The sequence below is a fragment of the Dyella terrae genome, from assembly GCF_022394535.1.
In the GTDB taxonomy this organism is placed as follows: Bacteria; Pseudomonadota; Gammaproteobacteria; order Xanthomonadales; family Rhodanobacteraceae; genus Dyella.
Map to the genome: position 1 here is coordinate 2,358,532 of NZ_CP089414.1, position 57,671 is coordinate 2,416,202.

Below are 57,671 nucleotides of genomic sequence, written 5' to 3' on the forward strand. Positions count from 1 at the left end.
CAACGAACTTCACCTGGAACCGACCCTTCTTCGCCCAGGCGTCCAGCAGGCGCCAGGTGCCGCCGTAGCAATCGTGCGCGGCGAGCACCAACGAGCCAGCCGGTACCAGTTCCAGCGCAAGCGCCACCGCCGCCATGCCGCTGGCCGTCACTACGGCGCCCGCGCCCTGCTCCAGTTCGGCCAGTGCGTCACCCAGCAGGTCGCGCGTGGGGTTGCCGCTGCGCGAATAGTCATAGGCGCGCTTCTTGCCGAAGCCTTCGAACGCATAGTTGGTGGACAGGTGCAGCGGAGGCACTACGGCGCCGTGCTGAGTGTCCGATTCAATGCCGGCGCGCACGGCCCGGGTGTTCAGGCCCGGCGGGATACAGGGGACGGTGGTATCGCTCATGGTGGATCTCCGTGCGTATCGCGTCTTTGGATTCGGGGTCAACAACCGGCCAGCGCGTCGCGCAGCAGCGGCGCGAGGCGGTCGGTTTCCTTGAGGAAGGCATCGTGGCCGTAGGGCGACTCGACCACTTCGAGCGTGGCCGGGCCATGCAGGCGACGCTGCAGCTCGCACAGATCCGCCAGCGGCACCAGGCGATCGGAGGGAAAGCCGATCAACGTGGCGGGCGCGGCGACCTGTTCGGGCGTTACGTCGTGAAGGTCGATGGATTCGGACAGCGCGAGGAAGCGCTCGACATCGAAGCGCTCGACGAAGCGACGACCGGCGTGTTCGAGGTAATCCTCGACAGGGAAGTGGAAGCGTCCATCGCGAAATTCCGGCGCGGCGGTAAACCGCTTGGCGAACTCCTCGCTGCCGCGATAGGTGGTCATGGCGAGCTGGCGGGCCAGCGCAAGCGCCTGGTCGGCCTGGCCGCTTTCCAGCCCCAGCCGCACGATGCCGCGCTGCACCGAGCGCTGCGCCGTGGCCAGCGGATGCGGCCGGTGCGCGCCAGCCAGCAGCACCAGGCGACCGAGGGCATAGGGATGGCGAGCAGCGAAGGCCAGCGCGACCATCGCGCCATAGGACGAGCCGATAAAGGCATGCACACGGTTGATGCCCAGCGCATCCACCAGCGCGGCAAGCACATCGGCCTGATCCTCGCTGGACACGGCCTGGACCTCGGCGAGGTCGGCCGGGGTGATCCAGTCAATGGAGAGTACCCGGTAGCGGTCCAGATCCAACGGCAGGCCAGGGCCTACCTGGGCTTGCCACCAGCCGGGAGCGGCTTCGCCATCCAGTGCCACCACGTCGCGGGTAGCCGAGATACCACCCTGCACGATCACCGTGGGGGCGTCCGGCGCGCCACACCAGAGGTAGCTCACTTCCAGCTCGCAGGGCGCGCTGCCGTACTTAGGGGTGATGACCAGGCGACGGGTGCAGCGCTGGGTGGTCAGGTCCGGCCGCATACCGCCAAACACCGCGGCGGGAGCGGGTGTGACGGACGGGGTGATTTGCGGCTGGCTGGACATCTGGCTCTTCTCCGGTCGGCATCGACCTGCGGACCGGAGAGGCGGGCAACACACGGCCGGCACGAGGCGCGGCGGTGCAGATTTGCCCTCATCTCGCGGCGTGCGCCCTAAGGCGTTACCGCAGGAATTGGCACCGTCGCGGAAAATTCCGCAGGTTGCCCCGGCTTCAAAGGGCCTGTCCCTCCGCCGGTCTCGATGAGTAGGGAGGAATCTAACGGCCTCGAATGACCGTGTCAATAGACGTCTAAACGTCTATGCATCTAGCCATCGACGTTTTATCCAGAAAACCGAAGGTTTCGCCTGAAACCACGGCCTTTCCGCGCCCGACCCAGGCTGCGCCGGGCGCGGCAGAAGCATTTACTGCTTCACAGCCACGAAAGACATCGTACGGTTACGCAGCTTGTCGTCGAAAATCATGCTCATGTGCTTGCCATCGGCTGAGACGGTGGAGGTAAGCACGCCCACCACTTTGCCGCCCCGCTTGTCGGTTTCCACCATCGATAGTTTGCCGGCCTGCTTCACCGTAACGCTGTTGATACCGGGATCACCCTTGTACGGCGCCTCGGTGCCATCCAGTTTGGCCGCATATGACTGGCCGGTGGGTGTGGTCATGTCCAATACACCGCCCTCCTCCTTGTAGGTGAGTTCGGTGCCGTTATCGGACATATTGGCGATAGTGGCCGTGACCCAGGAGCCGGATATCGCATGGGAGCCGGCGGGCCCGGCGGCGACCTGCTTGAGCTCGCCATTACCGGTCACTGGCGCGCCATTGGTGTTGCTGCTGTCGCTGAACTCAAAATGCGCCGCCTTGCCATCGGGCGCCACGGTCGTGGTGGTGGTAGCGACGACCTTACCGCCCTTCTTGTCGGTCTCCTTGACGGTGTGTGCGTCCACCACCTCGATCGCGATCGAGTCGAGATACGGATGCCCAGTAATCGGATGATCCTGACCATCGGCCTTGATGCTTACCGGCGGCACGCAAGTCTTGCACGCGTACATGCCGTCCTTGAGCACGAGCACGTCGGGCTTCTTGGGCATCTGCACCTTGCTCATGTCGATCTTCCAGGTGCCGTCGAACGGCCCGTCGGCCATCGCACCCAGCGGACACAGCAAAAGCAGGCATAGGCCTGCGGACAGTGGCTTGTTCATGGCATGACTCCCAGAGGTTGGTATGGCCGGGCGATACCCATGTCCCCTGGAGACATCGTTGTCCTGTGGGCGCTGCTCCCTCGGACCCAGCTTCTTCACGCTACGCCGCCACCATGGCCGCAGCCATTGGCCGGAAGTGTTAGCAACCCATGGATTTGCGAGGCAGATATCGGGCTGCAACACTGCGCATCCAACTCCACCGCCTTTCGGATACCGATGTCCCTCGCCGCCCATCTCGTCGTTGCCCTCATCGCCCTGCTCCACGTGTGGTTCCTGGTGCTGGAGATGTTCCTGTGGACGCGTCCCTCGGGCCGGCGCGCCTTCGGCCTGACCAAGGAGTTCGCTGAGCAGTCGAAGGTGCTGGCGGCCAACCAGGGCCTCTACAACGGCTTCCTCGCCGCCGGCCTGTTGTGGGGACTGTGGTTGGGCGATGCCGGTCGAGCCATCACGCTGTTCTTCCTGGGCTGCGTGCTTGTGGCCGGCCTGTTCGGCGGAATGACAGCCTCGCGCAAGATTCTGTGGGTCCAGGGTCTGCCAGCGCTGATCGGCCTGATACTGGTCATGCTGACCTGAGCACTTTTCATGACGGATGGCTCCTACGCCAGCCACGGCCCTGTGCCATGCTTTTTACCCCACCCGCGACATCTGGCCACTCATGACCGCATTACCCAAGGAAGCCGTCGGCACCTGCTTTGATCCGCAACGGATGCTCCATGCGCGCGAGCGCACCTGGGCTGCGTTGCACGGCATCCGCGAGCGCATGCGCCCCGGCATCACCGAGGAAGAGGCGAAAGCCGAAGCCATGGAGGTGTTCCAGGCGCTAGGCATGGAGCGGCTGTGGCATCCGGTGCTCATCCGCATCGGCAGCAACACCACCAAGATCTACCGAGAACGCTCCGAGCCGGTGCAACTGGGCGAGAACGACATCTACTTCATCGATCTTGGCCTTGTCTTCGAGGGCCACGAAGGCGATGCGGGCGACACCTTCGTGATGGGCCACGCCCCGGAAAAACAGGCATGCGCGGATGCCGCGCGTGAACTGTTCGAGCTGACCGCTACCGCATGGCGAGAGCAGGGCCTCAGTGGCGAAGCCCTCTATGCATTTGCCGAGGAGCGCGCCCAGGCGATGGGCTGGCGGCTCAATCACGAGATCAAGGGGCATCGCGTCAGTGACTTCCCCCATTCGGTGCACAAGGCTGGCGACCTGGGCGAGTACGGCGAACGGCCATCCAGCGGGCTGTGGGTACTGGAGATCCAGATTGCCCATCCAACCGAGCCGTATGGCGCGTTCTATGAGGATTTGTTGACTCGTGATTAGGGGCAACAAGCCGTTACAGCGTATGGGCTAGCATGTGCGGATTCCTCCCGAGTGCATCGCATGTCCCCTGAGTCATCCCACCGAGCAGCAGAAACCGCTCGGCCTTCGCCTGCAGATGCTTCCACGGATCGGCTCAAGTTCAACGGCGACAATACGTTCCAGCGCGAGCTGCGGCGGCGTGTCGAGGCGCTGTTCAAGCACTCCGGGCAAAAGCAGCGTGACGATGCGCGTCTCTACCGCAAGACGGCGATCATCCTTGCCACCTTCGCCGTGTCCTACGTGCTGCTGGTTTTCTTCGCAGCCACGTGGTGGCAGGGTTTGCTGCTCAGCATCGTGCTGGGCGTGGCAACCGCGCAGATCGGCTTCAATATTCAGCACGATGCGGGTCACCAGGCTTATTCAGAGCGCCGCTGGATCAACAAGTGCATGGCCATGACGCTGGATCTGGTCGGCGGCAGCTCGTACGTGTGGCACTGGAAGCATGCGCACTTCCATCACACTTACGTGAATATCGACGGCTACGACAGTGACATCAACCTGGGTGCGCTGGCGCGATTTTCGCCGCAACAGAAGCACTATTGGCACCACCGGTGGCAACACCTGTACCTATGGCTGCTCTATGGCCTCACGGCGGTGAGCTGGCATCTGCATGATGACTTCCGCGACGTCATCACCGGCACCATCGGCAAGCGACGCTTTCCGCGGCCGCGCGGCAAGGATCTGGCGGGTTTTATCCTGGGCAAGCTGGTCTTTTTCACCCTCGCGCTCGGCTTGCCGCTGCTGTTTCATTCGCTGGGTGCGGTGCTGCTTTTTTACGCCGTCACCGCCGTCGTGGCCGGGCTGCAACTAGCCATGGTGTTTCAGTTGGCACACGCCGTGGAAGCAGCCGCGTTCCCTTCGCCGAGCGAACCGGGCCGTATGAACACGCCCTGGGCGATCCATCAGCTGGAAACCACGGCGAATTTCTCGCGCAACAGCCGCGTGATCACCTGGCTGGTCGGCGGCCTGAATTTCCAGGTGGAGCACCATTTGTTTCCTCGCATCAGCCACGTCCACTACCCGGCCATCTCGCGGGTGGTGGAGGCGACCTGTCTCGAATACGGCGTGCCCTACCATGCGAATAGCTCGTTTGGTGCCGGCCTGGCCTCACACTACCGCTGGCTGCGCCAGATGGGGCGGCCGCAGGCTGAGCCGGCGGCGCTGGTGCTGGAGCCGCTGCCGGAGAGTTGAGTCACAGGCTCCCCTCGGCGGGCGGTGGCGGGCATGGCGCGGCCGAAAGGCCGTTCCACGCTATCATTGTGGGCTAGCCTTCCTGCCGATCCGCCTGCATGTCCGCCCATCTCACCGAAACCCGCCGCCGCCGCACCTTCGCCATCGTCAGCCACCCTGACGCCGGCAAGACCACGCTGACCGAAAAGCTGCTGCTGTTCGGCGGCGCCATCCAGATGGCCGGCTCGGTGAAGGGCCGCAAGGCGGCGCGCCATGCGACCTCCGACTGGATGGCACTGGAAAAAGAGCGCGGCATTTCGGTGACCTCGTCGGTGATGCAGTTCCCCTATGAGGGCCGCATCGTCAACCTGCTGGACACCCCAGGCCACGCGGACTTCTCGGAAGACACCTACCGCGTGCTCACCGCGGTGGACTCGGCACTGATGGTGATCGACTGCGCCAAGGGCGTGGAAGAACGCACCATCAAGCTGATGGAGGTGTGCCGCCTGCGCGACACCCCCATCATGACTTTCATCAACAAGCTCGACCGCGAAGGTCGCTCGCCCATCGAACTGTTGGACGAGGTGGAGTCGGTGCTGGGCATCGCCTGTGCCCCGCTCACCTGGCCCATCGGCATGGGCAAGCGCTTGAAGGGCGTGTACCACCTCGTGCTCGACGAGGTGCACGTGTTCGAGCAGGGCAAGAATTTCACGCGCCAGGACTCGACCATCTTCAAGGGTCTGGATTCGCCAGGCCTGGAAGCGGCAATCGGGGCTGAAGCACTGTCCGAATTGCGCGACGAACTGGAGCTGGTGCAAGGCGCCTCGCATCCGTTCGACATCGAGCAGTATCTGGCCGGCAAACTGACGCCGGTGTTCTTCGGTTCGGCGGTGAACAACTTCGGCGTGCAGTTGCTGCTCGATTTCTTCGTCGAGCACGCGCCTTCGCCCAAGTCGCGCGCCACGCTCACGCGTGAAGTGAAGCCGGAAGAAGAAGCCCTCACCGGTTTCGTCTTCAAGATCCAGGCAAACATGGACCCAGCGCACCGCGACCGCATCGCCTTCATGCGCGTGTGTTCGGGCACCTACACCGCTGGCATGAAGATGGTGCAGACGCGCACCGGCAAAGACGTGCGCATCGCCAATGCACTCACCTTCATGGCCAGCGACCGCGAAATCGTGGAAAGCGCGTACCCCGGCGACGTGATCGGCCTGCACAACCACGGCACTATCGGCATCGGTGATACGTTCACCGAAGGCGAGATCGTGAGCTTCACCGGCATCCCCAACTTCGCGCCGGAACTGTTCCGCCGCGCACGTCTGCGCGATCCGCTGAAGATGAAGGCGCTGCAGAAGGGCTTGGCGCAGTTGTCGGAAGAAGGCGCTACGCAGTTCTTCCGTCCGCTGATGAGCAACGACCTGATCCTGGGCGCAGTGGGCGTGCTGCAGTTCGATGTGGTGGCCTATCGCCTCAAGGACGAATACGGCGTGGATGCCAGCTTCGAGCAGGTCACCGTGGCGACGGCGCGCTGGGTGTACTGCGACGACGCGAAGAAGATGGAAGAGTTCCGCGAGAAGAACGCCAACAATCTCGCGATCGATGCGGCGGGCCAGCTGGTCTATCTCGCCCCTTCGCGCGTGAACCTGCAGTTGGCGCAGGAGCGCTCGCCCGCCGTGCGCTTCTCGGCCACGCGCGAGCACGCCACGTCGGTCGACCTGTAACAACCTGAAGCCGTCACTCCCACGCAAGCTGTGGGATGACGGCCGGCACGTATTCGCCGCGGTGTCCGCGCTGTTAGCCTTGTCGGCACGTCCAGGGATATCCAGCCGCATGCCAGCCAAGCCCATTGCCTTCAGCACACCCGCGACCGCTACGCCCTGGCAACGCTGGGTCGTGTTCTCCCCTTTTGGTCGCATCGTGTTCTTCGCGGCGCTTTACCTGGTGCTGATCAAACTGCTCTCCATGGGCGTCGATGCCATGGGCATCGTCGGTCCCGGGGTGCCGAGACTGACACGTGCCTTCGGCATCCTTGCCGTGCAACTGATTCCCTCCGTGCTCGCTTACACGGTGCTGGTGAAAGCCATCGAGCGCCGCCCGATGGACGAGCTAGCCGCGCATGACGCCCCCACGCTGGGCCTCGCCGGGCTGGTGCTCGGGGCCCTGCTCATGAGCGCTGTCGTGTTCGTGCTGTGGCTGGCCGGGAGCTATCACATCACCGGCACCGACCCATCCGTGAACTGGCTTCCCGCGGTGCTGACCACTGGCCTGGGCGCGGGCATCGGTGAAGAGATCGTCACGCGCGGCGTGTTGTTCCGCGCCGTGGAGGAAGGCCTGGGCACCTGGTGGGCTCTCGGCGTCTCGGCACTGTTCTTCGGGGCCGCCCACATTTTCAACCCCGGCGCCACGCTGTGGAGTTCGCTCGCCATCGCCATCGAAGCCGGTGTGCTGTTGGCCCTGCTCTATCACGTGACGCGTTCCCTGTGGCCGTGCATCGGCCTGCATGCGGCCTGGAACGTCATGCAGGGCACGGTCTATGGCATCCCTGTATCGGGCACGGAAGCGCACGGCTGGCTCGTCTCCACCCGTAGCGGCCCGGACTGGCTGAGTGGCGGCGTGTTTGGCGCGGAAGCCTCGGTAGTGGCGCTGACCCTGTGCTCTGCCTGCTCGGTCCTGCTGCTCATCGTGGCGCTGCGCCGCGGCAGCATCGTCCGCCCCGCGTGGCGCCGCAGACATATCGTCGCGACCTGACATCAGCTATCGCCTTCACAAAACTGCGGATACCCTGAAGGCTATCCGCCCCGGCCGGGCAGCACTGCCCGGCCCTGACACCTGTGAAGACGTATGGCCGCCCCGAAAACCCGTTATTCCTGGCTGGCCCACCAGCCGATGCAATGGAAGATCCTCATCGCGATCGGCACCCTCGTGCTGCTGTTCGTGGTCTGCGGCACCTTCACACTACAGTCGCTAGGCCGGCAGGACGTTAGCGCGCACTGGGCGAGGCACACCTACGACGTGCGCGCCAAGATCGACGACGTGGTCGAACACCTGCAGGCCAGCCAAGTCGCCGTGCGCGGCTACCTGCTGAACCCGGCGGGAGGCGAGCTTGCCGACTACCAAAAGGCAAACACCGGCCTGGCCAAGGACATCGCTGACCTGCGCAGCCTTACCAGCGACAACCCGGTACAACAGACGCGCATCGATCACCTGGAGTCCATGGCGGACCAGTGGCAGAAGGAAGCGCTGCACAACGGCATCGAGCCGATCCAGGCAACCCACGCCGCCGACACCGCCGACGCTGCTCTCGAGCGCACTCGCGTCCAGAACCAATATCTAAGCCGCCGCACCGTCTCCGTCGAAGACATACTCGCGGTGCTCAATACCATGGACGACATGGAACGCACCCTGCTGGACCAGAGGGAGCAGACGCAACATCGAGATGTGACCGAAGTGCGGGCGAGCATCTGGATCACCCTGGTGCTTTCCATCCTGCTTGGCGGTTCGGTGGTCTACATGACGCTCCGCCTTATCACTCGGCCGATTCGCCGCATGACCGACCTGATGACCCGTTTGGCGAACCACGACCACACCGTGGAAATCAGGCAACTGGAGCGACGCGACGAGATCGGCGAGATCGCGCGCGGCCTGCACGTGTTCAAGCAAATGGCGATCGAAACCGCCGCCCAGACCTGGGTAAAGACGCAGGTATCGCAGATCGCCAGCGACCTGCAAAAGGTGGAGACCGAACGGGAGTTTGCCGAGCAGCTCACCGGCACGCTGGGGCCGATGCTCGAATGTGGCGTCGGCGTGTTCTACCGTTTCGACGAGGAACATCAGCGACTGCAGTTGATGGGTAGCTACGGCTATCAGCAACGCAAACATCTGAGCACCGACTATGCACTGGGCGAGGGCCTCGTAGGTCAGTGCGCCGTGGAACAAAAGCCGATCACCCTGCAAGACGTGCCCGACAACTACGTGCGCATCCACTCAGGCACCGGCGAAGCGTCACCGCGCTCCATCGCGGTCATGCCGTTGATTCTGCGTGGCAAGCTGCTTGGCGTGCTGGAACTGGCGAGCTTCCATCACTTCACCGATCCGCAGCAGCGTCTGCTGGACGAATTGTTGCCGATCGCTTCGTTGTCGCTGGAGAACCTCGGCCGCGCCATCCGCACGCAAGATCTGCTCCAACGCACCAGCGAACAGGCTGACGAACTGCGTGCGTCCGAAGACATCCTGCGCCGCCAGCAGCAGGATCTTCAGGCCACCAACGAAGAGCTCAACGCCAAGACCCACGAGCTGCAGGAGCAGTCGCAGCGTCTGCTCGCCTCGGAAGAAGAACTGCGCGTGCAAACCGAGGAGCTGCAGGCGTCGAACGAAGAGCTGCGCCAGAAAACCGATACGCTCAACCAGCAGAAGCACGTGCTGGAAACACTGCAGCGCGAAACACAGGAAAAGGCGGAAGAACTGGCCCGAGCCAGCCAGTACAAATCCGAATTCCTCGCCAACATGTCGCACGAATTGCGCACACCACTCAACAGCCTGCTGATTCTCTCGCGCAGCCTGGCCGACAACCGCGAGGGCAACCTCGACGACGAACAGGTAGAGTCCGCGCGCATCATCCACGACTCGGGCAACAACCTGCTGCGTCTGATCAACGACATCCTCGACCTCTCCAAGGTAGAGGCCGGCAAGATGGACGTGGTACTGGATGACTTCCCGCTCGCCGACCTCGAACGCGTGCTCATGCGCACGTTCCATCACGTCGCGCAGGAAAAGCAGCTCGGCTTCATCGTGCAGATCGACCCGAGCCTGCCCACAACTCTGCGTACCGATGGCAATAAGCTGGAGCAGATCGCCAACAACCTCGTCGGCAATGCGTTCAAGTTCACGCATCGCGGCTCGGTCACCGTCCGCATCGAGCGCCCCTCCGCCGCCATCGCCATGCCGGCGTCATTGCGTGGCAAAGAGGTGGTCGCCATCGCCGTGACTGACACGGGCATCGGCATCCCGCATGAGAAGGCGCAGAAGATCTTCCAGGCGTTCGAACAGGTCGATGCCAGCACGAGTCGTCAGTACGGCGGCACCGGCCTGGGTTTGACGATCTCCAAGCGCATCGCAGAACTACTCGACGGCGACATCGTGCTGCACAGCAATGCAGGCCACGGCAGCACCTTTACCATCCTGCTGCCCTTGGCGGGACCGTCGGGACAAGTCGTCGCCGCGCCCGCCAATATGGCCGCACCGGCGCCCGCAGCGATGCGCCCGACGCTCACGTCCGCCTTGCTGCCGGAAACCATTGAAGACGACCGGGACAGCATCAACCCGAGCGATACCATCATCCTGATCATCGAGGATGACCCCGTGTTCGCACGCATCCTCGCCGACATGGTTCGCCGTAAGGGCTATCGCGTGCTGGCAGCGGCGGACGGTGAATCCGGCCTGCAGTTGGCGGCGCGCTACCGCCCCACCGGCATCCTGCTCGACGTGATGCTGCCGGGCATGGACGGCTGGACCGTGATCGAGCGACTGAAGGAAGACGCTGCCACGCGGCATGTACCCGTGCACTTCATCTCGGCAGTGGACGAGGCCAACCGTGGTCGCGAACTCGGTGCGGTGGGCTTTCTTACCAAGCCGGTCAGCCGCGAAGCCATTGGTGACGCCTTCGAGCGACTGCTGCATTTCGCCGAAGGCCACATGCGCCACCTGCTGATCGTCGATGACGATGCCGACTCGCGCGCCGCCATGCGTACGCTGCTGCGTAACGACGACGTCACCATCGACGAGGCCGGCAGCGCCGAAGAAGCGCAGGAACGCATGGCCGACACGACCTACGACTGTGTCGTGCTCGATCTGGGCCTCCCCGGCATGTCGGGTACCGAGTTCCTTGAACAGCTTTCCACCACCGGCAGAATCCCGCCGGTAGTGGTCTATTCCGGCCGCGAGCTCAGCCGCGAGGAAAGCCTCAAGTTGCGACAGTACACCGACAGCATCGTCATCAAAGGTGCGCGCTCGCCGGAACGCCTGCTCGACGAAGTGAGTCTGTTCCTGCACAGCATCCAGGGCGCGCGGGCACAGCGCGCCGCCGTCGGCGTCACGGCCACCGGGGCATCACCTGCGGCACTCGCCACACCGGATGCGAGTGCCCTGCAGGACCGCAAGGTATTGCTGGTCGATGACGACATGCGCAACCTGTTCGCCCTGTCCAAAGTGCTGCGTGGCTGGGGCATGCACGTGACCATGGCGCAGGATGGCCAGAAAGCGCTCAAGGCTCTGGCCGATCACAACGACGTCGAACTGGTGTTGATGGACGTGATGATGCCGGTGATGGATGGCTACGACACCATCCGCGAGATTCGCGCCCAGCCGCAACTGGCGAAGCTGCCCATCATCGCGTTGACCGCCAAGGCCATGCGCGGCGATCGCGAGAAGTGCCTGGAAGCCGGCGCAAACGACTATCTGTCCAAGCCCATCGACATCGACAAGCTGTCCTCGATGATGCATGTGTGGCTGCACCGATGAACACGTCGACCGACCAGCCGCAGGCGCAGACGCAGGAAACCTCGCTCGAGGACATCGAGATCGAGCTATTCGTGCGCGCGCTGAAGCTCCGGCACGGTTATGACTTCACCCAGTACGCCCCTGCCTCGCTCAAGCGCCGCGTGCTTCAACTCACGCACGCACAGGGGGCAGATACCGTTAGCGCCCTCACCACTCGCCTGTTGCACGAACAGAATTTCCTGCCCATCGTGCTGGAGGGTCTGTCGGTGCCGGTGTCGGAAATGTTCCGCGACCCCGACGTCTTCCTCGCGCTGCGTGAGCAAGTTTTCCCTGTGCTCGCCTCCTATCCGCAGATCAACATCTGGCAGGCCGGCTGCGCGCATGGGCAAGAGGTGTATTCGCTGGCCATCTTGCTCGAAGAGGCCGGACTTTACGATCGCACGCAGATCTACGCCACCGACTTCAACGAGAGTGCGCTGCGCCACGCGCAGGAAGGCATCTACCCTTCCCGCGAGGCGAAACTGTGGTCGCGCAATTACCTCGCGGCTGGCGGCAGCCATACGCTGGCCGACTATTACAGCGCACGCTATGAACTCATCAAGCTCGACCAGCGCCTGCGTCGCAACGTGATCTTCGCCAACCACAACCTGGTCACCGACGAAGTGTTCTGCGAGGCGCACCTGGTGCTGTGCCGGAACGTACTCATCTACTTCTCGGACCCGCTGCAGGACCGTACGCTGTCGCTGTTCCGCGACAGCCTGGTGCGCGGCGGCTTCCTCTGCCTTGGCACGCGCGAAAGTCTGGATTTCGCACCCTCTGCCGGCGACTTCAAGCCTGTGGATGCCGCACGCCGCATCTATCGGCTGGGTCCGCGCAACGCGGTCAAGGAATGACATGGCGACGCCGCAGGCCATCGTGATCGGTTGCTCGGCGGGCGGACTGACCGCATTGGAAGAGTTGTTCGCCGGTATCGACGCCGCGCTGAGTCAACCGATCGCCGTCTGCTGCCATACCGGCTCCTCCACTGTCGACCTGCTCTGCGAATTGCTGGCCAGGCATGCCACGCTGCCCGTCGAAGAAGCACGCGAGCGCACACCCATGCGCGGTGGCGTCATCTACGTGGCTCCCAGCGGCTACCACCTGCTGGTTGAAACCAGTCGTCGCTTTGCGCTGTCGGTGGACCAGCGCGTGAGCTTCGCGCGTCCGTCAATCGATGTGCTATTCGAGTCCGCCGCGGGAGCCTGGCGCGACGGGTTGATCGGCGTGTTGCTCACCGGCGCCAACAGCGACGGCGCCGATGGTCTTCTGCGAATCCGCGAACGCGGCGGATTGGCCATTGTGCAAGACCCCGCCGATGCCGAATGCCCGGCCATGCCCTCCGCCGCGCTTGAGCGCGCGGGGGCCGATCATTGCCTCCCCCTGGCGGACATCGCGCCGCTGATCAATCGTCTGTGCCTGCAATGAACATCCCTCTCCCGAAACTCCTCGTCGTCGACGACACACCCGCCAACCTGGTGGCCATGCGGCACCTGCTGGCTGACAGCGGCGCGCAACTCTTCGAGGCGAACAGCGGCAACGAAGCGCTCGCCCTGTGCCTTGACCATGATTTCGCGCTGATCCTGCTGGACGTGAACATGCCGGAGATGGATGGCTTCGAAGTCGCCTTCCTGATCGGTGAATCCGAACAGCTGAAGGAAACGCCGATCATCTTCGTCACCGCTGCCTATGCCGATGACATCAACCGCATTCGCGGCTATCACTTCGGCGCAGTGGACTACATCGCCAAGCCGATCAACGACATGATCCTGCAGTCCAAGGTTCGCGTGTTCCTTGATCTGTATAAGGCGCGTGCCGAGCTGAAGTCGGCACTCGCCACGCTGGAAGAGCGCAATACGCAGCTCAAGGTGGAAATGGCCGAGCGCCTGCGCATCGAGGACCGCATCCGCTACCAGGCAACGCACGACATGCTCACGGGCCTGCCGAATCGCGTGCTGTTCCACGACCGCCTGCTGACGGCCATGCAACGCGCGCCGCGCCATGGCCACGGCTTTGCGCTCGCGCTGCTTGATATCGACGGCTTCAAAGCCGTCAACGATACCCATGGGCATCCCGCGGGCGATGCGCTGTTGCAAGCTATTGCCGAACGCCTCGGCGACGGGCTACGAGCCAATGACACAGTGGCGCGGCTCGGCGGCGACGAGTTTGCATTGATTCTGGAGGACGTCGTCGACGACACCTCACTCCTGCGTCGCTGCGAAGAAGTGTGCACCGTCATCGCCCGCCCGTATCTTCTCGACGGCAGCAAGGGGCCGTTCGAGGCAAACGTCAGTGCGAGCATCGGTATCGCTCTATGGCGCGGGCAGGAACAGAGCGACGAGACGCTGATCCAGGCCGCCGACCGAGCGCTCTATCGCGCCAAAGGTGAAGGCAAGAATCGCTGCGTCATGGCGAGCTGACGTCACTGGCTCACTTGCGTGGCGATACCCACATGTCGATACGGGCGCGGAACACATCCTCACCCGCCTGGTTGCTCACGCGCACGGTGACGGGCCACGCATAACCGCTTGCTGCCTCGACCGCGGGCAGCTCCGGTGTGGCCAGCGCGACGAGCGTGCCCTTGGCCTTGGCGAGGTACTCGACCGTCATGCCCTTGGGTATCCAACGCATGGTCGGCGGAATGGTCACGTCGGTCATCATGCCAGCGGTAAGTTCCGCCGCATTGCAGAGCGCAATCGCGTGCACGGTGCCGATATGGTTGTGCACGCGGCGCCGATCGCGAATCGCCACTTCGCAGCGCCCTGGCTCCAGTTGGAGAAAGCGCGGGGCGATGGTGGCGAAATAAGGTGCCTTGAAACAGATCAGCCGTCCGTACAGCCAGCGGCCGCCGGGCAGGGAAACCAGTCGACGGTACAGCGACAAGGCCTGGCTCATGGCGAATCTCCCGCTGGGGCAGTGCCTGGGCACCACCCTTTCGTACGTCGATAGGGAGCCACCATGCCGGCCGCGGCCGGCATGGTGGCGAAGCACATCAGGCCGCGTCGGCCAGCTTCTTTTTGTGATCCGCGCGGGTAACGGCGGCACGCAGTTCCGACGGATCGAAATCATCCACCGAGATGAACTCGAACACGCCTTCGCGCACGCGCTTTAACAGTTCGAACTCCGCCGCGTTGATCACGCCGGCCTGCACGGCTTCCGTCAGCTGACCCACGTAGTCATGCGACTTGAACTGGCCGGCCTTCTGCGCCTTACCGAACTTCCGCTCCACCGGCTCGGCCGCGATCACGTCCGGCAGCAGCGCGTTCATGCGACCGATGGTGTTGTTCGCCGTCGGCGTGAGGTAGACCCACTCGGTGAGGCGATCACGCGCTTCGCCCGGCGCGGTAATGATGGCGGCAACGCGGCGACCCAGACGATCCGACGGCGGCACTTCGCGACGACCGAACGGGAACACCAAGGCGCGCAGCAGCCAAGACACTGGCTTCACCGGGAAGTTGCGGATGGCACCATCAAGCGAGGTCTGAATGCGCCACATGCACTCGTGGAACGCCCAGGCCAGCAGCGGACGATCCGCTTCCGGACGACCGGTGTCCTCGTAGCGCTTGAGCATCGCGCTGGCGATGTACAGATAGCTCAGCACGTCGCCCAGACGCGCCGACAGCTTTTCTTTGAACTTCAGCTTGCCGCCCAGCACGCCCATGAAGGTATCGGCGCACAGCGCGAGCGCGGCGGAGTAGCGGTTGAGCTTGCGGTAGTAGCGGCGCACATAAGCATCACCGGCAGTGTCGCCGATGCGCGAACCCGTCACGCCCAGCGTGAACGAGCGCACCGCGTTGGAGATACCGAAGCCGATGTGGCCGAACAGCGCGCGGTCGAAGGTCTTCAGGCGATCACCGTAATCGGGGATCGACAGCGCCTGCATTTCCTTCAGCACGTAAGGATGGCAACGGATGGCGCCCTGACCAAAGATCATCAGGCTGCGCGTCATGATGTTGGCGCCTTCCACCGTGATGGCGATGGGCACACCCTGCCATGCGCGACCCGCGTAGTTCTTCGGACCCAACTGCACGCCCTTGCCACCGTGCACGTCCAACGCGTCACCGGCAATGGTGCGGCCCCATTCGGTAGCGTGGTACTTCGCGATGGCCGACGGCACTGCCGGCTTCTCGCCACGGTCCACCGCCGCGGCCGTAGCGCGTGACAGCGCCGCAGTCGCGTAGGTCAGGCCGCCGATGCGTGCCAGCGCTTCTTCCACGCCTTCGAAGCGGGCGATGGAAAGACCGAACTGCTTGCGCATGCGTGCGTAGGCGCCCGTCGCCGCCACGGCAGCACGCACGCCACCGGTCGCGTTCGAGGGCAGCGAGATCGCGCGGCCGACGGAAAGGCATTCCACCAGCATGCGCCAGCCATGGCCGGCCATGTGCGGACCACCGATCAGCACCGACAGCGGCACAAACACATCCTTGCCGTGCAACGGACCGTTCTGGAACGGGATGTTCAACGGGAAGTGACGGCGGCCGATCTCGAGACCCTGCGTCGAACGCGGCAACAGTGCCAGCGTGATACCCAGGTCTTCCTTGTCACCGAGCAGCTTCTCCGGATCATACAAACGGAAGGCCAAACCCACGACCGTGGCAATCGGCGCCAGCGTGATATAGCGCTTGTCGAAGGTGAGCTTCATGCCCAGCGTTTCCACGCCGTCGACCACTTGCTTGCACACCACACCGTAGTCGGTGATGGACGTGGCGTCCGAACCCGCATACGGGCCGGTAAGCGCGAAACACGGAATCTCTTCGCCCACGGCAAGACGCGGCAGGTAGTGGTTCTTCTGCTCGTCACTGCCGTAATGCAGCAGCAGTTCCGCCGGGCCCAGCGAGTTCGGCACGGCCACCGTCGAAGCCACCGTCGCCGACATGGTCGCCAGCTTCTGCAGCACGGCCGAATGCGCCAGCGCGGAGAAGCCAAGGCCACCGTACTGCTTCGGGATGATCATGCCGAAGAATTTGTGCTTCTTGATGAAGGCCCAGACGTCCGGCGGCAGGTCGGCCAGCTCGTGCGTGATCTGCCAGTCGTCGATCATGCCGCACAACTCTTCCACGGGGCCATCGAGGAACGCTTGCTCCTCGACGCTCAGTTCCGGCTTGGGCTGCTTGAGCAGTTCGTGCCAATCCGGCTTGCCCGAGAACAGTTCGCCCTCGAAACCCACCGTGCCTGCCTCCAGTGCAGTCTGCTCGGTTTCGGACAGCTTCGGCGTCACCTTGGCGAACATCTTCAGCAGCGGCGCGCTGATTTTCTTGCGGCGAAAACCGTCCATCAGCAGCGGTACGGCGATAGCCAGTTCAATCACCAGCAGGATGAACATGGTCCACGGCGCACCTGCGATCAGGCCGACCACGACGGTGGTAATCACCGTGGCAATCGCCCAAGTCCGCAGATTGGTGCGGTGGTAGGCACAGGCGCCGGTGGCGATGATGGCCGCCAGCAGAGTCAGTATCACGGACATCACAACACCTCGTTACGAATGACGTCTTGGTCAAACATGGATTTCACGGGTTCACGCAGTGACCGCATCGCTGCGATCCGTTGATGAAAGCTTGCCCACGAAGCGTGCAATCTCGCGGGTGAATACGTCGTTGGCATCGCCTGCCACCATGTGCGTGGCGCGCGGAAGCTCCACGTGCTCGGCATGCGGCACCAGTTGCAGGAATTCGTCGACCGTCTCGCGCGACACCACGTCGCTGCGTCCGCCCGAGAGCAACAGCACCGGCACTCGCACTTTCGATGCGGCGGCCATCAGGCGCGGCTGGTAGCGCTCGCTCTCGCGCACCAAGCCGTTGAGCAGGGCCGGATCCCAGTGCCAGCGCAGGCGGCCGTCGGCTCCCTCGCGCAGCAGTGGTCGCAATTGGTCTTCTGTCTTGCGCTCGGCGCGATGGGGCAGGTATTTCGCAATTTCCTCGCCAGCCTGCGCGTAGCTGGCAAAGCCATCCGGATGGGCCTGCATGAAGGCCAGGATGCGTTCCACGCCCTTGGTTTCCCAGCGCGGCGTGATATCCACCAGCACCAGCGCGCGGAAGGCGCTCGGATCGATCTCGCCGGCAATGACCAAGCCCAGCAAGCCGCCCATCGAGGCACCCACCAGGATCGGCTTGCACAGCTCAGCATGAGCCAGCAGGCGCAGATCGCCGATGAACTGTTCCATGTGGTAATCGCCACCGGCGACGTGGCCGCTCTCGCCATGGCCGCGCGCATCGAAGGTGACGCAACGGAAGCCTTCAGCCGCCAACGCCTCTGCGGTGCCGCGCCACGCACCACGCGTCTGCCCGAAACCATGGGCGAACAGCAGCGTAGGATGACCCGAGGGCTGGCGGGTTTCGACGGCCAACGTCAGGCCATCGACGGCGCTGACCTGGGCGACGGAGTTCTCGGTAATGGGCATGGATACCATACGGTCGAGTATGGATCGCCTCAAAGCGCTGCGTCAATACGCGCTGCGACAAGGGGAGTTTCCGCCGATTCAACGACTTGCCACCGAGCCAATTGCAAAGCCGCTAGCAGGGGCTACCATACTCACATGAATGCAAGCGCCAAACCCGAACGCACCCGCCTATCCGCCGAGGACTGGGAAGACGCCGCTCTCAGGCTGATTGCCGACCAGGGCGTCGGCGCGCTAGCCGTCGAGGCGCTGGCCCGCCAGCTCGGGGTGACCAAGGGCAGTTTCTACTGGCATTTCCGCACGCGCGAAGCCTTGCTACAGGCCGCGCTGGAACGCTGGGAACAGTACGGCGAGAAAGAGGTGATCAGCCAGATCGAGGCCATCCCCGATCCGCGTGCGCGCCTGCCGGAGCTGTTCCGTCGCGTGGCGCATGAGCTGGCGCCGCATCGTGTCTACGCCGCGCTGCTGAAGGCACTGGACCACCCGCAGGTCGTGCCGGTGATGGCCCGCGTGTCGCAGCGGCGCATGGAATTTCTCACCAATATCTACCGCGAGGCCGGCTTGGTGCCGGACGAGGCGCTCAATCGCGCCCGCCTGACCTACGCCGCCTACGTGGGTTTCCTGCAACTTAATTTCACACTCGGCCTGCCGCGCATCAGCCACGATGAGTTCGACGCTTACGTGGAACACATGATCCGTACGCTCACGCCGTCCTGAGCCGCCGTCACGGGGAAGTCCAGGGGAACGCCGCCTTCGGGCGGCGTTTTTTTTCTTCGCAGGCCAATGACAGTCCACCTGCCAAAGTGGTCTGCAGTTACATCTGTAACCACCGGTGGCAGTGGCAAATTTGGGTGCGCCCAGTTGCCTTTTTGCTGCGCCAGTACTTGCCATGCCAGTAGACGTAAGTTAGCGTTTCTCTTCTTTTTTAGCTTAAGACCAGAGTGAGGAAACGATGTCGAGCAAGTTGGCCGCGCTGCAGCGCTGGGTGGATGAGGTCGCGGCACTGACCCGCCCTGCCCATATCCATTGGTGCGACGGTTCCGACGCCGAGTACCAGCAGCTGGTGCAGCAGATGCTGCAGACCGGCGACCTGATCGAGCTGAACCAGCAGACCCATCCTGGCTGCTATCTGCACCGGTCCAGCCCCTCGGACGTCGCCCGCGTCGAGCACCTCACCTTCGTCTGCACGAACGAACAGGAAGACGCCGGCCCGAACAATCACTGGATGGCTCCAGCCGAAGCGCACACCAAGATGGACGCGCTGTTCGATGGCTGCATGGAAGGTCGCACCATGTACGTCATTCCGTACTGCATGGGCCCGATCGATTCCCCGCTTGCCCGCTGTGGCGTGGAAATCACCGACAGCCCGTACGTAGTGGCGAACATGCGCACCATGACGCGCATGGGTGCTGCCGCGCAGGCGCGCATCGAGCGCGAAGGCACCTTCGTGAAGGGGCTGCACTCTACTGGCGAGCTCGACCCCGAGCGTCGCTTCATCATGCATTTCCCCGAAGAGCTGACCATCAAGTCGTACGGCTCGGGCTACGGCGGTAACGCGCTGCTGGGCAAGAAGTGCCATGCGCTGCGCATTGCCAGCTACCAGGCGAAGTCGGAAGGCTGGCTGGCCGAGCACATGCTGATCGTCGGCATCGAAAACCCGCAGGGCGAAACCCACTACATCGCCGCCGCGTTCCCCTCGGCCTGTGGCAAGACCAACCTCGCCATGCTTATCCCGCCGGAAGGCTATCGCCAGGACGGCTGGAAGGTGTGGACCGTGGGCGACGACATCTGTTGGATGCGCCCAGGTGCCGACGGGCGCCTGTACGCGATCAACCCGGAAGCGGGCTATTTCGGCGTGGCGCCGGGCACCAGCGATGCCACCAACCCGAACGCGCTCTCCACCATCGCGCGCGACACCATCTTCACCAACGTTGCGGTCACTGCCGACAACCAGCCGTGGTGGGAAGGTCTGCCGGGTACGCCGGTCACCGATTGGCAGGGGCGTCCGTACGACCCAGCCAACGGCCCGGCCGCGCACCCCAATTCACGCTTCACCGTAAGCGCGAAGCAGTGCCCGACCTGGTCGCCGCGTGCGGAAGATGCGCAAGGCGTGCCGGTCAGCGCCATCGTGTTCGGCGGCCGTCGTCCGTCGCTGATCCCGCTGGTGTTCGAAGCAAAGGACTGGAAGCACGGCGTACTCGTCGGCGCAGCGATGGGTTCGGAAACCACTGCCGCCGCCACCGGCGCCGTTGGTGTACTGCGTCGCGACTCCATGGCCATGAAGCCGTTCGCCGGTTACCACTACGGCGACTACTTCCGTCACTGGCTGTCGTTCGACAAGCCTGGCGCGAATCTGCCGAAGATTTTCCACGTCAACTGGTTCCGCAAGGGTGACGACGGCCGCTTCCTGTGGCCGGGTTTCGGCGACAACCTACGCGTGCTGCAATGGATGATCGACCGCGTGGAAGGTCGTGTCGAAGGCAATCACACGCCGATCGGCACGCTGCCCAAGACCGATGAGCTCAAGCTCGACGACCTCGGCCTCGACAGCGCCACCGTCGATACCCTGCTGCACGTCGACCAGGCCGGCTGGACCGCCGAATTGGCGGCCATCGGCGAGTACCTCAGCAGCTTCGGCCAGCGTATGCCCAACGAGCTGCACGCTGAGCAGCAGCGCGTTGCCAATGCACTCAACGACGCGGCAGTGACGCCGCGCGCGGCCGTCGCCTCCTGACGTTCGCCCTGCCCCGCCGGCGCAACGCCGGCGGGGTTCTAAGAGCATGTTCACGATCTGAGCTTTTCCCGCGATTGCATCTAAACCTTGCCGCGCGTCGGCGCATCCAAGCTGGCAAGATGATCGCAACCTGCCCCGCCACCGGAACCACGATGCCGCCGCCAGCGCCCGCCGCGGATTCCCATGACATGGACGACGTTCGGGCAGCCGCCGCTGGCGACCGCCAGGCATTTCATCGCCTGTACCGGGCCCATGTGGATCGCATATATGGCGCCGTGTATCGCCTCGCCGGTTACGACCATGCCCGCGCAGAGGACCTAACGCAGGAAGCTTTCGTGCGTGCCTGGCAGAAGCTGTCGGGTTTTCGCGGTGACAGCGCGTTTGGTACATGGCTGTACCGGCTGGCGGTCAACGTCGCCTTGATGGATATCCGATCGCGCGGCGCCGACCCCGTCACCATGATGGACGAGGACTACATACCCGATCGCGGCGACACACCATTCTGTGCCGCCGAACGCGAAGAACTGGAACGTGCGATCGGTAACCTGCCTCCGCGTGCGCGCGCCGTGCTGGTGCTGCATGACGTGGAAGGATGGCGACACGAGGAAATCGGTGCCGAACTCGGCATGGCAGTGGGTTCGTCCAAAGCGCAATTGCATCGCGCACGCGGCCTGCTGCGGAAAGTATTAGGAGAACGCTCATGAACGAATTCGAATGGCTCCGCCAGACACGCGCCCTGCGCGAACCGGTAACGCCACGCCGCGACCTTTGGGCGGGCATTGATGCCGCACTGGAAGCCGCCGATGCGACGGCCGCCATGCCTGCGCCAGCACGTGCCTACCGCCGGCCGCAAAACTGGCTGATCGCGGCGAGCTTCGTCGGGCTCTCTCTGTTTGCCAGCAGCCTCGCCGTGCACCTGCGCGACCGCACGCTCGCCAACGCCACCGCGGCGGCCACACCGGATGCCGGGCGCTGGCGCCCGAATGATCCGCGCCTGGCTGGCGCGGCGGTAGAGCTCGACGCCGCCAACATGGAGCTTCGCCAGGCCATGGAGCAGGCGCCCCATTCACCGGCACTCCAACGCTTGCTATACCGAACACAGAAACAACAGTCGCAGCTGCGACAGATGGAACACCAGGCTGGTTGAGTCCAATGGAGCCTTCATTATGAAAACCGCATGCTTGATCCCACTCCTGCTCAGCCTGTCGATTGGCCAAGCCCTGGCCGATACGCCGATCAACCTCAATCACGATGCCGCGCCCAACGCACGCGTAAGCATCAGCAACGTCAAGGGTGAGGTGACGGTAAGCGCTTGGGACCGCAATCAAGTACAGGTCACCGGCCGCCTCGGCGATGGCGCCAAGCCGCTCACCATTGATGGCAGCAACAGCAACATGACCATCAAGGTCGAGTCGGCGGGCAAGTCTGGCTGGCTCAACTTCGGCAGCGATACCTCGATGGGCGCCACCACACTGGACGTACGTGTGCCCAGGGGTGCCTCGCTCGACGTGGACGTGGTCAGTGCATCGATGAACATCGACGGTATCGACGGCGGCGCCATCAAGGTCAACACGGTAAGCGGCAAGGCACGCATCAACGCCCGCTCACCCAGCGTCGACGCCGACGCCGTCAGTGGCAGCATCGAGCTTGCCGGCAATGCGGACAAGGTGAACCTGCAGACGGTGAGCGGCGACATCCTTGCACCCAACGTCGGCACCGAAGCAGAACTGCAGACCGTATCCGGCCGCATCCGCGTCAGTGGCGGCCCATGGCGCAAGCTCAACCTCAGTACGGTCTCCGGCGACGTCCAGCTGTCCGGCGGACTGGCACCGAACGGCGCCTTCGACGTCGACAGCATGAGCGGTGACGTGCAGGTGCAGGTGCCTTCCAACCTGTCTGCCATCATCAAGGCCTCGACGTTCAGCGGCGATCTGCGCAGCGATTTCGGTGATGTGAAGAAGCCCGAGCACGGCCCCGGTAGTGAGCTGCAGGCGACCGTGGGCGCCGGCGGCGCAAAGATGAACATCGAAACCTTCAGTGGCGACCTGCGCATCCGTCGCCAGGATTGATGCTCCCCCTAAGCAGCAAACGAAAACGCCGGGCAATGCCCGGCGTTTTTCTGTCATCTCCATCCGGTGATCGGCGGAGAGATCAGAGATCCTGATGATATTGCACGTAAGGCGTGCGCGACTGGTCGGGTTCCGGGCCTGTCGGCGTATTCACACCACCACTACCCGACGACCACAGGTTCTGCGCACCAATGCTCAGCGAGCCCTGCCACGGCAAACGCCACGTCACGCCGAGATCGATGCTGTTCCAGCGGCGATCCGGGTTGTAGGCGGCGCCCGGGTTACCAGCTTCCGGCGCCATGCTTCGTCCCACGATACTGCCGCTCAGCGGACCGCTATCGACACCGAAACTCACTGCCTTCTGATCGAGCGTGTTGACGCCCAGCAGGTTGCCCGGAAGCAGACGTACACGACCGACGCTGGCGCCCAGATCGATGCCGCTCTTGCCATCCAGCGCCAAGCGACCGCGTGCATTGATCTGCGTGCTGCTGTCAAAACCGGAAAGGCCGTTGACGCCCGGCAGGGCACCCGGCAACAGGCGCGGCAGTGTGACGGCGCCTTGGACATTGTCCGTACCCACGCTCAAGCCCAGCGAGTAACGACCATCGTTGTACGTCGCACCCACTTCGCTGCCGATGATGCGCGGCGCCTGGTTGTTCGCCCAGTTGTGCTCGCTCACGCCCACGTGCGCCTGCACATTGGGAGCAATGCCGTACTTGATATCGGTGGACTGCACCGTGGCCGAATCGACAGCCCTGAACTGCAACGGGGCGTCGGCACGCTGCGTGGACGTCAGTGTGCCACTGTTGGCCTGCAGCGCTAGCCAGCGACCATCGGCACCAAGCCAGAGCGGCACGCCATTGCTGGCGGCAGCCTGCAAGGCCTGGTCCGGCGCGGTCTGGGAGAGCAGACGTCCTGCGGCGCTGTACGAATCATTGGCCGCAGTCTGCCCTGCCGCGACAAACGGCATGAGCAACAGTGGCAATGACAGGAACAAACGACGCATCTACGCGAAAACCCCCGCGATACTTTTGGACGGGTAAAGAGTTCGCCCCCTCCCAGAGACGAGTTAGGGCTAACGATACCACATTTTACTTTTTACTAACACCAAGATTCCGGCTTTGTGAGCCAGTTCTAACAGGGCCCCCATCACATTTTTTTGACATCCAATGGCCAGTTAGGTTCCCTGTTCATCCGGCCAGCGACAAAGCTGAACAGAGGCGATATATAGTCCTCTCCTGTCGACAACGTACGGATTCGTCCTGCGACTGATGACCTCGGTTCTTTCCAGTCAAATGCCCGCCCCTCCAGCGGACAGCGCTGTCGCTGCCCTTCATGCGGCAGTGGAGCGCCTTTTCCGCGCGGCCGATGCGGCCAGCGTGGCGGAAATCTGTGAGGCCATGCTGCGCGACTTAGGTGTCGAGGGTCGCCTGCATTGGCGTCTTCTGGGAGATACGGAAGCACCCAACGAGGAATTCACCCAGCTCGACTTGGCGGAAGATCCACAAGGGCTGCGTTCGCTCGTTCTGGCCTTGCCGACCGGAACGATCTCGGACCCCATGAGAGAGGATCTCTCGTGGGTCGGCCGGCTGGTTGCCTGCCGTCTGCGGCAACTCGCCGAGACGTCGCGCCTTTACGAGGCCATTTCCCGCCTTGCCCTGGCCGAACGGCTGCAGCGTGCGCTCTACGCCATCGCTGATCAGGCCAGCGCAGAGCACAACATGACCGAGATGATGCACTCGCTGCATGCCATTCTCGGCAGCCTGATGTACGCGGAGAACTTCTACATCGCGTTGTACGACGCAGCCACCGACACGGTGCGGTTTCCCTACTACGTCGACACGATGGACAAAGAACCGCCCTCGCCCGACGAAGCGGTGCCGCTGCAGGAAATGCGTTACAGCCTTACCTGGAATCTGCTGCAGACGGGCCAGGCGATCATGGGCTCGGTGGCCGAGCTGACCGAGCAGTTCAAGGGGCGCTTCGTGCTGATGGGCCCCGTCTGTGAGCACTGGCTGGGCGTGCCCCTGCTGCGTGATGGCCGCGTAGTGGGCGGTATCGTGATGCAGAGCTATCGCGAGGACACGCACTACAGCGAGCACGATCGCGAATTGCTCAGCTATGTCGCCAAGCACGTACAAACGGCGCTGGAGCGTCGCGAAGCGCACGAAGAACTCGAGCGCCGCGTATCCAGCCGCACGGCGGCCCTGCGCGAGGCCAACCGTGTCCTGCGCCAGCAGGTACTGCAACGCCAGCGCGGCGAGCGCCTGCAAGCCGCATTGTTCCGCATCGCCGAGCTGGCGAATGCCTCGGAAAGCATCGACAACTTTTATGCCGCCGTGCATCGCGTCATCGGTGGCCTGCTCTACGCGCGCAACTTCTACATTGCGCTGCTGGACGATGAGCAGAAGACCCTGAGCTTTCCCTACTCCGTGGACGAATTCGACACCGTCCGCCTGCCACGCGCACACGGCCGCGGTGTCACGGAGTATGTGCTGCGCCACGCCAAGCCTTTGCTGGCCGATCCGACGGAATTCGATCGGTTGGAGCAGATGAGCGAGATCACCCATCGTGGTTCCCGCTCGCTGTGCTGGCTGGGCGTACCGCTGATCTGGGGCGACCGCGCCATGGGCGTGCTGGCGGTGCAGAGCTATTCGCCGGAACACACCTACGACGTGCGTGACCAGGAGCTGTTGACCTTCGTGGGCTACCACGTCGCAAACGCTCTGCAGCGCAAGCACACCACCGAATCGCTGAAGCAGGCCTATGCAAGCCTGGAGCGCCGCGTCACCGAACGTACGCGCGCGCTGGCGCTGGCCAACCGCGACTTGCGCGAACAGATCGCCGAGCGCGAACGCGTCGAACGCCGCCTGAAATACGAAACGCTGCACGATTCGCTGACCGGCCTGCCCAACCGCACGCTGCTGCTGCAACGCCTGGAGCAGGCGCTGCAGCGCTATCACAGCGACGCGCAGGAGCTGTTCGCGGTGCTGTTCATTGACCTGGACCGGTTCAAAGTCATCAACGATTCTGTTGGCCATCTGGTCGGCGATGACCTGCTCTTCCAGGTAGGCGGGCGCATCCGGGCCTGCCTGAAAACCCGTGATGTGGTGGCGCGCCTGGGCGGCGACGAATTCGCCGTGCTGGCCGAGGGCATCACCGATCCGAAGATGGCGATGCTTATCGCCGAACGCATCATCGACGAGCTGCAGACGCCTTTCCGCCTCGGCGCCAAGGAGATCTTCACGTCGGCTTCGATCGGCATCGCCCTGCCCAGCCCGCATTACCAGCGCCCGGAAGAACTGCTCCGGGACGCTGACGCAGCGATGTACCGGGCCAAGGACGAGGGCCGTCACCGGGCAGCCGTGTTCGACGATCGCCTGCGCCGCGAAGCGCTGTCGCTGTTGGAGATGGAGGGCGATCTCCGCCGCGCGCTGAGCCGCAACGAGTTCGTGCCGTTCTACCAGCCCATTGTGGCGCTGCAGACCGGCCGCACCGTGGGCTATGAAGCGCTGTTGCGTTGGCGCCACCCAGACCGTGGACTGTTAACGCCCGGCGACTTCCTCGCCGTGGCCGAGGAAAGCGGATGCTCAGAAAGCATCGACTGGCAGATCTTCGATCAGGTCTGCGCCCAGGCCGAAGCATTGGCCGGCAGCGACGGCTTCGTCAGCATCAATGTATCGGGCAGGCATTTCCGTTCGCTGGACCTGGACAAGCGCCTGCTCGACCTCATCGAGTCGCACCACTTGCCGCCGCGTTGCCTACGCATCGAAGTGACCGAACGCGCGCTGCTCGAAAACGCCATCCAGGTGAAGCGCATGCTCGACAACTTGCGCAGCCGCGGCGTGAGCATCGCGCTCGATGACTTCGGCACGGGCTATTCGTCCCTGAGCTACCTGCATCAGTACCCGATCGAGACGCTGAAGATCGATCGCTCGTTCATCGTGGAACTGCCGCGTGAAGGCGGCCATGGCGCTGCGGTTGTGCGCGCCATCCAGGCGCTCGCCAATTCGCTACAGATGCAGGTGATCGCCGAAGGCATCGAGGACGAACACCAGCGCGAAGCACTGCTGCGCATTGGCTGCCGCTACGGCCAGGGCTTCCTGTTCGCCACGCCCAAGATGGCCGAGGTGTGGCTGCAACGCGAGCATCACTTCGCGTTGCCCTGAGAGCTACCCAGCTACCACTCGGCTCATCATTCCGGCGCAGCCCTGAAAGATCGGCAAAAAAAAGCCGTCACCTCTCGGGGACGGCTTTTTCTATCGCTTGAAACTTATTGCGCTGTGTTCGGCGCCGTTGCCGCGGGGCTGACGCTGAGCAGATGCTCGGCATCGATGCGGTCGAAGGTGTAACGCTGCGCGCAGAACTCGCAGATCACCTCGATCTCGCCCTCGCGCGCCTCCAGTGCAGCCTCCACTTCGTCGCGGCCCAGCGAGCGCAGCACCGCCTCGACACGATCACGCGTGCAGCTGCAGCCGAATGCCAGCGGGCGAGGCTCAAACAGGCGCACGGATTCCTCGTGGTACAGGCGGTAGAGCAACTGTTCCGGCGATGTGGCCAGCAGCTCTTCCTGACCTAGCGTGGCGGTCAGGTGCTGGATGCGCGTCCAGGCGTCCTCGTCCTCCACGGCGTCGTGGCCGCCTTCGTCAGGCAGCCTCTGCAGCATCAGGCCCACCGCATGCTCGCCGTCGGCGGCAAGGACAATGCGCGCAGGAAGCTGTTCGGACTGGCCGAAATAATTCTCCAGCGCCGACGCGAGCTCCGGATGCTGCAGGTCGACCAGACCTTGGTAACGCTGCCCACGTTCGGCATTGCCGATAGTGATCGCCATATAGGCGTCCGGCAGCACGGCGAGATCCAGGGTCGGCGGCAACGGATCATTCCACCGCGCCAGGCCACGCAACCGACCCTGATCAGTGCATTCGGCGAACAACAGTCGCAGCGGACCGCTGCTCTTGAGCTCCACAGAGAGGGCGCCATCAAGCTTGATATTTCCCGTCAGCAGCGCACTGGCCGCCAGCGTCTGACCGAGCACAGACCGCAATGCAGCGGGATAGGCAGAGCGGCCGGCGACCTCGCGCCAGGCCGGCCCCAGACGAACGAGCACGCCACGCACGCCGGCGCGCTCAAGCATGAAGCGATGCAGCACATCTTCGACAAGCACGGTTTCCACGAGATCGACCTCTCAAGAACAATTTGCTTACATGGGGGCGCCTGCATCCGGGCACAACGACGGCCAGGCCGCCTGACGGGGGAGGGAGTCGGGGCTCTTATACTGCCGCCAATCCTGTCACAGCGCCGCCATGACCCCACGACGCCCCCTTGCCGTCCGCCTGCTCCGCCGCTTGCTTCTGCTCCTCCTGGCTTGGCTCGCGGTGAGCTGGCTGGCCGTATTGGTGCTGCGGTTTGTTCCGCCATGGACCTCCGCCGTGATGATGGAACGCCAGGTCGGCGCGCTCATCCATGGCGAGAACGACTTCCACCTGCGTCACCGCTGGGTGCCCTGGAGCGAAGTTTCGCCCTACGTACCGCTGGCCATGGTGGCTGGTGAGGACCAGAAATTCCCGTTCCACCACGGTTTCGACTTCGGTTCCATCCAGAACGCCGTCGATGCGGCCGATGATGGTCGTCGCTTGCGCGGCGCCAGCACCATCAGCCAGCAGACCGCCAAGAATCTGTTCCTTTGGAACGGCCGCAGCTTCGTCCGCAAGGGGCTGGAGGCGTATTTCACGGTGCTGATCGAACTGACCTGGCCCAAGCAGCGCATCCTGGAGGTGTACATGAACATCGCTGAGCTAGGCGATGGCATCTACGGTGTGGGCGCGGCCAGTGATGCGTTCTTCCACGTAACACCGGCGCAACTCAGCGCGGCGCAAGCGGCACGGCTGGCAGCGGTGTTGCCCAGCCCGCGGCGCCTCCATGCCGACCACCCCTCAGCCTACGTGCAGGGCCGTGCCAACTGGATCCAACAGCAAATGGGGCAACTGGGCGGACCGGGCTATCTACAGAGTCGACAGCCACCACGCGACGCCCGTCGCCGATGACACTCTCGCCCCCAGGGCAGACGTCCATTAGCATTCGCCGATTATCAGCGGAACCCCTCGCATCCATCATGCCTCGTCTTACCGTCGTCGTACCCGCTTATAACGAGGCCGCCGTGCTGGAGGCTTTCCACGCCCGGCTCAGCCACGTCCTCGATGAGCTTCCGTTGGACTGCGACATCCTCTACATCGACGACGGCAGCAGCGACACGACCTGGCAGTTGATCGAAGGCCTGGCGGCACGCGACGCACGCACCGGTGCACTCAAGCTGTCACGCAACTTCGGCAAGGAAGCTGCCCTGACCGCAGGCCTGGATCATGTCGAGGCCGACGCCGCCGTGGTGATCGATGCTGACCTTCAGGATCCACCGGAACTGATTCCGGCCTTGATCGAGCGCTGGCGCGACGGCTTCGACGTGGTCTACGCGACACGCACCGCGCGCGAGGGAGAAACGAGCTTCAAGCGGTTCACCTCCGCCCTGTTCTACCGGAGCATGGAGCACGTGTCGGAGACTCGTGTCCCCCGCGACACCGGCGACTTCCGCCTGCTCTCGCGTCGTGCGCTAGATGCCTTGCGCCAAGTGCGTGAGCGCCAGCGCTTCATGAAAGGCCTGTTCACCTGGATTGGCTACCGCCAGACCGCGGTCTACTACCTGCGCGAGCCGCGCCAGGCCGGCACCACCAAGTGGAATTATTGGCGCCTGCTGCAACTGGCCATCGAAGGCTTCACCTCGTTCTCCACCGCACCATTGCGGCTTGCCACCTGGATTGGCGTGATGGCCTCGCTGCTGGCCTTCCTCTACGGCTCCTGGGTGTTCGGCAAAGCTCTGCTGCTTGGCGACCAGGTACACGGCTACCCGTCGCTGATGGTGGTGATCCTGTTCATGGGCGGCGTACAGATGCTCGCCCTGGGCGTGATCGGCGAATACCTTGGCCGCAACTACGCCGAGAGCAAGCAACGGCCGCTGTACTTCATCGAGGAAAGGCGCACACCCCGCACGCGGCCTTGAATCTGCGCCGCCAGTCGAGCGCTTCACGTCAGGTCAACACCGCTTCTACGCAGCAGCGCTAGACTGCACGCATGCGGCCCATCCGCGGCCTCGTGGGAGGTTGAAGCATGCGACAGGTCAAGCATTTGCTGGAAGGCAAGGGCACCGACATTTTCAGCATCGCACCGGACGCGCCCGTACTCGAAGCGATCAAGCACATGGCGGAGCGCCGCGTGGGCGCACTGCTGGTCATACGCGGCGAACGACTGGTCGGCATCGTTTCCGAGCGCGACTACGCCCGGAAGGTGATCCTGCAGGGGCGGTCCTCCGCGCAAACCGCTGTCTCTGAGATCATGAGCAGCCCCGCGCTCACCGTGGGCCCTGACACCGACGTATTCGATTGCATGCGCCTTTGCACCGACAGCCGTATCCGCCACCTACCGGTGGTCGTCGGCGAGCGAGTGGTCGGCGTGATCTCGATCGGTGACTTGGTGAAGGAAGTGATCGACGCTCAGGCCGAGCAGATCGAACAGCTGCAGCGCTATATCACCAGCTGAAGTCAGGCTTCGGCAGCCTTGGCCTGTTCCACCTGGCGCCCATCCGTCGGTTGCTCCGGCAGCAGATCGGGTGATCGGCCAGCGCGCGCCGCTACCCACGTAGCCAGCGCGGAAACGCCGGCACCGATGCCGGCCATGCCCGTGGCGGCTACGCCCAGGGCTCCCAACAGGCTGACGCCACTGGTCACCAGGACGTCACCAAAACGCCAGATGGCGGTCTCCACGAAGTTCTTGCCCTTGTAGCGAGTCTCGCGAGGCACGCGGGTATAGAGCGCGTCGACCGCCGGTTTAGTCATGCCATAGGCGAAGCCGCGCGACCCGACCATCATGACTGCCAGCATCGGTGTCACCAGGCCGAACAGATTGACGTTGCCGATACCGAGCACAACCACAAACAACAGCAACGCAAGGTTGACCAGCGACGGCACCACCAAGCCCCAGCCCGCGCCCTTGCGTATCAGCAGCCAGCGCGTAAGCGTCAGCTGCAACACAACGCCCAGCAGGTTCGTGGCGAGATCCAGGTCGTTGTAGAACGAAGTGCGTGCAATCCGATCGGGCAAATGGGCTTTCGTGTAGTCCGCCATCAACGCGTAGGCCAATGTCCCGATGCCGTCGCCCAGCACCATAAGGATGGCCATGTAGCGCAGGAACGGGCGAGTCCACAACTCCTTCACGCCAGCCCACAACGAACCACCGATCGGTTCGTCGTTGCGCGTCTCCTCGCGGCAGTCATGTCGCGAGGACAGCACCCGCAGAAAGGCCAGTGCGACGAGCAGCGCCACTGCCGATACCACCAGCAACGCTGCCACACCGATCACCTGTACGAGGGCCTTGGTTACCAGTGGCCCAAAGATCGCCCCAGCCATGCCGCCCAAGGCAATCAATGGAAAGACACGCCGTGCCTGCACGCTCTGGAAGATGTCCGCCATGAAGCTCCAGAACAGCGACACCACGAACAGGTTGAACACGCTGGCCCAGATGAAGAAGCTCACGCCGAGCTCGCGGGCACCGATGCGATCCTGCGCCATGAAAGCAGGCACGAAGGCCAGTAGACACAGGGCGAAGAAGCTGTAACTCCAGCTCAACAAGCGCTTACGCGGAAACCGTGACACGAGAGCGCCGAATATCGGCGTCAGCAACAACATCACGGCGAAGGTGCTTGCGTAGAACAGCGGTAGCGACTGAGAGCCTACGGCACCGCTGAGCTGGTCTCGCACAGGTCGGATGATGTAATAGGCCGTCATCACGAAGAAGAAAGCCACCGCAGAAAGGATCGATGCGTGGCCTTCGTTCGCTGCGGCAGGTCGGGGGGGTGTTCACCGGCGTTTCCAGCGTGGGTCCTGTACAGACTAGCATGCAGGTATGACGGCCAAGCGCAGGGGGCGGGATGAGCTACGACTACATCATCGTTGGCGCCGGTTCGGCAGGCTGCGTGCTCGCCAACCGACTCAGTGCGAGTGGGACCAAGCGCGTATTGTTGCTGGAGGCCGGACCATCCGACTGGCATCCGCTGATCCACATGCCTGCCGGCATTGCGCGCCTTGCCAACAATCGCCGGCTCAACTGGAACTATCGGACCGAACCGGAAGCGCAGCTGCAACACCGCACGCTGTGGTGGCCGCGCGGCAAGACATTGGGTGGTTCCAGCTCGATCAACGCTATGTGCTACATCCGCGGTGTGCCCGGTGACTACGACCGCTGGGCCGACGCCACCGGCGACGCCCGCTGGTCATGGGAGCATGTGCTCCCCTGGTTTCGTTACAGCCAAGACCAGACACGCGGCGCCAACGAGTTGCATGGCAGCGGAGGCCCTTTATCGGTGAGTGATCTACGCTATCGCAACCCGCTATCCGATGTGTTCATCGACAGCGCCGCAAGCGCCGGCTACGCACGCAACGATGACTTCAATGGGCCCGACCAAAGCGGCTTCGGTTTCTACCAGGTCACCCAGCGCAACGGCACACGCTGCTCCACTGCCACCGCGTATCTCCGCCCTGCCCGACAGCGAGCCAACCTGGAGATACGCACCGGCGCACTCGCTAAGCGCGTAGTCATCGCGCATGGGCGCGCCATCGGAGTGCAGCTTCACGGGCACGATGCCATCATCGAGGCTGGCGAGATCATCCTCGCGGGTGGGGCGATCAATACGCCGCAATTGCTGATGTTGTCGGGCGTGGGGCCGGCCGATCACTTGCAGGAGCACGACATCGCCGTGCTTGTCGATCAACCCGGAATCGGCGCCAATCTGCAGGACCATCTGGATATCTGCACGCTGGACGGCTGCACGCAAAAGATCACCTACGACCACCTCAACGAACTGGCAGCCGGCTGGCGCTTCCTCCGTCATCGTGATGGTCCAGGTACCTCCAACGTGGCCGAGGCGGGCGGCTTCGTACGCAGCCGCCTCGCCACGGACGAACGCTGCGATCTGCAGTTTCATTTCGTGCCCGCACTGCTGGACGATCACGGCCACCATCGCCTTCCTGGCTATGGCTACACCGTGCATGCGTGCTATCTGCACCCGCGCAGCCGCGGCGTATTGCGCCTGCGTTCGGCCGATCCAGCCGCCCCCATCGCCATCCGTGCAAACTACCTGAAGTGACCCGGAAGGGCACGACCTGCAGCGCATGATCGAAGGCGCAAGACTGTCCCGCGACATCCTCTCGCAATCGCCGTTCTCCCGCTTCAGGGGAGAGCCGGTGTTTCCTGAGCGAGCCATCACCAGCGATGCGGAATACGCCGACTTCATCCGGCGCAAGGCGGAGACGATCTACCACCCCGTTGGCACCTGCCGCATGGGCAAGGACACGAGCACGCCGCTCGACAGTGAATGTCGTGTACGCGGCGTGGAGAATCTGCGAGTCGTGGATGCATCGGTGATGCCAAGTCTGCCTAGCGGCAATACCAACGCCCCCGTCATCATGATCGCGGAGCGCGCCAGCGCGCTGATCCTGAACGAAACCATGCCCTCGTCGCCGTTGTCTCAACCTTAGCGACCATCAGCCTTATGGGCAGCGGATTTTCCGGCGCCCCTGCGGTACTCTCGCCCGGCCGTCATGGATGGACCTGGCTCGCTCGACTCAAGGCCCGGCTCTCTCCTGAGCTGTTATTCGACACGGCGCCCGCTGGCGCCCCTCACTATCGAACAGCATGACGTTTCGCACGCTTCCACTACTCATTGCCGCCACGCTAGGGCTCGCCAGCCTCTCGCCCAGCGCGCACGCCGCGGCGCCCTCCAGCGACGCCAGCCTTCCGCCAGCAGCACCCCAGGGCGTGCCCGCCGATCGCATGAAGGACACGCTGGCGTCCTACCAGCTATGGCTGCAGCGCGTAGACCAGCGCAATGCCGTCGCTGGCTTGGCGACTGCCATCGTGGCGGACAACAAGGTGGTGTTCGAGGACACCATCGGCTACGCCGACGCCTCCACGCGCGAGCCTGTGACGCCCGAGACGGTGTTTCGCCTGGCCTCGCTATCCAAGGCCTTCGCGACCGCGCTGACGGGCGTGCTGGTGGACGACGGCAAGTTGTCGTGGGACACCAAGCTTGCTGCCGTACTGCCTTTCTTCAAGCTCAAGAACGACGGCGCGGCGCAGCAGGCTACGGTGCGCGACATTCTCGGCCAGCGCCTGGGCCTGCCCAAGAACACGTATGACAATTTGCTCGAAGAAAACCTCTCTTACGAAGAACTCGCGCGCCGGCTCGACGAGGTCACGCTGACCTGTGACGTGGGCCAGTGCTACGGCTACCAGAACATCGCCTTCAGCCTGATCGGCGACGTGGTCTATGCACAGACCGGTGACTTCTTTACGCGCCAGGTCGACAAGAACATTTTCTTCCCGCTCGGCATGAAGACCGCCAGCTACGGCCGCGAAGGACTGGAGGCCAGCAAGAGCTGGGCACGTCCGCATCGTCCCGGCGGTAGCGGCTGGATTCCGTTCGAACCGAAGGAGGCGTATTACCGCGTGGCTCCCGCCGCTGGCGTCAACGCCAGCCTCAAGGACATGGAGCAGTGGCTAATCGCACAGATGGGCGGGCGCCCGGACGTGCTGCCGCCCGAGCTGCTCGCCACACTGCACGCGCCGGAGATATCCACGCCGGTGGAAATGCATTCCGCGCCATGGCGCCGCGCGCGCCTGGAGGACGCCTCGTACGCACTGGGCTGGCGCGTGTTCGATTACGAAGGCGAGACGATGATCTTCCACGCGGGTGCCGTCGAGGGTTACCGCACCATGATCGGCTTCCTGCCGAAGTACCACGTCGGCATGGTGATGATGTGGAATTCCGCCGATCCCCTGCCCGCCGGGTTACTGCCGATGGTATTCGACAGCCTGCTGGGCCTGCCTCACGTGGACTGGGCCGGCGTCGAGAGCGACGCGGCGGCCGCCGCCCCTGCCAAGAGCAAGGTGCGCCACAAGGGCAAGAGTGCGACTGCGGCTCGCAGCACCAAAACCTGATTCAGACGCCACCAGAAAAAAAGCGCCGCATGTTTCCATGCGGCGCTTTCGCGTTGGGTGCCGGTCGCTCGACGACGAGCGACCCGTCGTCAATTGAGCTTGAACACGATACGACGCTTGTCCTGCGAGGCGACCGGGTTGCCGTCCTGCGTCGCGGGCTGGAACTTCCAGCGACTCACGGCCTCCGTCGCAGCGCGATCGAACACGTGACGCGGCTCGGCATCCACCACCTTCACGTCATCGACGGTGCCTTCAGGCGTAATGGTAAAGGTCACCTCCACCCATCCTTCCTGGTTGGCGCGAACTGCCGTGGTGGGATAACGCGGCGCCACGTTGCGCAATAGAACCGCCCCGTGTGTACCACCCACACTCGCCGTTGCGGCATTGCCGGCGTTGGCCGCGGACGATGCCGTCTGCTGCTGCCGGGCCGCCTCTGTCGCCTGCTGCTGGGCAGCGCGCGCCTGCGCCGCACGCTGGTCAGCCTGGGCCTTCTGCTGCGACTCCGTAGCGAGGCGATCGGCCTCCACCTTGTCCGAGGCGGCCTTCTGCGCCGCCAGTTGCTGCTGCTTCTCCTTATCCGAAGCCAGCTGCTGCTCGCGGTCCTGTAGCTTGCGCTGGGCATCGAGCTTGGAGCGCAGGATGGTCAGCGTGTAGTTCGCCGGGTCGGCCTTCGCCAACAGGTCGATCTGACGCTGCGCTTCGTTGAAGTCGCGCAAGTTGATCGCCTGCTCGGCCACGCTCGCACCGACCGGGAAGGTTTCGCGCAATGCGTCGGTTGCGACCTGGTTGCCCGGGTCCTTCTCCAGCACATTTAGGTAGAACTCGAAGGCGTTGTTGCCGGCGGGAGCCAGCAGGCGCTGCTCGTTCACGGCCTTGCGGGCTTCCGCAAGCAACTGGTTCAAACTCATCGCAGCCACGTTGACCGGCGGCGGAGGCACCTGTACTCCAGCCTTCACCGGCGTGGACGGGTGCGCGCCAGTGTCCGTAGCGACCAGATCCTGGTGCGGCTTGATGATCAGAAACCAGGACGCTGCGGCCAGAACGGCAACGACAGCAGTAATAGCAATAGTGGCGGGCCGAACGACCCCACGCGCGTGACGACGCGCATGACTTTTATATCGGGTATCCATGATCTCTCACCGAGTGGCATCAGATACCCGCGCTTTTCCCCCTGTGAATCCAGGAGCGGCCAGCCTCCCCAAGGCTCGCCGCGGCGCGGATGTGGGAAAGGTAACCGTAATGCAGCACTACGGCAAATCGCACGTCGTGTCGGCGACGGGATGCTCATGGCGTCATGTTGACTGACGCCGCCATCTCACGCTGGGGCAAGCTCGCTTTAGGAAATTTTCTTACTCCGGAAACGAAGCGTCCCGGCAAGGGCCGGGACGAGTCGCTCTTTCGAAGGACTCTCCCCACGCTGGGCACCGCGGGGAGAAAAGTCGTTCTTGCTTGCTTGTTATTAAGAGTGAAGCTTTAAGAGTAAAGCTTACTTCTTGGCCTTAGCGACCTTAGCGGTCCTGGGGGGCCTTTGCAGCCTTGGTAGCCTTCACCACCTTAGCGGCGGCGGCCTTCTTCACGGTGCGCTTCTTGGCAACCTTCTTGACGGCCTTCTTAGCAACCTTCTTCGCAACCCGCTTGGTCGCGACCTTCTTCACGGCAGCCTTCTTGGCAGCCGCCGGACGCTTCTTGGCGACAGCCTTGCGGGCGGTCTTCTTGGCGGCAGCCTTCTTGGCGGCCGGCTTGCGGGCGACCGGCTTCTTGGAAGCGGTCTTCTTCACGGCGGTCTTCTTGGTCGCCTTCTTGGCGGCCTTCTTAGCAGTGGCTTTCTTGGCAGTGGCCATAGTTCGTCTCAGCTCCTCATCAGTTGGCAGTGGTTGCCCAGTAAAAGCGTGTAGGAACGCCTCCACCAGCAAATCGCTGTTGGTGGCGTGCCGAAGATTGTTCACCTGACGACGGGTGCGTTCGTCAGATAGGGGCCTCAAGATGTGCAATGGAATCGAGACCGTGATCTTGCGTACTGCGCCGGCCTTCTCTCCATGCTCGACATAAGGCTTGATGAATTTCGATGTTGCCATGGCACCCGTTCTCCGTGTTCCGATGCGAAAGCTATTCCTGAAGATTTCAACTGTCAATTGATTTTAACCATGAAATCAATCCGTTTCACCCACCTCAAGGAGGGCCCAAACCCCCGCCATACAAGGCCTTACAGGGGGTAAAGGGCATTTTCATTTGGACGTCCAAACATCCAGATGTAAATGCAATAATCACTACCTTGAAATCAATAAAACCGCTAAAAATAAGGCATTTTGTCTTTTTACGGCCTCATGCACTGCAACATGCGCGTCTCATAATCCAAGACACATCAAGCACATGCCGGGCGCATCCCGGAGACGCCCTCCAGGATGAACGAAACTCGACTGAAAATATTTTTCGGGGGGTCGCCCGAAAAGGTCGTTCCGAACCTCCCGAAAGGGCGTCGAACGCATCGAAGCGGGTCACCTCGTCACGCCCACCCCAATTTTCCGACACCGTCCGGCTGGACATCTATCGGCATGGACGGCAAGAACTGCAGTGCGAAAAACGACGCGTCGATCACCGTCGAGTAGCACCTCCGCAAGTCGAAAAAACGCAGAGACGTCCGGCCAAAAAAGACGCCGGCCGCTTGCGGCGGCCGGCGTCGGGTGAAGCGTCGAAGACCGGAGCTTAGTGGTCTTCGTTCTCGATCAGCTCGGCGTAGGCGTCAGCATCGAGCATCTCGTTGAGCTCGCCGCGGTCGCTAGCGCGGACCAGGAAGATCCAGCCATCGCCGAAAGCGTCTTCGTTGATGGTTTCGGGCTTGTCGTTGAGGTTCTCGTTGACCGCGACAATCTCGCCGGAGACCGGGCTGTAGATGTCCGAAGCGGCCTTGACCGACTCGACCACGGCCACGCCGTGACCAGCCTTCACGCTCGCGCCGATTTCGGGCAGCTCGACATACACCAGGTCGCCAAGCTGGCCCTGGGCGTGGTCGGAGATACCCACGCGCACCAGGCCATCGTCTTCGACGCGGGCCCACTCGTGGGACTTGAGGAATTTCAGATCGCCGGGAATCTCGCTCATGATCGAATCCAGTCGTTGATATGGGTCGTGGGTGGAGCGGCAATTCTAGCCGCTCCACCGTGTTGGCAACACGGGCTGAGCCCAAGCTGCCGCAAGGTGGAAAATCAGATGCCTTCGCAGGGCTTGCCGTCGCGCACGAAGGGGTATTTCACCACGCGTACCGGTACTTCCTTGCCGCGGATATCCACGCGCACGTCGCCGGGCTCGCCCACGGGAATACGCGCAAACGCCACTGCCTTGTTGAGCGTCGGAGCGAAGCTGCCGGAGAGAATCTCGCCCGCACCATTGGCAGTGAGAACCGGCTGGCCGTGACGCAGCACGCCCTTCTCGTCGAGCACCAGGCCGACCATCACGCGCTTCACGCCGGCCGCCTTCTGCGCCTCGAGCACCTTGCGGCCAATGAAGTCGCGGCCCTCGTCCAGGGCGATGGTCCAGCCAAGGTTGGCCTCCCACGGCGACACGGTTTCATCCATGTCCTGGCCGTAGAGATTCATGCCCGCCTCCAAGCGCAGCGTGTCACGAGCACCCAGCCCCGCAGGCGCCACACCGGCGGCGGCGAGCGCCTGCCAAAGGGCAACAGCGTGTTCCTGCGGCACGATGATTTCGAAGCCGTCCTCACCGGTGTAGCCGGTGCGGGCGACAAAGAGCGGCATGCCGTGCGGGCCCTGCGCAGCGGCGGCGGCGAACTTGCCGAGCTTCTTGATGCGCTCGTGATCAACCTCTGCCAGCAGGCCGATGACCTTGTCACGGGCATGGGGGCCCTGCACGGCGATCATGGCGAATTCCGGGCGCTCCTTGACCTGGACGTCGAAGGCCTTGGCCTGCTTTTCGATCCACTGCAGGTCCTTCTCGCGGGTGGCGGCGTTCACCACCAGGCGGAAGAATTCTTCGCCAAGGAAGTAGACGATCAGGTCGTCGATCACCCCGCCCTGCTCGTTGAGCATGCAGGAGTACAGCGCCTTGCCCTGCACCTTGAGCTTGTCCACGCTGTTGGCCAGCAGGTGGCGCAGGAACTCTCGCGTGCGCGCACCGTGCAGGTCGACCACCGTCATGTGGGAGACGTCGAACATGCCGGCGTCACGGCGGACGGCGTGGTGTTCCTCGATCTGCGAGCCGTAGTTGATCGGCATATCCCAGCCGCCGAAATCGACCATGCGCGCACCGAGCGCACGATGGGTGTCGTTGAGTACGGTCTTCTCAGTCATCGCAGTCGTGCTCTGGGGAAAGAAGCATTATCGCCGGGCGCGTCGGCACATTCCAAGCCAAGCGTGACGGGCACTTACCGTGCGTTCGCGTAACGGCGGCGCTTCTTGCAGCGCAACATGTGAACGGATGGACTTCCTCATCACGACCATCCCGATGGCCGCCGGGATGGTCGTGGAAACCGCTACGCGCGAATGCGCCGGTCAGGGGGTGTGGGGCGAATGCCCCAGACCCGTGAGCAACTGCTCGACGACCTGCTCGGCAAGCTGTTCGGGGCGCAGACCTGCGGTGCGCAGGCGCAGCTCGGCGGCGTCCGGTACCTCATAAGGCGAATCGATGCCCGTGAAGTTGATGATCTCACCGGCACGGGCCTTGCGATAAAGACCCTTGGGATCGCGCCGCTCACACTCGTCCAGCGTGGTGTCAACGAACACCTCGAGGAACTCCCCGCCATCGAACAGGCTTCGCGCAAATTGGCGTTCGCTCTGGAACGGCGAGATAACGCACACCAGCACGATCAACCCGGCATCGACCATGAGATGGGCGACCTCGGCGACGCGACGGACGTTCTCCACGCGTGCCTCCGGCGTAAAGCCCAAATCCTTGTTCAGGCCGTGGCGCAGGTTATCGCCGTCCAGCATATAGGTGTGATAGCCGAGTGAATGCAGGCGCCGTTCGACCAAATTGGCGATGGTCGATTTGCCCGCGCCGGAAAGCCCGGTGAACCACAGGCAGCGAGGCTGCTGCCCCTTGCTGACGCTGCGAACCTCTTTGTCCAGGTCGGTGTGCTGCCAATGCACGTTGGCCGCGCGGCGCAACGCGAAGTCCAGCATGCCGCAACCGACAGTGGCATGGGTGGTGCGGTCGATCAGGATAAAGCCGCCCAGGGTGCGATTGGTCGCGTACGACTCGAAGGCGACGGCATGGTCGAGATCGATATTGCAGTAGCCGACCTCATTGAGGTCGAGACGGCGGGCTGCCAGTTCGGCCTGCGTGTTCACGTCCACCTTGTGCTTGATCGAGGTGATGCGCGCATTGACCGTGCGCGAGCCGATCTTGAGCCAGTAGGCACGATTGGGCAGCAGTGACTCATCGCCCATCCATAAGATGTGGGCGGCGAACTGATCAGCCACGGGCGCGGGTCGGGCCGCGTCGGCAATCACGTCGCCGCGGCTGACGTCGATCTCGCGGTCGAGCGTCAACGTCACCGCTTGGCCGGCCACGGCCTCCTGCAGATCCCCATCGGCGGTCACGATGCGCTCGACGCGGGCACGACGCATCGCCGGCTGCACCACGATCTCCGAGCCCACGGCCAACCGGCCGCCGCTGACCGTGCCGGCGTAGCCGCGGAAAGAGGCGTCAGGCCGGTTCACCCACTGCACCGGCATACGGAACTCTTCGGCCTGCGCCACCACCGTGTCGGCAGCCTCCAGCCATTCCAGCAACGTGGGGCCCTGATACCAGGGCATCCGCGTCGAGCGCTTGCCGACGTTATCGCCACCCGGCGCAATGACCGGCAGGCAATGCACGGTCGTGATGCCCAGCTGTGTGGCCAATTCGCGGTACTCATGAGCAATGGCTGCGTAGATGTCTTCGCGGCAATCGACCAGATCCATCTTGTTGACCGCCAGCACCACCTGGCGAATGCCCATCAAGGCGCAGATATAGCTGTGACGGCGCGTCTGCGGCAGCAGACCCTTGCGCGCATCCACGAGCACCACGGCCAGCTGGGCCGTGGAGGCACCGGTGGCCATGTTCCGGGTGTACTGCTCGTGCCCCGGACAGTCGGCCACAATGAAGTTACGGCGTGGCGTGTGGAAATAGCGGTACGCCACGTCAATGGTGATGCCCTGCTGGCGCTCGGCGTCGAGGCCATCGGTCAGCAGAGAGAAATCCAGCGTATCCGGGTCACCCCCTTGGGGCTTGCGGCTATCGCGGACCAGCGTGGCGAGCTGGTCGTCCGGCACCATGCCAGCGTCGTAGAGCAAGCGGCCGAGCAGCGTGCTCTTACCGTCGTCGACGCTGCCGCAGGTGATGAAACGCAACAAGCCGGTGTCTGGGGCAATGCTCTTGGCGGTATCTGTCATGGCCATCAGAAGTACCCCTCCTGCTTCTTGCGCTCCATCGACGCGTTGCCGTCGTTGTCGATCACCCGCCCCTGGCGTTCCGAACTGCGGGAGGCGGCCATCTCGTCAATGATCTGGTCCAGCGTATCGGCGGTCGATTCGACCGCACCCGTGAGCGGATAGCAGCCCAGGGTGCGAAAACGGACATGGCGCATCTCCACCTTCTCACCTTTGCGCAGATCGAACCGGTCATCGTCCACCATGATGAGCGCACCGTCGCGCTCGACGACCGGACGCTGCTTGGCGAAATACAGCGGCACCACCGGAATCCGCTCACGGCGGACGTAATGCCAGACATCCATCTCGGTCCAGTTGGACAAGGGGAAGACACGCACGCTCTCGCCCTTGTGGATCTGGGTGTTGAAGGTGTGCCACAACTCCGGGCGCTGCTGCTTGGGATCCCAGCGGTGCTGCGCATTGCGGAAGGAGAACACGCGCTCCTTGGCGCGGGATTTCTCCTCGTCGCGGCGCGCACCGCCAATGGCGGCGTCAAAACCGTACTTATCCAGCGCCTGCTTGAGCGCCACAGTCTTCATCACATCTGTGTGCACGGCCGAACCATGCGTGAGCGGGGAGATGTCCTGGCGAACGCCTTCCTCGTTGATGTGGACCAGCACCTCCACGTCGCCCGCCGTTGCCACCTCATTGCGGAACGCGATCATCTCGCGGAACTTCCAGGTGGTGTCCACGTGCAGCAGCGGCATCGGCGGACGAGCCGGGTAGAACGCTTTGCGCAGCAGATGCAACAGGACCGAGGAGTCCTTGCCGATGGAATACAGCATCACTGGGCGCTCGAAAGCAGCAGCCGTTTCGCGAAAAATGTGGATGCTCTCGGCCTCGAGGGCGTCCAGATAGGACATGGAAGACATGCGTGGCGTCACTGGTTCCTGGGGCCTCGGTTGCTGCCGGGCGTGCGATCAATGGGGCAATTTAGCGGAAAATGGCAAGCGCGGCAGTGTTAGAGCCTGCTCAATGTCTCCACGTGGCCCGCGCCGGGATCTGTTTGCGCACAGGACAAGGAAGAACGAAGGAGTGTACGTCCGTACACGACTGAGTGATGACGCCGACCTGTGGGCAAACAGACTCGGCCCGAAGGGTTGTTCGCCCCAAGCGCCCAGCGAGCGGTCCGCAGCTTGACCTGACCACCAGTCAGGCACTGCGCTGCAGCCCGCTCGCTGGGCGCTTGGGGCGAACAACGCGGGCTACGTGGAGACATTGAACAGGCTCTCAAAGGCCACAAGGTCTAGGGAAACGCTTCAGCACGATCTCCGATGACCTCACCATCATTTCGTCACCTGCCCTGGGCGACACTCCATTAAGATCGCGGCCCATGAGTACATCGATGGCGACAGGAAGCGCACAACTCGATGCCACGACCACGCCACCACGCCTGCGCGTGGCCGGCGACTGGACGCTGGCTCACTACGCCACGCTTGAGCGCACAGTCGATGCGCTGAAGAGCCGACTGGACCAGCACACCCCCATCGACCTGAGCGCGCTAGGTACGCTGGACACCGCCGGCGCCGCACTGCTGGCTGGGCTGCTGGGAGCGAATCGACTCAGCGACCTGGCCACCGACGACCCCGCCCTGCCCGCCGCGCAGCGTGCTCTGCTGCAAACGGTTGGCAAGGCTATGGCCGGTTATGTGGAGCCGCGGACCACGCGTCGCCACAACACGATGACCGAATTGCTGGCGCGCATTGGCGCGACCATGGAGGGCGTCTGGCACCAGCAGGTACGCCTGCTCGGCTTCGTCGGACTGACCCTTGAAAGCCTGTCGAAAACGATCTTGCGTCCGCGCCGCTGGCGGGTCACGTCGCTGGTCTCACACGTGGAGGAAACCGGCCTGGATGCCGTCCCCATCGTGGTACTGCTGACCTTTATGGTCGGCGCGGTCGTCGCCTTCCTCGGCTCTACCGTGCTCGCTGACTTCGGCGCCACTATCTATACGGTGGACCTGGTGGCGTATTCGTTCCTGCGCGAGTTTGGTGTGCTCCTTACCGCCATCCTGATGGCCGGCCGGACCGCCAGCGCGTTTACCGCGCAGATCGGATCGATGAAGGCGAACGAGGAAATCGATGCCATCCGAGCACTCGGCCTCGACCCGATGGAGCTGCTGGTGCTCCCCCGCGTACTGGCCATGCTCGTATCACTTCCCTTGCTCACCTTTCTCGCCATGATCGCCGGACTGGTGGGCGGCGGCCTGGTTTGTGCCCTGGTACTCGGCATACCGCCGGTGATGTTCGTCAACGTGGTCAAGTCCGACATCGGCGTGCAGCACTTCCTTGTCGGTATCGCCAAGGCGCCGATATTCGCTTTCCTGATCGCCGTCATCGGTTGCCTGGAGGGGTTCAAGGTGAGCGGCAGCGCCGAGTCCGTCGGCGAACACACCACCTCGGCCGTCGTGCAGTCGATCTTCGTGGTGATCCTGCTCGATGCGGTGGCCGCACTCTTTTATATGGAGATGGGTTGGTGAACGCCGTCGCGAAATCTCAGCCGGTCGACAACGTCATCCAGGTGCGCGACCTGGTAAATCGCTTCGGCACACAGACCGTGCACGAGCATCTGGATCTGGACGTCCGCCGCGGCGAAATCCTTGGCGTGGTCGGCGGGTCGGGTACCGGCAAATCGGTACTCCTACGCAGCATCGTGGGATTGCGCCGCCCTACCTCAGGGCAGGTTCGGGTGTTCGGGCAAGATCTGCTGGACCTGTCTCCCGATCAACGCTCACGTGTAGAACGACGCTTCGGCGTGCTGTTCCAGAATGGTGCGCTGTTCTCCTCGCTGAATATCGTGGAGAACGTGGCGATGCCGCTGATTGAGCACGCGGGCCTCCAGCGCCCTGACGCGCAGCAACTCGGTGGCGTGAAGCTGGCATTGGCGGGCCTGCCGGCAAGTGCCGAGACGAAGTACCCCTCCGAACTGTCGGGCGGCATGGTGAAGCGCGCGGCGCTCGCGCGTGCCCTGGCACTGGATCCGGAGATCCTCTTTCTGGACGAACCGACCGCAGGCCTGGATCCGATCAGCGCCGCCGCATTCGACCAACTGATCCTGACCCTGCGCGATGCCCTGGGCCTGACGGTTTTCCTCGTCACGCACGACCTGGATACGCTGTACACGATCTGCGACCGCGTGGCCGTCCTTTCCCAGAAGAAAGTGCTGGTGGTCGGCCCGCTCGACGAAGTCGCGCAATGCCCCGATCCGTGGGTGCAGGCTTATTTTCACGGCCCGCGTGGCCGCGCTGCCGAAGAAGCGCACGAGCGCGACACATCTACCGAGGTGAAGTGATATGGAAACACGTGCCCATCACGTACTCATTGGCCTGTTCACGGTAATCGTGGTCGCTGCCGCGCTGCTGTTCGCGCTATGGCTAGCCAAATCCAGCTCCGATCGCCAGTTCGCCGAATACCAAGTGGTGTTCAACGAAGCAGTGAGCGGCCTCTCGCAGGGCAGCGCCGTGCAGTACAACGGCATCAAGGTGGGTGACGTCACCCAGCTCAAGCTCGACCCCGAAGACCCCCGCAAAGTGCTGGCACGCATCCGCGTGGGTGGCGATACACCGGTGAAGCAGGACACCCACGCCAAGCTCACGATGACTGGCGTCACCGGCCTGTCGATCATCCAGCTCAGCGGCGGCTCGCCGGGCAGCCCATCGCTGGAATCGCGCGATGGCCAGCCGCCAGTCATCGTGGCCGACCCTTCGCCGCTCAGTCGCATCCTCGCCAATGGCGAGGACCTGGTGACCAACATCAATGAGGTGGTGGCGCGCGCCAACATGCTGTTGTCGCCGGAGAACACCGATCGCATCAGCCGCACGCTGGAGCATTTGGACCAGGCAACGGGGGCCATCGCCGGCCAGCGCGACGACATCCGCCAGCTCCTGCAGCAACTGGCGCAGGCCAGCAAGCAGGCGAACGACACGCTGGCGCAGACCGACAAACTGATCCGCAACGCCAATGGCCTGGTCGACAACCAGGGACGCGCCACGCTGGACAGCGCGAGCAAGGCCATGGCTTCGCTCGAACACTCCGCCGCCGATATCCAACGGATACTCGACAACAACAACGCCGCCATCAACGGCGGCCTGCAGGGCTTTAGCGAACTGGGGCCAGCCGTGCGCGAGCTGCGCGACGCCGCTGGTTCGCTGCGCGGCATCTCGCGGCGCTTCGACGACAACCCGGCCGGCTTCCTGCTCGGCCGCGAACGCAACAAGGAGTTTGAGCCATGAAGTTGCTCGCCCATCTTTTCGCCGGGACGGCGATCGCCCTGTTGAGCGCCTGTTCCGTGCTGCCAAAGTCGGAACCCCAACAAATCTATCGGCTACCCGCCACGCCGCTGCCGCATGACGGCGGCGCAACGGTGAACTGGTCACTGCGCGTCGACACACCTCAAGCAGAGCGCATGATCGACAGCTCGCGCATCACAGTGCAGCCGCAAGGCGACACGATGAGCGTCTACAAGGGCGCACGCTGGAGCGACTCGGCCACCACCCTGCTCCGCAATCGCCTTGTCGATGCCTTCCGCGATAACGGGCGCATCACCGGCCTCAGTAGCGATGAAACCAGCCTGCAGGCGGACTATTTCCTGTCTGGCGACCTGCGTGCATTCCAAACCGTTTATGAGAACGGCCAACCCGTGGTGGTAATCCGCTTCGATGCGCGGCTGGTGAAAAGCAACGGCCTACGCATCGTAGCCAGCCGTCGCTTTGATATCAGTCAGCCGGTGAGTGGCACCGCCGTGCCACAGGTCGTTACCGCTTTCGGGCAGGCCACCGACACGCTTGCCTCACAGCTGGTGAACTGGACGCTACAGCAGCCGTTGGACGGCCGCGACGCACACGCGAACTAGGCGACTAGCCCTGAGCGTCTCGACGCATCCACCCAGCGGAATGTCAGATTGAGTCGCGGCCCCACGGCCGCGCTCATCTTTGGCAGGTCATGCATGTAAAGCCGCTGCGTATGACCCGCCATGCGCAGCAAGCTGCCATGGCCCAGTTCTATGCCCAGCACATTGCCACGCCCGCCCTCACCACGAGGCTTGAGGCGAAAACGCCGCACGGCGCCGAGACTCAGCGAGGCGATGACCGGCTGCACCCCCAACTCAGGCTCGTCGTCGCTATGCCAGCCCATCGAGTCCTGGCCACTGCGGTAGAGGTTGGCGAGCACGCTGTTGAAGCGTGCTCCACAGGAGTAGGCCACACGATCACGCAATGACTCCAGCAGGGGTGTCCAAGGCCGTGGCTCGAATCGCGTACGCGAATAGACGTAGCTCGCATCCTCATCGCCGATCCAGCAGCTGAGACGGGGAGAATCCACCTCCCGTCCGAAGATGCGAATGCGATGGACCTCCCATGGAATCGTCGCCTGCAGATCGGTCAGCAAGGCACCGGCTTCAGCCTCACCCAACCAATGCGGCCACAACGAAAGCTCCGCGTCCGGGAGTGGTAGCGATTGCCAGCCCTCAGATGTCGTCTGATCGAACAGGCCCATGCCACCGCCTCCACGCTGCATCAACGAATGGCAGGAAACGTCGGCTCCACATCCAACGTCGCAGCACACACCGATGCAAGCTCGAGCAGCCGCAGATCCGATCCGCGCGCACCGACGAGTTGCAAACCGATCGGCATGCCATCCGGCAAGTAGCCCATGGGAATGCTTACGGCGGGACAGCCGGCCAGGCTGGCAAAGCTGGTGAGATCCGCCTGTGAGTCAGGCACGGGTCCGTCCAGCGGAAATGCGCCCTGCGGCGTGGTGGGTAACACCAGCACGTCGATCTGCGCGAACAGCCGGCGCATCTTGAGCGTCGCGGCATCGAGCACACGGTCGGCGGTCGCGTAGTCGGCGGCGCTCTTGCCCGCGGCGTAACTCAGCAGGCGCCGGAAGTGCTCAGACGCGCGCTGACCGGTGTCGGCCAGATCGGCGGCAAACGTGCCCAGCATCTCCGCTTCCATCAGCAACAGGCCGGCGCGCCGCGTGCGGGCGAAGTCCCAGTCCGCGAAATCCACCGTGCGACGTTCGCCCAGTTCCCGCGGCCATTTCGCTAGCGCCTCTTCGAAGACGTTCACCACGTCCTGATGCACACCGAGCGCTGTCAGATTCGGCAAGAAACCAGCACGCAGGCGTCCCGGCTCCCAGTCCGGCGGCGAGAGCGCCACGCGCCGACGGCGAGAGCGCGGATCGTCGGCGTCGTAGCCAGCTAACACCTGCAGCAACACGGTGAGGTCATCCGCGCTGCGCGCGAGCAACCCTACAGTATCCAGACGCCGCGCAGCGGGCACCATCCCGCGCGCGGAGATTTCCCCATGCGTCGGCTTAAGTGCGTAGACACCGCAATAGCTCGCGGGAATGCGAACAGAGCCAAGGCTATCCGAGCCGATCGCCGCGACGGCCAACCCCGCGGCCACGGCAGCGGCGGCACCGCCGGATGAACCACCCGCGGTATAGCCATGGCGGTGCGGATTGTGCGTCGCACCGAAGTGCGGATTGTTAGTGACCGCACCGAGCGCGCCTTCGTCCATATTGGTTTTGCCAACCAACACCGCGCCCGAAGCGCGCAGGCGTGACACGACGTGCGCATCATCCGCCACCGGCTGGTGCCGACCGGCGAGACCGGCACTGGTAGACCAGCCGGCTACGTCGAAGTTGTCCTTGAGTGCGATGGGAATACCGTCGAGCCGGCCGATGACGCCATCGCGACGCCGATGCTGCGCCGCAAGAGCCTGCTCTTGCAGCATGGGTGAACTCAGGCCGACATAGGCATTGAGTTGAGGATTGATGCGCTCAATGGCTTCCAGATAAGTCTCTGCCAGCCCCTGCGGCTGCACGCGCTCCACCGCGAGCCAATGCAGCAACTGGCACATGGTGGCCCTGCGCAGATCACGTTCGCTGATGGCTGGTTGCATATTCATACTCGCTTCCCTGGCTTGCCTTGAGTGGATTATGGCCTCTGCGGATGAAGGCTTTGCAAGGATCCGGCCACCGTTGCCCCCGGTGGCCCGAACCCGGACAATGCCTGCTTGCCCGTTCCATACCTCTGTGAACGGTATCGTGCCGCCCTAGCCCGTTGGAGTCCGCCATGAGCGACCGCGAAATCATGGAATACGACGTCGTCGTCGTTGGCGCGGGCCCCTCCGGGCTCTCGTTCGCCATCCGCCTCAAGCAGCTCAAGCCGGAAACCACAGTCTGCGTGATCGAAAAGGCATCGACCATCGGCGCCCAGATCCTCTCAGGCGCAGTGATCGAACCGCAGCCGCTGGATGCACTGCTACCAGGCTGGCGCGACAATCCGCCGCCGATCTGCGTGCCCGCAACTGAGGACGAGTTCTGGCTGCTCAGCAAGACCGGCGCCCGCAAGCTGCCGGTGCCGCCGGGGATGAACAACCACGGCAACGTCATCGTGTCACTGGGTGCCATGTGCGCATGGCTGGCTCCGCAGGCGGAAGCGCTCGGCGTGGATGTATTTCCGGGCTTTGCCGCTGCCGACACTATCTATAACGATGATGGCTCCGTCGCCGGCGTACGCATCGGCGACATGGGCGTCGCGAAGGACGGTTCCCACAAAGCGGGTTACACGCAGGGCATCGATATCAAGGCGAAGGTCACCGTGCTGGCCGAAGGTGCACGTGGCAGCCTCACCAAGCAGCTGATCAAGCGCTTCGAGCTGGACAAGGATAGCGATCCGCAGGGTTACTCCATCGGCATCAAGGAGCTGTGGCAGGTACCCGCCGGCCGCGTGCAGCCCGGCAAGATCGTGCACAGCTTCGGGTGGCCGGCTGACAACCATACCTACGGCGGCAGCTTCCTGTACCACTTGGACAAGGATCGCATTGCGCTGGGCTACGTCAGCGGCCTCGACTACAGCGACCCGAACTACCAGCCGTGGGAGGCGTTCCAGCAATGGAAGAATCATCCCTCGGTGAAATCGCTGCTCGACGGCGGCAGCATTCTGTCAGCCGGCGCACGCGCCATCGTGACGGGCGGCTATCAGTCGCTGCCGAAGCTGGAAATGCCCGGCGCGCTACTGATCGGCGACACTGCCGGCCTGCTCAATGTGCCCAAGATCAAGGGCACGCATCAGGCCATCAAGAGCGGCATGCTCGCCGCCGAACACCTGGTGACCAACGACCTGAATGCTGCCGGGTTCGATGCCAAGCTACGTGCATCGGACGTGATGGCCGAGCTCAAGAAGGTCCGCAACATCAAGCCCGGTTTCAAAAAGGGCTTGTGGTTTGGCATGTTGAACGCCGCGTGGGAAACCACACTTGGCGGTGCGTCACCTTGGACGCTCAAGAACAAGGCCGACTGGTCGTCGTTGCACAAGCTCGGTGAGTACGAGGAGCCCAAGCGGGACTACGTGCAGCCACGTGAGTTGCCGCCGCGCGACCGTCTGGCGGGTGTCTACTTTGCCGCCACCGAGCACGACGAAGACCAGCCCATCCACCTACACGTATCCGACACCAATGTGTGCGTGACCAAGTGCGCCGTCGAGTACGGCAACCCTTGCACTCGCTTCTGCCCCGCAGGCGTCTACGAGATCGTTGACGACGCCATGCCTGATGGAAGCCAGGGCAAGCGCCTGCAGATCAACGCCGCCAACTGCGTGCACTGCAAGACCTGCGACATCAAGGACCCGTACCAGATCATCAACTGGGTTACGCCGGAAGGTGGTTCGGGGCCGAATTACCAGAATCTCTGACGAGAGGGCACGGCGCTGTACGCCCGACTCACTTGGCGCCTCAAACGCCTGAACTATGTGTTGCAGCGCCTGCGCGGCAGTATCGCCCTGCGTGGCTGGCGCGGGACGTTCGCCCGCGTGCAGCAAGAGTTCGAACACCGACCGACGCTCGACGATTCATTGCACGTCGAGCCGCTCGACGTACCATTTGCACCTTTTGCGCTGCCCACGTCGGACAAGCCGTTGGTTTCGGTGATCATCCCGATCCACGGTAAAGTGGCCTATACGCTAGCCTGCCTGCGCTCGATCGCGCGTCATGCGCCGAAGGCTGCGTTCGAAGTCGTTGTTGTTGACGACGCATCCCCCGACGATTCCGCCGAGCGTCTGACACAGATCCCGGGACTGCGGTTGCTGCGCAACGAGCGCAACCTGGGCTTCGTCGGCAGTTGCAATTCGGGCGCCGCCGCTGCTCGCGGGGAATTCCTGCTGTTCCTCAACAATGACACGCAAGTCATGCCGAACTGGCTCGACGGCCTGCTTGGTTGCTTCGACGATCGCGCCGACTGCGGCATTGCGGGAAGCCGGCTGGTCTATCCCGATGGACGATTGCAGGAAGCCGGTGGTCTCGTGTTTGCCGATGGCAGTTGTTGGAACACCGGGCGCTTCGAAGAGCGCGACGCTCCCGCATGGCGCTACCGCCGCGAGACCGACTACGTCAGCGGTGCTTCCTTACTGATCCGTCGTGATGTGTTTGAACATGTCGGCGGCTTCGACCAGCGCTATGCGCCAGCCTATTACGAAGACACCGATCTCGCCTTCGCCGTGCGAGCACTCGGCCTGAAGGTCTACTACGAGCCGGCCAGCACTGTCATCCATTGCGAAGGCATCAGCGCGGGTACTGATCTGCATGCAGGCATGAAGCGCCATCAGGTGACAAACCAGGCGACCTTCATCGCCAAATGGGAAAACGCCTTGCGTGCGCAACCGCCGGAAGGCACTTCGTTGCCACGTGCGGTGCATTGGCGCCGGCGCGGCCGCGTCCTGGTCGTCGACAGCATGACGCCCGAACCCATGCGTGACTCAGGTTCACTGCGACTCAGCGCCATTCTGCGGCTACTGGACGAGCAGGGCTGGTCCGTGTCTTTCCTACCCGACGATGGCCGCGCCACCGAAGAAGAAATCCGTGCGCTTGGCGCACTGGGAACCGAGATACTTTGTCGTCCATGGGTTCCCGATCTGCCGCGCTGGCTGCATAAGCACGCACATGAACTCCATGCCGTCATGCTTTGCCGCCATACCGTCGCCGGTCAATACGCGTCGCAGGTACGCAAGCTGGCACCCAAGACACGCCTGCTATTCGACACCGTCGACTTGCACTTCCTGCGCGAGCAACGCGCGGCTGAATTGAGTGGCAGCGCCTCGATGGCCCGCCAGGCCCAAGCATCCCGCAAAAGCGAACTGGCACTGATCGAGCAATGCGACGTCACCTTTGTGGTGAGCCCGCACGAAAAAGCGCTACTGAAGGCTGAGCTGCCGCAAGCCAATATTGAGCTGTTGTCGAACATCCACGAAGTACACGGTTGCCAACATAGTCATGCTGCGCGCCGTGACCTCGTCTTCATCGGCGGCTTCGGCCATCCCCCGAATGCCGATGCCGTACGCTGGATAGCGAACAGCATCCTCCCCGCGCTGCGCACTATCGATCAGGATGTACAGGTGCATGTGCTGGGTGACGTTCCCGAGAGTGCCCGCGCCGAATTGGCCGTACCGGGCCTTGTGCTACACGGCCGCGTCAAGGATCTCGGCCCGTGGCTGGAAGGTTCATTGGCTTCGCTGGCGCCCTTGCGTTTTGGTGCGGGCGTCAAGGGCAAGATCAATATGGCAATGAGTTTCGGCCTTCCCGTAATCGCTACGACCACGGCTGTCGAAGGCATGAGCCTGACCGATGGGCGCGATGTACTGGTGGCTGATGCGCCGGCCTCTTTTGTGAATGCCTATGAACGCCTGCGCGACAATGAAGCGCTCTGGTCATCGCTATCGCAACATGGGCTACAGAATGTGCAGGAGCACTTTTCAGCTGAAGCAGCGGCACGCACGCTCCGGCTTGTGCTGAACTGACGAGACCGACCGCGGCCCTGCCCGTGAACGCCCCTACCCCTGACCGATGAAGCCAGGAGCCCCCACATCAGCGGCGAAGTATCTGCCGCTGAACCCCATAATCTTCATCCACGCATGATGGCCGCGCCATCTGGCGGGGCACCATGCGGGCCCGCATGGTGCCCCGAATCCGGTTAGAATAATCGATCAAACCATCGTCCAGGCGCCCTCCAGACCGCCTGCCACTCGAGGAAATACCGCTGATGAAAATCTTGGTCGGCTACAAGCGTGTCGTGGACTACAACGTACGCATTCAGGTGAAGCCCGATGGCACGGGCGTGGTGACGGATGGCGTCAAACTCTCCGCCAACCCCTTCGACGACATCGCACTGGAAGAGGCCCTACGCCTGCGCGAAAAGGGCCTTGCCGAAGAGGTAATAGTTGTTGGCATAGGCCCGGCTGACCTTACCGCCCACCTGCGCAACGGCCTGGCCATGGGCGCCAACCGCGCCATCCACGTGGTAACCGGCGATGCCGTGCAGCCGCTGACCGCCGCCCGCGTATTCCAGAAGCTGATCGAGAAGGAACAGCCGGGCTTGGTCATCTTGGGCAAGCAGGCCATCGACGACGACGCCAACCAGACCGGCCAGATGCTGGCCGCACTGTGGGATCGTCCGCAGGCCACCTTTGCGAGCAAAGTCGAGATCGCCAACGGCAAGGCCACGGTCACCCGTGAAGTCGACGCCGGCCTGGAAGTGATTGAAGCGGAACTGCCCGCTGTCATCACCACCGACCTGCGCCTCAATGAGCCGCGTTTCATCAAGCTGCCGGACATCATGAAGGCCAAGTCCAAGCCCATCGATACCATCGAGTTCGCTTCGCTGGGCGTGGAAGCCAACGACCATCTCAAAACCACGCACTACGCCGCGCCGGCCAAGCGCAGCAAGGGCGTGATGGTGAAGGATGCGGCCGAACTGGTCGCGACGCTGAAGCAGAAGGGGCTTTTGTGATCATCCCTGATCAGATCCCGGCCATCCATGGCCGGACTCTTCACTAAAAGCCTTCCTGTCCCACGTTTGAGGGAACACTCATGAGCAAGATCCTCGTCATCGCCGAACATCTCAACGGCAAGCTGAATCCCTCTACCGCACGCGCCGTAAGCGCCGCGGCGGCCATCAAGCCCGAAGCCATCGACGTACTGGTACTAGCTGACAACGTCGACGCCATCGCCGCCGAAGCTGCCAAGATCGAAGGCGTGAGCCGCGTGCTCACCGTTGCCCGCGTTGAGAATGCCCATCCGCTCGCGGCTATGCTGGCTCCGCAGATCGCCAAGGCTGCCGCTGGCTACAGCCACGTATTCGCACCTTCCACTACGTTCGGCAAGGACGTGCTGCCGCGCGTCGCCGCCCTGCTGGGCGTCGCCCAGGTCAGTGACGTGATGAGTGTGGAAAGCAGCCACACCTTTAAGCGCCCCATCTACGCCGGCAACGCCATCATCACCGTCGAAGCCGACGCAGGCAGCACCGTGGTCGCTACCATCCGTACCGCTTCGTGGGCTGCCGCCACCAGTGGCGCAAACAGCGCGCCGGTCGAGGCATTGAGCGTCGATGTGGCCCTGCCCTCACACACCCGCTTCGTCGAGCTGCAGTCGGGCAAGAGTGATCGCCCGGACCTGCAGAGCGCCAGCAAGGTCGTCTCCGGCGGCCGCGGTGTGGGCTCGAAGGAAAACTTCGACGTCATCTATAAGTTCGCCGACAAGATCGGCGCCGCCGTGGGCGCTTCTCGCGCCGCCGTCGACGCCGGTTACGTACCGAGCGACCTGCAGGTTGGCCAGACCGGCAAGATCATCGCGCCAGAGCTGTACATGGCCATTGGTATTTCCGGTGCCATCCAGCATCTGACGGGCATCAAGGACGCAGGTACCATCGTCGCCATCAACAAGGACGGCGAAGCGCCGATCTTCGAGATCGCGGACATCGGTCTGGTTGGCGATCTGTTCAAGATCATCCCCGAGCTCGAGCAGGCGCTCTGATACGCAATGGGTGAAATCAACCTCAACGGCTTCAAGGCGTACGACATCCGTGGCCGCGTCCCGGACGAGCTGAACGACGACCTCGCCCGTCGCATCGGCAACGCTACGGCTCAGTGTCTCGATCCGGGCCCCATCGTGCTTGGCCGCGACGTGCGATTGAGCAGTCCGTCCTTGCAGGACGCGCTGGCAGCCGGCATTACAGCCAGCGGTCGCGACGTCATCGATATCGGGCTTTGTGGCACGGAAGAGGTTTATTTCCAGACGGCCCACCTGGGTGCGGCTGGCGGCATCATGGTGACCGCCAGCCACAATCCGATGGACTACAACGGCCTCAAGCTAGTCCGCGAGGGCGCCCGCCCGATCAGCGGCGATTCGGGTCTGTTCACCATTCGCGATCACGTCGCCAGTGGCCGATATGTTGAGGCTGCCACGCAGGGAACCCTGCGCGTGGTGATCGACAAGAGCGCGTACATCGCCCATTTGCTGACCTATGTGGATGTCGCATCGCTCAAGCCACTGAAGATCGTCACGAATGCGGGCAACGGTGGCGCCGGCTTGGTGATCAGCGCGCTGGCGCCGCACCTGCCTTTCGAGTTCGTGCGCATCCAGGACGAGCCCGACGGCCACTTCCCACATGGCATTCCCAATCCATTGCTGCCCGAAAACCGGCAGGCCACTGCGGACGCCGTACGCGCGCACGGCGCGGACTTCGGTATTGCGTGGGATGGCGACTTTGACCGTTGCTTCTTCTTCGACGCATCCGGCCGCTTCATCGAGGGCTACTACTTGGTCGGTTTGCTGGCGACCGCGTTGCTGGCCAAGCATCCCGGCGAAAAGATCATCCACGACCCGCGACTGACGTGGAACACGGTCGAGATGGTGAAGAGCGCAGGTGGCGTGCCGGTCATGAGCAAGACTGGACACGCCTTCATCAAGGAACGCATGCGCGCAGAGAACGCCGTGTATGGCGGCGAAATGAGCGCACATCACTACTTCCGTGATTTCGCCTACTGCGACTCCGGCATGATTCCGTGGCTGTTGATCGCCAACCTCGTCTCCTCGACGGGGCAGTCGCTCGCTACCCTGGTCGAAGATCGCATGGCCACGTTCCCCTGCAGTGGCGAGATCAATTTCAAGGTCGCCGACGCCAAGGCATCCATCGAACGCGTCATGGATCATTTCGCGGACCAGCATGCCGTACTGGACTACACCGATGGTATCAGCGCCGATTTCGGCGACTGGCGCTTCAACCTGCGCAGCTCCAACACGGAACCCCTGCTTCGCCTGAACGTCGAGGCCCATGCCGATACCGCCCTGATGGCCCTGCAAACGGAAGCCATCCGAAAGCTGCTGCAAGCCTGACCACCCGTAGCCGGCGGGGTTATACCCGCCGGCTTTCATGGGGATACGCACCCGCATGTTGAAGGGACAACCCTTTGGCCGTGGACTGGGCGACCGGGCATACCGTACTCGCGGGTGCCGTGAATACGCCCTGCCAGCCATGACGTACCCCTTCCTGCCTACCCTCCGGTCCGGTGCGTAGCCACGTCCGCTCAGGTAAGATGTTGCGGATTTTGCGGGGCAATTCATATATAAGCACCTTCGATCGCTACCCTTCGGACAGGCGCCGTTGTCATGGCGAGCGAATGACCTTTTGTCCCGCTTCCCGGCAGGGAGTGTCTCGGGCACTAACCAACGTTTTTCATGGAGAAGATTTTGAGCCAGATTTTAGTGACCGGCGGCGCGGGCTTTCTCGGCTCCCACTTGTGCGACCGCCTCATTGAAGCCGGGCACGACGTGCTCTGCGTGGATAACTTCTTCACGGGCGCGAAGGACAATATCCGCCATCTCATCGGCCACCCTTCCTTCGAACTGGTTCGTCATGACGTGACCTTCCCGCTCTACGTGGAAGTGAAGCAGATCTACAACCTTGCCTGTCCTGCATCGCCCGTCCATTACCAGCACGACCCGGTCCAGACCACCAAGACCAGCGTCCATGGCGCGATCAACATGCTTGGCCTCGCCAAGCGCACGCGTGCACGCATCCTCCAGGCGTCGACGTCGGAGGTCTATGGCGACCCGGAAGTCCATCCGCAGCCCGAGTCATACTGGGGCCGCACCAATCCGGTCGGTATCCGCAGCTGCTACGACGAAGGCAAGCGATGCGCGGAAACGCTGTTCTTCGACTACTGGCGTCAGCACCAGCTCGAAATCAAGGTCATGCGCATCTTCAATACGTATGGCCCGCGCATGCATCCTAATGACGGCCGTGTGGTCAGCAATTTCATCGTGCAGGCCCTCAAGGGCGAGCCGATCACCATCTATGGCGATGGCACCCAGACGCGCAGCTTCTGTTACGTCGACGACCTGATCGAAGGCATGCGCCGCCTGATGGACAGCGCCGTGGACATCACCGGCCCGATCAATATCGGCAACCCCGGCGAGTTCACCATGCTTGAACTGGCCGAAAAGGTCATTTCGCTCGTGGGCGGCAAATCCAAGATCACCTTCATGCCGCTGCCGAGCGACGATCCCAAGCAACGCCAGCCGGACATCACTCAGGCGAAGGCGAAGCTCGACTGGAGCCCGAAGGTCTCGCTCGACGATGGCCTGAAGGAAACGGTCGCTTACTTCCGCAAGCGCCTCGGGGTCTGACCACGCATGCGTCACCCGAAGCTCATCGTCGTCACGCCGGTGTTCGAGGACACGGAGGCGTCGACCATCCTTTTCTCCGAGCTGGCAAAGTCCTGCGGCACGGAGATCCATGTCGTGGCGGTCGACGATGGCTCGGTACGGCAACCGTTGACGCTGCAGGGCATGCTTGACGCCCGCATTCGCGGCACGGTGATCCGCCTCAAGCGCAATGTCGGGCACCAGCGCGCCATCGCGGCGGGCCTGGCGTATGTCGCCGACACATTCAGCGATATCGACCGCGTGGTCGTCATGGACTCCGACGGCGAAGACCTTCCCGAAACCATCGGCAGCCTGCTCGACAACCTGGACGAGGCAGAGGTCGACGTGGTCGTCGCCGAACGCAAGAGCCGCGTCGAAACGCTGCGCTTCAAGACCTTCTACCTAGTCTACAAGTGGCTGTTCAAGCTGCTTACCGGGCGCAAGATCAGCTTCGGCAATTTCATGGCTATGAACGGCACGGCCGCGCGACGCCTGTCGTCCATGGGCGAACTGGCCACGCACGTCGCGGGCACAGTGCTGGTGTCACGCCTGCGCTGGCGGACATGCGCCCTCGATCGCGGCCCGCGATACGCCGGCAAGAGCAAAATGAACTTCGTCGGCCTGGCCCTGCACGGCTTCAAGGGCCTGATGATCTTTGCCGAGGACGTCCTCGTCCGTGTCGGCATCGCGTGCGCAGGCGTCGCCGCCCTGTCACTGCTGGGCGTCAGCGCTGCCATTGTGCTCAAGACGCTGGGCTACGCCACACCCGGCTGGTTCTCGGTGACCCTGGGGTTGTTGCTGCTAGTCTTCCTTCAGACCGGTGCGATCACGCTGATGACGCTCATGCTCACCGGCATCACGCGTGGC

At 63.3% G+C, this 57,671-nt stretch carries 47 protein-coding genes, 1 pseudogene and 1 riboswitch (2 of these 49 only partly in view); of the genes and pseudogenes, 31 read left to right on the forward strand and 17 right to left on the reverse strand.

Features of this window, described 5'->3' with window-relative positions; all coding sequences use genetic code 11:
• The 3 genes from metB to DYST_RS10130 all read right to left on the reverse strand — a co-directional run.
• Window positions 1-388: the 5' portion of a cystathionine gamma-synthase gene (gene metB / locus DYST_RS10120; protein ID WP_239951660.1), read on the reverse strand. Its footprint begins 821 nt before the window's first position; only the first 388 of its 1,209 coding nucleotides appear in the window; its start codon is at window positions 386-388; the stop codon falls past the left edge of the window.
• A 38-nt stretch (window positions 389-426) separates the two neighbouring features.
• The gene (gene metX, locus DYST_RS10125; RefSeq protein WP_239951661.1) at window positions 427-1,455 is read right to left on the reverse strand and encodes a homoserine O-succinyltransferase MetX; all 1,029 of its coding nucleotides are present in this window, start codon (window positions 1,453-1,455) and stop codon (window positions 427-429) included.
• Between the two features lie 85 nt (window positions 1,456-1,540).
• A riboswitch (SAM riboswitch) is annotated at window positions 1,541-1,657 on the reverse strand.
• A gap of 155 nt (window positions 1,658-1,812) precedes the next feature.
• On the reverse strand, window positions 1,813-2,604 hold the full coding sequence (locus tag DYST_RS10130) for a hypothetical protein (RefSeq protein ID WP_239951663.1): 792 nt from the start codon (window positions 2,602-2,604) through the stop codon (window positions 1,813-1,815).
• Between the two features lie 216 nt (window positions 2,605-2,820).
• On the opposite strand from DYST_RS10130, the gene DYST_RS10135 reads away from it, so the two are divergent.
• From DYST_RS10135 to DYST_RS10175, 9 genes are all read left to right on the forward strand, one after another.
• A complete protein-coding gene (locus DYST_RS10135; protein ID WP_239951665.1) occupies window positions 2,821-3,177 on the forward strand; it encodes a DUF1304 domain-containing protein in 357 nt (118 codons plus the stop codon).
• Window positions 3,178-3,259: 82 nt separating this feature from the next.
• The gene (locus tag DYST_RS10140; RefSeq protein WP_102302170.1) at window positions 3,260-3,922 is read left to right on the forward strand and encodes a M24 family metallopeptidase; all 663 of its coding nucleotides are present in this window, start codon (window positions 3,260-3,262) and stop codon (window positions 3,920-3,922) included.
• 60 nt (window positions 3,923-3,982) lie between these two features.
• Window positions 3,983-5,152 carry a fatty acid desaturase family protein gene (locus DYST_RS10145; RefSeq protein WP_239951666.1) on the forward strand — a complete coding sequence of 390 codons (1,170 nt, stop codon included), beginning with the start codon at window positions 3,983-3,985 and terminating at the stop codon, window positions 5,150-5,152.
• Between the two features lie 98 nt (window positions 5,153-5,250).
• A complete protein-coding gene (locus tag DYST_RS10150) occupies window positions 5,251-6,852 on the forward strand; it encodes a peptide chain release factor 3 (protein ID WP_239951668.1) in 1,602 nt (533 codons plus the stop codon).
• 109 nt (window positions 6,853-6,961) lie between these two features.
• Window positions 6,962-7,879 carry a CPBP family intramembrane glutamic endopeptidase gene (locus DYST_RS10155; RefSeq protein ID WP_239951669.1) on the forward strand — a complete coding sequence of 306 codons (918 nt, stop codon included), beginning with the start codon at window positions 6,962-6,964 and terminating at the stop codon, window positions 7,877-7,879.
• A gap of 93 nt (window positions 7,880-7,972) precedes the next feature.
• On the forward strand, window positions 7,973-11,647 hold the full coding sequence (locus DYST_RS10160) for a response regulator (protein ID WP_239951670.1): 3,675 nt from the start codon (window positions 7,973-7,975) through the stop codon (window positions 11,645-11,647).
• Complete coding sequence (locus DYST_RS10165; protein ID WP_239951671.1) at window positions 11,644-12,519, forward strand: CheR family methyltransferase; 876 nt, start codon at window positions 11,644-11,646, stop codon at window positions 12,517-12,519. The genes DYST_RS10160 and DYST_RS10165 overlap by 4 nt, the downstream gene beginning before the upstream one ends.
• A 1-nt stretch (window position 12,520) precedes the next feature.
• Complete coding sequence (locus tag DYST_RS10170; RefSeq protein WP_239951672.1) at window positions 12,521-13,090, forward strand: chemotaxis protein CheB; 570 nt, start codon at window positions 12,521-12,523, stop codon at window positions 13,088-13,090.
• Complete coding sequence (locus DYST_RS10175) at window positions 13,087-14,082, forward strand: diguanylate cyclase domain-containing protein (RefSeq protein ID WP_239951673.1); 996 nt, start codon at window positions 13,087-13,089, stop codon at window positions 14,080-14,082. The genes DYST_RS10170 and DYST_RS10175 overlap by 4 nt, the downstream gene beginning before the upstream one ends.
• Window positions 14,083-14,092: 10 nt before the next feature.
• Here the strand turns inward: DYST_RS10175 and DYST_RS10180 are convergent, their stop codons facing one another.
• From DYST_RS10180 to DYST_RS10190, 3 genes are all read right to left on the reverse strand, one after another.
• Window positions 14,093-14,557, reverse strand: a complete 465-nt coding sequence (locus DYST_RS10180) for a hotdog fold domain-containing protein (RefSeq protein WP_239951674.1) — start codon at window positions 14,555-14,557, stop codon at window positions 14,093-14,095.
• A gap of 97 nt (window positions 14,558-14,654) precedes the next feature.
• Window positions 14,655-17,126, reverse strand: a complete 2,472-nt coding sequence (locus DYST_RS10185; RefSeq protein ID WP_102302070.1) for an acyl-CoA dehydrogenase — start codon at window positions 17,124-17,126, stop codon at window positions 14,655-14,657.
• 51 nt (window positions 17,127-17,177) lie between these two features.
• The gene (locus DYST_RS10190) at window positions 17,178-18,059 is read right to left on the reverse strand and encodes an alpha/beta fold hydrolase (protein WP_428993971.1); all 882 of its coding nucleotides are present in this window, start codon (window positions 18,057-18,059) and stop codon (window positions 17,178-17,180) included.
• Between the two features lie 135 nt (window positions 18,060-18,194).
• Between DYST_RS10190 and DYST_RS10195 the strand changes: the two genes are divergently transcribed.
• From DYST_RS10195 to DYST_RS10215, 5 genes are all read left to right on the forward strand, one after another.
• Window positions 18,195-18,773, forward strand: a complete 579-nt coding sequence (locus DYST_RS10195; RefSeq protein ID WP_102302068.1) for a TetR/AcrR family transcriptional regulator — start codon at window positions 18,195-18,197, stop codon at window positions 18,771-18,773.
• Window positions 18,774-19,008: 235 nt separating this feature from the next.
• Window positions 19,009-20,790, forward strand: coding sequence for a phosphoenolpyruvate carboxykinase (GTP) (locus DYST_RS10200; protein WP_102302067.1), 1,782 nt, complete (start codon window positions 19,009-19,011; stop codon window positions 20,788-20,790).
• A gap of 119 nt (window positions 20,791-20,909) precedes the next feature.
• Window positions 20,910-21,494, forward strand: coding sequence for an RNA polymerase sigma factor (locus DYST_RS10205; protein WP_428993972.1), 585 nt, complete (start codon window positions 20,910-20,912; stop codon window positions 21,492-21,494).
• Complete coding sequence (locus DYST_RS10210; RefSeq protein ID WP_102302065.1) at window positions 21,491-21,937, forward strand: hypothetical protein; 447 nt, start codon at window positions 21,491-21,493, stop codon at window positions 21,935-21,937. The genes DYST_RS10205 and DYST_RS10210 overlap by 4 nt, the downstream gene beginning before the upstream one ends.
• Window positions 21,938-21,956: 19 nt before the next feature.
• Window positions 21,957-22,859: a DUF4097 family beta strand repeat-containing protein gene (locus DYST_RS10215; protein WP_102302064.1), complete on the forward strand. Its 903-nt coding sequence runs from the start codon at window positions 21,957-21,959 to the stop codon at window positions 22,857-22,859.
• A gap of 82 nt (window positions 22,860-22,941) precedes the next feature.
• On the opposite strand, the gene DYST_RS10220 is transcribed toward DYST_RS10215, so the two are convergent.
• Window positions 22,942-23,865, reverse strand: a complete 924-nt coding sequence (locus tag DYST_RS10220) for a hypothetical protein (protein ID WP_239951676.1) — start codon at window positions 23,863-23,865, stop codon at window positions 22,942-22,944.
• A gap of 265 nt (window positions 23,866-24,130) precedes the next feature.
• Between DYST_RS10220 and DYST_RS10225 the strand changes: the two genes are divergently transcribed.
• Window positions 24,131-27,028 (forward strand): bifunctional diguanylate cyclase/phosphodiesterase, encoded by a 2,898-nt coding sequence (locus DYST_RS10225; protein ID WP_239951677.1) that lies wholly within the window; start codon window positions 24,131-24,133, stop codon window positions 27,026-27,028.
• Window positions 27,029-27,132: 104 nt separating this feature from the next.
• On the opposite strand, the gene DYST_RS10230 is transcribed toward DYST_RS10225, so the two are convergent.
• Window positions 27,133-28,032, reverse strand: a complete 900-nt coding sequence (locus DYST_RS10230; RefSeq protein WP_102302061.1) for an Hsp33 family molecular chaperone HslO — start codon at window positions 28,030-28,032, stop codon at window positions 27,133-27,135.
• 130 nt (window positions 28,033-28,162) lie between these two features.
• Between DYST_RS10230 and mtgA the strand changes: the two genes are divergently transcribed.
• From mtgA to DYST_RS10245, 3 genes are all read left to right on the forward strand, one after another.
• Entirely contained in the window at window positions 28,163-28,903 is a 741-nt protein-coding gene (gene mtgA / locus DYST_RS10235) for a monofunctional biosynthetic peptidoglycan transglycosylase (protein ID WP_239951678.1), read from the forward strand.
• 68 nt (window positions 28,904-28,971) lie between these two features.
• Window positions 28,972-29,910 carry a glycosyltransferase family 2 protein gene (locus DYST_RS10240; RefSeq protein WP_275666958.1) on the forward strand — a complete coding sequence of 313 codons (939 nt, stop codon included), beginning with the start codon at window positions 28,972-28,974 and terminating at the stop codon, window positions 29,908-29,910.
• A 107-nt stretch (window positions 29,911-30,017) separates the two neighbouring features.
• Complete coding sequence (locus DYST_RS10245) at window positions 30,018-30,446, forward strand: CBS domain-containing protein (RefSeq protein ID WP_102302058.1); 429 nt, start codon at window positions 30,018-30,020, stop codon at window positions 30,444-30,446.
• A 2-nt stretch (window positions 30,447-30,448) separates the two neighbouring features.
• Here the strand turns inward: DYST_RS10245 and DYST_RS10250 are convergent, their stop codons facing one another.
• Window positions 30,449-31,720, reverse strand: a complete 1,272-nt coding sequence (locus tag DYST_RS10250) for an NTP/NDP exchange transporter (protein WP_239952098.1) — start codon at window positions 31,718-31,720, stop codon at window positions 30,449-30,451.
• A gap of 113 nt (window positions 31,721-31,833) precedes the next feature.
• Here DYST_RS10250 and DYST_RS10255 point away from each other — a divergent pair.
• Window positions 31,834-33,439: pseudogene (locus tag DYST_RS10255) on the forward strand (GMC family oxidoreductase).
• Window positions 33,440-33,596: 157 nt separating this feature from the next.
• On the forward strand, window positions 33,597-34,901 hold the full coding sequence (locus DYST_RS10260) for a serine hydrolase domain-containing protein (RefSeq protein WP_239951680.1): 1,305 nt from the start codon (window positions 33,597-33,599) through the stop codon (window positions 34,899-34,901).
• Window positions 34,902-34,990: 89 nt separating this feature from the next.
• On the opposite strand, the gene DYST_RS10265 is transcribed toward DYST_RS10260, so the two are convergent.
• The 6 genes from DYST_RS10265 to cysD form a co-directional block, all read right to left on the reverse strand.
• A complete protein-coding gene (locus DYST_RS10265) occupies window positions 34,991-36,031 on the reverse strand; it encodes an energy transducer TonB (RefSeq protein WP_102302054.1) in 1,041 nt (346 codons plus the stop codon).
• A gap of 378 nt (window positions 36,032-36,409) precedes the next feature.
• Window positions 36,410-36,976: a met regulon transcriptional regulator MetJ gene (metJ, locus tag DYST_RS24185; protein ID WP_343214868.1), complete on the reverse strand. Its 567-nt coding sequence runs from the start codon at window positions 36,974-36,976 to the stop codon at window positions 36,410-36,412.
• Between the two features lie 628 nt (window positions 36,977-37,604).
• Window positions 37,605-38,000 carry a glycine cleavage system protein GcvH gene (gene gcvH, locus DYST_RS10275; RefSeq protein ID WP_102302052.1) on the reverse strand — a complete coding sequence of 132 codons (396 nt, stop codon included), beginning with the start codon at window positions 37,998-38,000 and terminating at the stop codon, window positions 37,605-37,607.
• Window positions 38,001-38,104: 104 nt separating this feature from the next.
• Window positions 38,105-39,205, reverse strand: a complete 1,101-nt coding sequence (gene gcvT / locus DYST_RS10280) for a glycine cleavage system aminomethyltransferase GcvT (protein ID WP_239951681.1) — start codon at window positions 39,203-39,205, stop codon at window positions 38,105-38,107.
• 201 nt (window positions 39,206-39,406) lie between these two features.
• Window positions 39,407-41,296, reverse strand: a complete 1,890-nt coding sequence (gene cysN, locus DYST_RS10285) for a sulfate adenylyltransferase subunit CysN (protein ID WP_102302050.1) — start codon at window positions 41,294-41,296, stop codon at window positions 39,407-39,409.
• Window positions 41,296-42,189: a sulfate adenylyltransferase subunit CysD gene (gene cysD / locus DYST_RS10290; RefSeq protein ID WP_428993987.1), complete on the reverse strand. Its 894-nt coding sequence runs from the start codon at window positions 42,187-42,189 to the stop codon at window positions 41,296-41,298. The genes cysN and cysD overlap by 1 nt, the downstream gene beginning before the upstream one ends.
• A gap of 470 nt (window positions 42,190-42,659) precedes the next feature.
• Between cysD and DYST_RS10295 the strand changes: the two genes are divergently transcribed.
• Genes DYST_RS10295 through DYST_RS10310 form a run of 4 tightly spaced genes read left to right on the forward strand, consistent with a single transcriptional unit; the run spans window position 42,660 to window position 46,177 of the window.
• Window positions 42,660-43,805: an MlaE family ABC transporter permease gene (locus DYST_RS10295; RefSeq protein WP_239951685.1), complete on the forward strand. Its 1,146-nt coding sequence runs from the start codon at window positions 42,660-42,662 to the stop codon at window positions 43,803-43,805.
• Window positions 43,802-44,617: an ABC transporter ATP-binding protein gene (locus DYST_RS10300; protein ID WP_102302047.1), complete on the forward strand. Its 816-nt coding sequence runs from the start codon at window positions 43,802-43,804 to the stop codon at window positions 44,615-44,617. Before DYST_RS10295 ends, DYST_RS10300 begins: the two co-directional genes overlap by 4 nt.
• Before the next feature lies 1 nt (window position 44,618).
• Entirely contained in the window at window positions 44,619-45,557 is a 939-nt protein-coding gene (locus DYST_RS10305) for an MlaD family protein (protein WP_239951686.1), read from the forward strand.
• Window positions 45,554-46,177 carry an ABC-type transport auxiliary lipoprotein family protein gene (locus DYST_RS10310; RefSeq protein WP_239951688.1) on the forward strand — a complete coding sequence of 208 codons (624 nt, stop codon included), beginning with the start codon at window positions 45,554-45,556 and terminating at the stop codon, window positions 46,175-46,177. Before DYST_RS10305 ends, DYST_RS10310 begins: the two co-directional genes overlap by 4 nt.
• Here DYST_RS10310 and DYST_RS10315 read toward each other — a convergent pair.
• Together DYST_RS10315 and DYST_RS10320 are read right to left on the reverse strand one after the other, a co-directional pair.
• Window positions 46,174-46,818, reverse strand: a complete 645-nt coding sequence (locus DYST_RS10315) for an alpha-ketoglutarate-dependent dioxygenase AlkB family protein (protein WP_239951690.1) — start codon at window positions 46,816-46,818, stop codon at window positions 46,174-46,176. The two genes, DYST_RS10310 and DYST_RS10315, sit on opposite strands and share 4 nt — an antisense overlap.
• Before the next feature lie 20 nt (window positions 46,819-46,838).
• A complete protein-coding gene (locus tag DYST_RS10320; RefSeq protein WP_239951691.1) occupies window positions 46,839-48,236 on the reverse strand; it encodes an amidase in 1,398 nt (465 codons plus the stop codon).
• 167 nt (window positions 48,237-48,403) lie between these two features.
• Between DYST_RS10320 and DYST_RS10325 the strand changes: the two genes are divergently transcribed.
• The 7 genes from DYST_RS10325 to DYST_RS10355 form a co-directional block, all read left to right on the forward strand.
• Window positions 48,404-50,023 carry an electron transfer flavoprotein-ubiquinone oxidoreductase gene (locus DYST_RS10325; protein ID WP_239951693.1) on the forward strand — a complete coding sequence of 540 codons (1,620 nt, stop codon included), beginning with the start codon at window positions 48,404-48,406 and terminating at the stop codon, window positions 50,021-50,023.
• Window positions 50,024-50,080: 57 nt separating this feature from the next.
• On the forward strand, window positions 50,081-52,120 hold the full coding sequence (locus DYST_RS10330; protein ID WP_239951694.1) for a glycosyltransferase: 2,040 nt from the start codon (window positions 50,081-50,083) through the stop codon (window positions 52,118-52,120).
• 242 nt (window positions 52,121-52,362) lie between these two features.
• Complete coding sequence (locus DYST_RS10335; protein WP_239951695.1) at window positions 52,363-53,109, forward strand: electron transfer flavoprotein subunit beta/FixA family protein; 747 nt, start codon at window positions 52,363-52,365, stop codon at window positions 53,107-53,109.
• An 80-nt stretch (window positions 53,110-53,189) separates the two neighbouring features.
• On the forward strand, window positions 53,190-54,131 hold the full coding sequence (locus DYST_RS10340) for an electron transfer flavoprotein subunit alpha/FixB family protein (RefSeq protein ID WP_239951696.1): 942 nt from the start codon (window positions 53,190-53,192) through the stop codon (window positions 54,129-54,131).
• Window positions 54,132-54,146: 15 nt separating this feature from the next.
• The gene (locus tag DYST_RS10345) at window positions 54,147-55,493 is read left to right on the forward strand and encodes a phosphomannomutase (protein ID WP_275666976.1); all 1,347 of its coding nucleotides are present in this window, start codon (window positions 54,147-54,149) and stop codon (window positions 55,491-55,493) included.
• Between the two features lie 354 nt (window positions 55,494-55,847).
• Complete coding sequence (locus DYST_RS10350; protein ID WP_428993973.1) at window positions 55,848-56,786, forward strand: UDP-glucuronic acid decarboxylase family protein; 939 nt, start codon at window positions 55,848-55,850, stop codon at window positions 56,784-56,786.
• Between the two features lie 6 nt (window positions 56,787-56,792).
• Window positions 56,793-57,671, forward strand: partial view of a glycosyltransferase gene (locus tag DYST_RS10355; protein WP_239951699.1) — the 5' portion only. It continues 78 nt past the right edge of the window; the window shows 879 of its 957 coding nt (coding positions 1-879); it begins with the start codon at window positions 56,793-56,795; the stop codon falls past the right edge of the window.

Excerpts from the sequence above, each read along its gene's own strand:
- metX (WP_239951661.1), bottom strand. The coding sequence starts at position 1,455 with ATGTCCAGCCAGCCGCAAATCACCCCGTCCGTCACACCCGCTCCCGCC.
- DYST_RS10130 (WP_239951663.1), bottom strand. The coding sequence starts at position 2,604 with ATGAACAAGCCACTGTCCGCAGGCCTATGCCTGCTTTTGCTGTGTCCG.
- DYST_RS10135 (WP_239951665.1), top strand. The coding sequence starts at position 2,821 with ATGTCCCTCGCCGCCCATCTCGTCGTTGCCCTCATCGCCCTGCTCCAC.
- DYST_RS10140 (WP_102302170.1), top strand. The coding sequence starts at position 3,260 with ATGACCGCATTACCCAAGGAAGCCGTCGGCACCTGCTTTGATCCGCAA.
- DYST_RS10145 (WP_239951666.1), top strand. The coding sequence starts at position 3,983 with ATGTCCCCTGAGTCATCCCACCGAGCAGCAGAAACCGCTCGGCCTTCG.
- DYST_RS10150 (WP_239951668.1), top strand. The coding sequence starts at position 5,251 with ATGTCCGCCCATCTCACCGAAACCCGCCGCCGCCGCACCTTCGCCATC.
- DYST_RS10155 (WP_239951669.1), top strand. The coding sequence starts at position 6,962 with ATGCCAGCCAAGCCCATTGCCTTCAGCACACCCGCGACCGCTACGCCC.
- DYST_RS10160 (WP_239951670.1), top strand. The coding sequence starts at position 7,973 with ATGGCCGCCCCGAAAACCCGTTATTCCTGGCTGGCCCACCAGCCGATG.
- DYST_RS10165 (WP_239951671.1), top strand. The coding sequence starts at position 11,644 with ATGAACACGTCGACCGACCAGCCGCAGGCGCAGACGCAGGAAACCTCG.
- DYST_RS10170 (WP_239951672.1), top strand. The coding sequence starts at position 12,521 with ATGGCGACGCCGCAGGCCATCGTGATCGGTTGCTCGGCGGGCGGACTG.
- DYST_RS10175 (WP_239951673.1), top strand. The coding sequence starts at position 13,087 with ATGAACATCCCTCTCCCGAAACTCCTCGTCGTCGACGACACACCCGCC.
- DYST_RS10180 (WP_239951674.1), bottom strand. The coding sequence starts at position 14,557 with ATGAGCCAGGCCTTGTCGCTGTACCGTCGACTGGTTTCCCTGCCCGGC.
- DYST_RS10185 (WP_102302070.1), bottom strand. The coding sequence starts at position 17,126 with ATGTCCGTGATACTGACTCTGCTGGCGGCCATCATCGCCACCGGCGCC.
- DYST_RS10190 (WP_428993971.1), bottom strand. The coding sequence starts at position 18,059 with ATGCCCATTACCGAGAACTCCGTCGCCCAGGTCAGCGCCGTCGATGGC.
- DYST_RS10195 (WP_102302068.1), top strand. The coding sequence starts at position 18,195 with ATGAATGCAAGCGCCAAACCCGAACGCACCCGCCTATCCGCCGAGGAC.
- DYST_RS10200 (WP_102302067.1), top strand. The coding sequence starts at position 19,009 with ATGTCGAGCAAGTTGGCCGCGCTGCAGCGCTGGGTGGATGAGGTCGCG.
- DYST_RS10205 (WP_428993972.1), top strand. The coding sequence starts at position 20,910 with ATGATCGCAACCTGCCCCGCCACCGGAACCACGATGCCGCCGCCAGCG.
- DYST_RS10210 (WP_102302065.1), top strand. The coding sequence starts at position 21,491 with ATGAACGAATTCGAATGGCTCCGCCAGACACGCGCCCTGCGCGAACCG.
- DYST_RS10215 (WP_102302064.1), top strand. The coding sequence starts at position 21,957 with ATGAAAACCGCATGCTTGATCCCACTCCTGCTCAGCCTGTCGATTGGC.
- DYST_RS10220 (WP_239951676.1), bottom strand. The coding sequence starts at position 23,865 with ATGCGTCGTTTGTTCCTGTCATTGCCACTGTTGCTCATGCCGTTTGTC.
- DYST_RS10225 (WP_239951677.1), top strand. The coding sequence starts at position 24,131 with ATGACCTCGGTTCTTTCCAGTCAAATGCCCGCCCCTCCAGCGGACAGC.
- mtgA (WP_239951678.1), top strand. The coding sequence starts at position 28,163 with ATGACCCCACGACGCCCCCTTGCCGTCCGCCTGCTCCGCCGCTTGCTT.
- DYST_RS10240 (WP_275666958.1), top strand. The coding sequence starts at position 28,972 with ATGCCTCGTCTTACCGTCGTCGTACCCGCTTATAACGAGGCCGCCGTG.
- DYST_RS10245 (WP_102302058.1), top strand. The coding sequence starts at position 30,018 with ATGCGACAGGTCAAGCATTTGCTGGAAGGCAAGGGCACCGACATTTTC.
- DYST_RS10260 (WP_239951680.1), top strand. The coding sequence starts at position 33,597 with ATGACGTTTCGCACGCTTCCACTACTCATTGCCGCCACGCTAGGGCTC.
- DYST_RS10265 (WP_102302054.1), bottom strand. The coding sequence starts at position 36,031 with ATGGATACCCGATATAAAAGTCATGCGCGTCGTCACGCGCGTGGGGTC.
- metJ (WP_343214868.1), bottom strand. The coding sequence starts at position 36,976 with ATGGCAACATCGAAATTCATCAAGCCTTATGTCGAGCATGGAGAGAAG.
- gcvH (WP_102302052.1), bottom strand. The coding sequence starts at position 38,000 with ATGAGCGAGATTCCCGGCGATCTGAAATTCCTCAAGTCCCACGAGTGG.
- gcvT (WP_239951681.1), bottom strand. The coding sequence starts at position 39,205 with ATGACTGAGAAGACCGTACTCAACGACACCCATCGTGCGCTCGGTGCG.
- cysN (WP_102302050.1), bottom strand. The coding sequence starts at position 41,296 with ATGGCCATGACAGATACCGCCAAGAGCATTGCCCCAGACACCGGCTTG.
- cysD (WP_428993987.1), bottom strand. The coding sequence starts at position 42,189 with ATGTCCTATCTGGACGCCCTCGAGGCCGAGAGCATCCACATTTTTCGC.
- DYST_RS10295 (WP_239951685.1), top strand. The coding sequence starts at position 42,660 with ATGAGTACATCGATGGCGACAGGAAGCGCACAACTCGATGCCACGACC.
- DYST_RS10305 (WP_239951686.1), top strand. The coding sequence starts at position 44,619 with ATGGAAACACGTGCCCATCACGTACTCATTGGCCTGTTCACGGTAATC.
- DYST_RS10310 (WP_239951688.1), top strand. The coding sequence starts at position 45,554 with ATGAAGTTGCTCGCCCATCTTTTCGCCGGGACGGCGATCGCCCTGTTG.
- DYST_RS10315 (WP_239951690.1), bottom strand. The coding sequence starts at position 46,818 with ATGGGCCTGTTCGATCAGACGACATCTGAGGGCTGGCAATCGCTACCA.
- DYST_RS10320 (WP_239951691.1), bottom strand. The coding sequence starts at position 48,236 with ATGAATATGCAACCAGCCATCAGCGAACGTGATCTGCGCAGGGCCACC.
- DYST_RS10325 (WP_239951693.1), top strand. The coding sequence starts at position 48,404 with ATGAGCGACCGCGAAATCATGGAATACGACGTCGTCGTCGTTGGCGCG.
- DYST_RS10335 (WP_239951695.1), top strand. The coding sequence starts at position 52,363 with ATGAAAATCTTGGTCGGCTACAAGCGTGTCGTGGACTACAACGTACGC.
- DYST_RS10340 (WP_239951696.1), top strand. The coding sequence starts at position 53,190 with ATGAGCAAGATCCTCGTCATCGCCGAACATCTCAACGGCAAGCTGAAT.